Annotated in this window: 57 protein-coding genes (1 of these 57 running past the window's edge); 35 read left to right on the top strand and 22 right to left on the bottom strand. The window is 65.8% G+C overall.

The genetic code is table 11. The features are described from left to right. Positions 1–30 precede the first annotated feature (30 nt). The gene (locus tag ACNQR1_RS26545; RefSeq protein WP_418048604.1) at positions 31–894 is read left to right on the top strand and encodes an SDR family oxidoreductase; all 864 of its coding nucleotides are present in this window, start codon (positions 31–33) and stop codon (positions 892–894) included. Positions 895–902: 8 nt separating this feature from the next. Continuing rightward, positions 903–1,718 (top strand): class I SAM-dependent methyltransferase, encoded by an 816-nt coding sequence (locus ACNQR1_RS26540; protein ID WP_418050518.1) that lies wholly within the window; start codon positions 903–905, stop codon positions 1,716–1,718. Positions 1,719–1,755: 37 nt separating this feature from the next. Here ACNQR1_RS26540 and ACNQR1_RS26535 read toward each other — a convergent pair whose 3' ends face one another. Further along, positions 1,756–2,664, bottom strand: coding sequence for a TIGR03619 family F420-dependent LLM class oxidoreductase (locus ACNQR1_RS26535; RefSeq protein WP_418048603.1), 909 nt, complete (start codon positions 2,662–2,664; stop codon positions 1,756–1,758). Between the two features lie 78 nt (positions 2,665–2,742). Between ACNQR1_RS26535 and ACNQR1_RS26530 the strand changes: the two genes are divergently transcribed. From ACNQR1_RS26530 to ACNQR1_RS26520, 3 genes are read left to right on the top strand one after another with little or no spacing between them, the layout of a single operon-like run. Continuing rightward, positions 2,743–3,762: an NAD-dependent epimerase/dehydratase family protein gene (locus tag ACNQR1_RS26530; RefSeq protein WP_418048602.1), complete on the top strand. Its 1,020-nt coding sequence runs from the start codon at positions 2,743–2,745 to the stop codon at positions 3,760–3,762. Next, positions 3,759–5,375, top strand: a complete 1,617-nt coding sequence (locus ACNQR1_RS26525; protein WP_418048601.1) for a flavin-containing monooxygenase — start codon at positions 3,759–3,761, stop codon at positions 5,373–5,375. Before ACNQR1_RS26530 ends, ACNQR1_RS26525 begins: the two co-directional genes overlap by 4 nt. Continuing rightward, positions 5,368–6,447 (top strand): alpha/beta hydrolase, encoded by a 1,080-nt coding sequence (locus ACNQR1_RS26520; RefSeq protein WP_418048600.1) that lies wholly within the window; start codon positions 5,368–5,370, stop codon positions 6,445–6,447. The genes ACNQR1_RS26525 and ACNQR1_RS26520 overlap by 8 nt, the downstream gene beginning before the upstream one ends. Here the strand turns inward: ACNQR1_RS26520 and ACNQR1_RS26515 are convergent. Continuing rightward, positions 6,430–7,038 (bottom strand): TetR/AcrR family transcriptional regulator, encoded by a 609-nt coding sequence (locus ACNQR1_RS26515; protein ID WP_418048599.1) that lies wholly within the window; start codon positions 7,036–7,038, stop codon positions 6,430–6,432. The genes ACNQR1_RS26520 and ACNQR1_RS26515 overlap by 18 nt on opposite strands. 68 nt (positions 7,039–7,106) lie before the next feature. Between ACNQR1_RS26515 and ACNQR1_RS26510 the strand changes: the two genes are divergently transcribed. From ACNQR1_RS26510 to ACNQR1_RS26495, 4 genes are read left to right on the top strand one after another with little or no spacing between them, the layout of a single operon-like run. Next, a complete protein-coding gene (locus ACNQR1_RS26510; RefSeq protein ID WP_418048598.1) occupies positions 7,107–8,156 on the top strand; it encodes a phosphotransferase in 1,050 nt (349 codons plus the stop codon). Beyond that, positions 8,147–8,524, top strand: coding sequence for a nuclear transport factor 2 family protein (locus ACNQR1_RS26505; RefSeq protein WP_418050517.1), 378 nt, complete (start codon positions 8,147–8,149; stop codon positions 8,522–8,524). Before ACNQR1_RS26510 ends, ACNQR1_RS26505 begins: the two co-directional genes overlap by 10 nt. Beyond that, the gene (locus ACNQR1_RS26500; protein WP_418048597.1) at positions 8,521–9,666 is read left to right on the top strand and encodes an LLM class flavin-dependent oxidoreductase; all 1,146 of its coding nucleotides are present in this window, start codon (positions 8,521–8,523) and stop codon (positions 9,664–9,666) included. Before ACNQR1_RS26505 ends, ACNQR1_RS26500 begins: the two co-directional genes overlap by 4 nt. Positions 9,667–9,681: 15 nt before the next feature. Next, complete coding sequence (locus ACNQR1_RS26495) at positions 9,682–10,746, top strand: TIGR03857 family LLM class F420-dependent oxidoreductase (RefSeq protein WP_418048596.1); 1,065 nt, start codon at positions 9,682–9,684, stop codon at positions 10,744–10,746. Between the two features lie 102 nt (positions 10,747–10,848). Here ACNQR1_RS26495 and ACNQR1_RS26490 read toward each other — a convergent pair whose 3' ends face one another. Beyond that, complete coding sequence (locus tag ACNQR1_RS26490; protein ID WP_418048595.1) at positions 10,849–12,345, bottom strand: acyl-CoA carboxylase subunit beta; 1,497 nt, start codon at positions 12,343–12,345, stop codon at positions 10,849–10,851. 139 nt (positions 12,346–12,484) lie between these two features. Between ACNQR1_RS26490 and ACNQR1_RS26485 the strand changes: the two genes are divergently transcribed. Both ACNQR1_RS26485 and ACNQR1_RS26480 read left to right on the top strand, forming a co-directional pair. After that, on the top strand, positions 12,485–13,540 hold the full coding sequence (locus tag ACNQR1_RS26485) for an LLM class F420-dependent oxidoreductase (protein ID WP_418048594.1): 1,056 nt from the start codon (positions 12,485–12,487) through the stop codon (positions 13,538–13,540). Continuing rightward, the gene (locus ACNQR1_RS26480) at positions 13,537–14,772 is read left to right on the top strand and encodes a cytochrome P450 (RefSeq protein ID WP_418048593.1); all 1,236 of its coding nucleotides are present in this window, start codon (positions 13,537–13,539) and stop codon (positions 14,770–14,772) included. The genes ACNQR1_RS26485 and ACNQR1_RS26480 overlap by 4 nt, the downstream gene beginning before the upstream one ends. A 76-nt stretch (positions 14,773–14,848) precedes the next feature. On the opposite strand, the gene ACNQR1_RS26475 is transcribed toward ACNQR1_RS26480, so the two are convergent. The 6 genes from ACNQR1_RS26475 to ACNQR1_RS26450 form a co-directional block, all read right to left on the bottom strand. Then, the gene (locus ACNQR1_RS26475; protein ID WP_418048592.1) at positions 14,849–16,135 is read right to left on the bottom strand and encodes an amidohydrolase family protein; all 1,287 of its coding nucleotides are present in this window, start codon (positions 16,133–16,135) and stop codon (positions 14,849–14,851) included. Positions 16,136–16,171: 36 nt separating this feature from the next. Further along, a complete protein-coding gene (locus ACNQR1_RS26470; protein WP_418048591.1) occupies positions 16,172–17,056 on the bottom strand; it encodes an SDR family oxidoreductase in 885 nt (294 codons plus the stop codon). A 39-nt stretch (positions 17,057–17,095) separates the two neighbouring features. Then, on the bottom strand, positions 17,096–17,233 hold the full coding sequence (locus tag ACNQR1_RS26465; protein WP_418048590.1) for a YbdD/YjiX family protein: 138 nt from the start codon (positions 17,231–17,233) through the stop codon (positions 17,096–17,098). After that, positions 17,233–19,539, bottom strand: coding sequence for a carbon starvation CstA family protein (locus tag ACNQR1_RS26460; protein WP_418048589.1), 2,307 nt, complete (start codon positions 19,537–19,539; stop codon positions 17,233–17,235). Before ACNQR1_RS26460 ends, ACNQR1_RS26465 begins: the two co-directional genes overlap by 1 nt. A 114-nt stretch (positions 19,540–19,653) precedes the next feature. Continuing rightward, positions 19,654–21,177, bottom strand: coding sequence for an ATP-dependent DNA ligase (locus ACNQR1_RS26455; protein WP_418048588.1), 1,524 nt, complete (start codon positions 21,175–21,177; stop codon positions 19,654–19,656). Between the two features lie 21 nt (positions 21,178–21,198). After that, positions 21,199–21,579, bottom strand: a complete 381-nt coding sequence (locus ACNQR1_RS26450) for a glutamyl-tRNA amidotransferase (protein ID WP_418048587.1) — start codon at positions 21,577–21,579, stop codon at positions 21,199–21,201. A 221-nt stretch (positions 21,580–21,800) separates the two neighbouring features. Between ACNQR1_RS26450 and ACNQR1_RS26445 the strand changes: the two genes are divergently transcribed. After that, positions 21,801–22,568 carry an SDR family NAD(P)-dependent oxidoreductase gene (locus tag ACNQR1_RS26445; protein ID WP_418048586.1) on the top strand — a complete coding sequence of 256 codons (768 nt, stop codon included), beginning with the start codon at positions 21,801–21,803 and terminating at the stop codon, positions 22,566–22,568. 71 nt (positions 22,569–22,639) lie between these two features. Beyond that, entirely contained in the window at positions 22,640–24,376 is a 1,737-nt protein-coding gene (gene poxB / locus ACNQR1_RS26440; RefSeq protein ID WP_418048585.1) for a ubiquinone-dependent pyruvate dehydrogenase, read from the top strand. A 4-nt stretch (positions 24,377–24,380) separates the two neighbouring features. Here poxB and ACNQR1_RS26435 read toward each other — a convergent pair whose 3' ends face one another. After that, the gene (locus ACNQR1_RS26435) at positions 24,381–25,055 is read right to left on the bottom strand and encodes a winged helix-turn-helix transcriptional regulator (RefSeq protein ID WP_418048584.1); all 675 of its coding nucleotides are present in this window, start codon (positions 25,053–25,055) and stop codon (positions 24,381–24,383) included. Positions 25,056–25,186: 131 nt separating this feature from the next. Here ACNQR1_RS26435 and ACNQR1_RS26430 point away from each other — a divergent pair, with 131 nt between their 5' ends. Together ACNQR1_RS26430 and ACNQR1_RS26425 are read left to right on the top strand one after the other, a co-directional pair. Next, complete coding sequence (locus tag ACNQR1_RS26430) at positions 25,187–26,002, top strand: class I SAM-dependent methyltransferase (protein ID WP_418048583.1); 816 nt, start codon at positions 25,187–25,189, stop codon at positions 26,000–26,002. A 29-nt stretch (positions 26,003–26,031) separates the two neighbouring features. Continuing rightward, complete coding sequence (locus ACNQR1_RS26425; RefSeq protein ID WP_418048582.1) at positions 26,032–27,096, top strand: phosphotransferase family protein; 1,065 nt, start codon at positions 26,032–26,034, stop codon at positions 27,094–27,096. A gap of 20 nt (positions 27,097–27,116) precedes the next feature. Here ACNQR1_RS26425 and ACNQR1_RS26420 read toward each other — a convergent pair whose 3' ends face one another. Beyond that, positions 27,117–27,878: a sulfite exporter TauE/SafE family protein gene (locus tag ACNQR1_RS26420; RefSeq protein WP_418048581.1), complete on the bottom strand. Its 762-nt coding sequence runs from the start codon at positions 27,876–27,878 to the stop codon at positions 27,117–27,119. A 254-nt stretch (positions 27,879–28,132) separates the two neighbouring features. Between ACNQR1_RS26420 and ACNQR1_RS26415 the strand changes: the two genes are divergently transcribed. Continuing rightward, positions 28,133–28,630 (top strand): homocitrate synthase, encoded by a 498-nt coding sequence (locus tag ACNQR1_RS26415; RefSeq protein WP_418048580.1) that lies wholly within the window; start codon positions 28,133–28,135, stop codon positions 28,628–28,630. A gap of 4 nt (positions 28,631–28,634) precedes the next feature. Here the strand turns inward: ACNQR1_RS26415 and ACNQR1_RS26410 are convergent, their stop codons facing one another. From ACNQR1_RS26410 to ACNQR1_RS26400, 3 genes are all read right to left on the bottom strand, one after another. Beyond that, positions 28,635–29,300: a nitroreductase gene (locus ACNQR1_RS26410; protein WP_418050516.1), complete on the bottom strand. Its 666-nt coding sequence runs from the start codon at positions 29,298–29,300 to the stop codon at positions 28,635–28,637. A gap of 69 nt (positions 29,301–29,369) precedes the next feature. Next, entirely contained in the window at positions 29,370–29,864 is a 495-nt protein-coding gene (locus tag ACNQR1_RS26405; protein ID WP_418048579.1) for a MarR family winged helix-turn-helix transcriptional regulator, read from the bottom strand. A gap of 97 nt (positions 29,865–29,961) precedes the next feature. Further along, positions 29,962–31,443, bottom strand: a complete 1,482-nt coding sequence (locus ACNQR1_RS26400; protein WP_418048578.1) for a cytochrome P450 — start codon at positions 31,441–31,443, stop codon at positions 29,962–29,964. A gap of 128 nt (positions 31,444–31,571) precedes the next feature. Between ACNQR1_RS26400 and ACNQR1_RS26395 the strand changes: the two genes are divergently transcribed. After that, entirely contained in the window at positions 31,572–32,225 is a 654-nt protein-coding gene (locus ACNQR1_RS26395; RefSeq protein WP_276127915.1) for a TetR/AcrR family transcriptional regulator, read from the top strand. 22 nt (positions 32,226–32,247) lie between these two features. Beyond that, positions 32,248–33,129, top strand: a complete 882-nt coding sequence (locus tag ACNQR1_RS26390; protein ID WP_418048577.1) for an SDR family oxidoreductase — start codon at positions 32,248–32,250, stop codon at positions 33,127–33,129. On the opposite strand, the gene ACNQR1_RS26385 is transcribed toward ACNQR1_RS26390, so the two are convergent. Genes ACNQR1_RS26385 through ACNQR1_RS26375 form a run of 3 tightly spaced genes read right to left on the bottom strand, consistent with a single transcriptional unit; the run spans position 33,126 to position 35,989 of the window. Continuing rightward, positions 33,126–34,304: an AAA family ATPase gene (locus tag ACNQR1_RS26385; RefSeq protein ID WP_418048576.1), complete on the bottom strand. Its 1,179-nt coding sequence runs from the start codon at positions 34,302–34,304 to the stop codon at positions 33,126–33,128. The genes ACNQR1_RS26390 and ACNQR1_RS26385 overlap by 4 nt on opposite strands. A 10-nt stretch (positions 34,305–34,314) precedes the next feature. Beyond that, positions 34,315–35,379: a DNA polymerase IV gene (locus tag ACNQR1_RS26380; protein WP_418048575.1), complete on the bottom strand. Its 1,065-nt coding sequence runs from the start codon at positions 35,377–35,379 to the stop codon at positions 34,315–34,317. A gap of 4 nt (positions 35,380–35,383) precedes the next feature. Continuing rightward, complete coding sequence (locus ACNQR1_RS26375; RefSeq protein ID WP_418048574.1) at positions 35,384–35,989, bottom strand: helix-turn-helix domain-containing protein; 606 nt, start codon at positions 35,987–35,989, stop codon at positions 35,384–35,386. A 90-nt stretch (positions 35,990–36,079) separates the two neighbouring features. Between ACNQR1_RS26375 and ACNQR1_RS26370 the strand changes: the two genes are divergently transcribed. The 4 genes from ACNQR1_RS26370 (at position 36,080) to nrdE (ending at position 39,989) form a co-directional block, all read left to right on the top strand. Then, positions 36,080–36,622, top strand: coding sequence for an NAD(P)H-dependent oxidoreductase (locus ACNQR1_RS26370; RefSeq protein WP_418048573.1), 543 nt, complete (start codon positions 36,080–36,082; stop codon positions 36,620–36,622). 502 nt (positions 36,623–37,124) lie between these two features. After that, a complete protein-coding gene (locus tag ACNQR1_RS26365; protein WP_163662789.1) occupies positions 37,125–37,364 on the top strand; it encodes a redoxin NrdH in 240 nt (79 codons plus the stop codon). 37 nt (positions 37,365–37,401) lie between these two features. Then, a complete protein-coding gene (gene nrdI / locus ACNQR1_RS26360) occupies positions 37,402–37,854 on the top strand; it encodes a class Ib ribonucleoside-diphosphate reductase assembly flavoprotein NrdI (protein WP_418048572.1) in 453 nt (150 codons plus the stop codon). A gap of 17 nt (positions 37,855–37,871) precedes the next feature. Then, positions 37,872–39,989 (top strand): class 1b ribonucleoside-diphosphate reductase subunit alpha, encoded by a 2,118-nt coding sequence (nrdE, locus tag ACNQR1_RS26355; protein WP_418050515.1) that lies wholly within the window; start codon positions 37,872–37,874, stop codon positions 39,987–39,989. Between the two features lie 272 nt (positions 39,990–40,261). Here nrdE and ACNQR1_RS26350 read toward each other — a convergent pair whose 3' ends face one another. Next, the gene (locus ACNQR1_RS26350) at positions 40,262–40,996 is read right to left on the bottom strand and encodes a DUF6882 domain-containing protein (protein ID WP_418048571.1); all 735 of its coding nucleotides are present in this window, start codon (positions 40,994–40,996) and stop codon (positions 40,262–40,264) included. 215 nt (positions 40,997–41,211) lie between these two features. Here ACNQR1_RS26350 and ACNQR1_RS26345 point away from each other — a divergent pair, with 215 nt between their 5' ends. Further along, a complete protein-coding gene (locus ACNQR1_RS26345; protein WP_418048570.1) occupies positions 41,212–41,868 on the top strand; it encodes a hypothetical protein in 657 nt (218 codons plus the stop codon). A 31-nt stretch (positions 41,869–41,899) separates the two neighbouring features. On the opposite strand, the gene ACNQR1_RS26340 is transcribed toward ACNQR1_RS26345, so the two are convergent. Continuing rightward, a complete protein-coding gene (locus ACNQR1_RS26340; protein ID WP_418048569.1) occupies positions 41,900–42,286 on the bottom strand; it encodes a DUF5997 family protein in 387 nt (128 codons plus the stop codon). Positions 42,287–42,314: 28 nt separating this feature from the next. On the opposite strand from ACNQR1_RS26340, the gene ACNQR1_RS26335 reads away from it, so the two are divergent. Both ACNQR1_RS26335 and ACNQR1_RS26330 read left to right on the top strand, forming a co-directional pair. Further along, the gene (locus ACNQR1_RS26335; protein WP_418048568.1) at positions 42,315–43,028 is read left to right on the top strand and encodes a LysR substrate-binding domain-containing protein; all 714 of its coding nucleotides are present in this window, start codon (positions 42,315–42,317) and stop codon (positions 43,026–43,028) included. Between the two features lie 59 nt (positions 43,029–43,087). Further along, positions 43,088–43,441 carry a cupin domain-containing protein gene (locus ACNQR1_RS26330; protein ID WP_418048567.1) on the top strand — a complete coding sequence of 118 codons (354 nt, stop codon included), beginning with the start codon at positions 43,088–43,090 and terminating at the stop codon, positions 43,439–43,441. 39 nt (positions 43,442–43,480) lie between these two features. Here ACNQR1_RS26330 and ACNQR1_RS26325 read toward each other — a convergent pair whose 3' ends face one another. Next, positions 43,481–43,885, bottom strand: a complete 405-nt coding sequence (locus ACNQR1_RS26325) for a hypothetical protein (protein ID WP_418048566.1) — start codon at positions 43,883–43,885, stop codon at positions 43,481–43,483. Positions 43,886–44,044: 159 nt separating this feature from the next. Here ACNQR1_RS26325 and ACNQR1_RS26320 point away from each other — a divergent pair, with 159 nt between their 5' ends. Next, on the top strand, positions 44,045–45,928 hold the full coding sequence (locus ACNQR1_RS26320) for a cellulase family glycosylhydrolase (protein ID WP_418048565.1): 1,884 nt from the start codon (positions 44,045–44,047) through the stop codon (positions 45,926–45,928). Positions 45,929–45,964: 36 nt separating this feature from the next. On the opposite strand, the gene ACNQR1_RS26315 is transcribed toward ACNQR1_RS26320, so the two are convergent. After that, positions 45,965–46,360, bottom strand: a complete 396-nt coding sequence (locus tag ACNQR1_RS26315) for a hypothetical protein (protein ID WP_418048564.1) — start codon at positions 46,358–46,360, stop codon at positions 45,965–45,967. 321 nt (positions 46,361–46,681) lie between these two features. Between ACNQR1_RS26315 and ACNQR1_RS26310 the strand changes: the two genes are divergently transcribed. The 7 genes from ACNQR1_RS26310 to ACNQR1_RS26280 all read left to right on the top strand — a co-directional run bounded on the left by ACNQR1_RS26310 (position 46,682) and on the right by ACNQR1_RS26280 (position 52,561). After that, complete coding sequence (locus ACNQR1_RS26310; protein WP_418048563.1) at positions 46,682–47,374, top strand: hypothetical protein; 693 nt, start codon at positions 46,682–46,684, stop codon at positions 47,372–47,374. Then, positions 47,374–47,877 carry a MarR family winged helix-turn-helix transcriptional regulator gene (locus tag ACNQR1_RS26305; RefSeq protein ID WP_418048562.1) on the top strand — a complete coding sequence of 168 codons (504 nt, stop codon included), beginning with the start codon at positions 47,374–47,376 and terminating at the stop codon, positions 47,875–47,877. Before ACNQR1_RS26310 ends, ACNQR1_RS26305 begins: the two co-directional genes overlap by 1 nt. Further along, positions 47,874–48,629 carry an NAD(P)-dependent oxidoreductase gene (locus ACNQR1_RS26300; protein WP_418048561.1) on the top strand — a complete coding sequence of 252 codons (756 nt, stop codon included), beginning with the start codon at positions 47,874–47,876 and terminating at the stop codon, positions 48,627–48,629. The genes ACNQR1_RS26305 and ACNQR1_RS26300 overlap by 4 nt, the downstream gene beginning before the upstream one ends. Next, positions 48,626–48,982: an antibiotic biosynthesis monooxygenase family protein gene (locus ACNQR1_RS26295; protein ID WP_418048560.1), complete on the top strand. Its 357-nt coding sequence runs from the start codon at positions 48,626–48,628 to the stop codon at positions 48,980–48,982. Before ACNQR1_RS26300 ends, ACNQR1_RS26295 begins: the two co-directional genes overlap by 4 nt. Positions 48,983–49,027: 45 nt before the next feature. Further along, positions 49,028–50,122 (top strand): zinc-dependent alcohol dehydrogenase, encoded by a 1,095-nt coding sequence (locus ACNQR1_RS26290; protein ID WP_418048559.1) that lies wholly within the window; start codon positions 49,028–49,030, stop codon positions 50,120–50,122. 54 nt (positions 50,123–50,176) lie between these two features. Further along, complete coding sequence (locus tag ACNQR1_RS26285) at positions 50,177–51,013, top strand: GNAT family N-acetyltransferase (RefSeq protein WP_418048558.1); 837 nt, start codon at positions 50,177–50,179, stop codon at positions 51,011–51,013. 141 nt (positions 51,014–51,154) lie between these two features. Then, positions 51,155–52,561 carry an aldehyde dehydrogenase family protein gene (locus ACNQR1_RS26280; RefSeq protein WP_418048557.1) on the top strand — a complete coding sequence of 469 codons (1,407 nt, stop codon included), beginning with the start codon at positions 51,155–51,157 and terminating at the stop codon, positions 52,559–52,561. Between the two features lie 70 nt (positions 52,562–52,631). On the opposite strand, the gene ACNQR1_RS26275 is transcribed toward ACNQR1_RS26280, so the two are convergent. Further along, positions 52,632–53,810: an NAD(P)/FAD-dependent oxidoreductase gene (locus tag ACNQR1_RS26275; RefSeq protein ID WP_418048556.1), complete on the bottom strand. Its 1,179-nt coding sequence runs from the start codon at positions 53,808–53,810 to the stop codon at positions 52,632–52,634. 151 nt (positions 53,811–53,961) lie between these two features. Here ACNQR1_RS26275 and ACNQR1_RS26270 point away from each other — a divergent pair, with 151 nt between their 5' ends. Both ACNQR1_RS26270 and ACNQR1_RS26265 read left to right on the top strand, forming a co-directional pair. Continuing rightward, positions 53,962–54,702, top strand: a complete 741-nt coding sequence (locus tag ACNQR1_RS26270; protein ID WP_039318236.1) for a TetR/AcrR family transcriptional regulator — start codon at positions 53,962–53,964, stop codon at positions 54,700–54,702. A gap of 79 nt (positions 54,703–54,781) precedes the next feature. Beyond that, positions 54,782–55,976 carry the 5' portion of a flavin-containing monooxygenase gene (locus tag ACNQR1_RS26265; RefSeq protein ID WP_418048555.1) on the top strand. The gene runs 347 nt beyond the window's last position, so 1,195 of the gene's 1,542 nt are visible here — the first part of the coding sequence; it begins with the start codon at positions 54,782–54,784; its stop codon lies beyond the right edge, outside the window.

The following is a 55,976-nucleotide window of genomic DNA, read 5'->3' as shown; positions in this document are numbered from 1 at the left end:
GGTGTTAATGGATAGGTCACGATTGTCGGCATGCCACGTAATCGTTCGACCGCCGTGCAGGGCAATCCCACGGTGCTGGTGACCGGCGCGGGCCGCGGCCTTGGCCGTGTCGCCGCGGTGAAACTTGCGGCGTCGGGCTGGCGCGTTTATGCCGGTGTTCGCAATGATGCGGATGCCCGACGGATGGCCGAAAATCCCAACATCACACCGGTTATCGTCGATGTCACCAACGACGAGCACCTGGCTGAGCTGTCGTCGCAGCTGCCGGAACGTCTCGATGCGCTGGTGAGCAACGCCGGCGTCGCGGTCGGAGGGCCGATCGAGACATTGACCCTCGATGACCTGCGCTGGCAGTTGGACGTCAACGTCGTCGGGTCGGTGGGAGTGGCCCAAGCGGTGCTCCCGATGATCCGCCGCGCACGCGGACGCATCGTGTTCATCTCCTCGACCAGCGGGCGGGTCGCCACTCCGTCGCTGGGTGCCTACGGAGCCTCAAAGTTCGCGCTCGAAGCCATCGGTGACTCGTTGCGGAATGAACTGCGCCCCTGGGGAATCAGGGTCAGTTTGATCGAGCCGGGGCAGATCGACACCGATATGAGCAAGGGTTCGCACGAACAACACGAAGAAAACATCGCCAAGGTGAGCCCTGCGCATAGGGAGCTATATGCCAAACACTTCGAGGGGATGCACAAGGCGATCGACCTGATGGACGGCGTGATCTCTTCTCCCGAGGAGATCACGGTGGCGATCGAACGTGCATTGACCGACAAACATCCTCGCGCAAGGTATCTCGTCGGCAAGGGATCGCGCGCCCATGCCTACACCCGCATCCTGCCCTCACCCATGGCCGATGCCATCTTCTCCAGGGCGACCGGCATCCCCAAGCGGGTTTGACGATGACCATGACAAGAATGGACGGCAGTTCACTGGAAGGCGTCTCGACCACGGCGCTATGGACGCTGCGCAGTCGTGCGCTGGAGTCCCGGCGTCCACGGGGCCTGATCAAAGACCCATGGGCAGAGCACATCTACGACTCGATCGCCTTCGACTACGGCGTCTTCGGCGCGCCGAAGCAATTCCACGTGCTTCGAGCGTTGTCGTTCGACCGGTACACACGCCAGTTTCTCCAGAAACATCCGAACGGCTCGGTGGTTGCCCTCGCTGAAGGCTTCCAAACCAGCTTCTGGCGGCTGACGGCCGACGGGCAATTCAAGGATGCGCGTTGGTACTCGATTGATCTGGAACCGGTGATGGCGCTACGCGAGAAATTGCTGCCCGGTGACTCTCGCCTGGTCAACCTGGCCGCGTCGGCACTCGACCGAAACTGGATGGACAGTGTCGACGATGGCCCGGTGCTGATCACAGCCGAGGGATTGTTGATGTACCTGCCGCCCGCTGAGGCGTTGGGCCTGATCGCAGACTGTGCCCAGCGATTTCCCGGTGCCCAGATGATCTTCGATTCGGTTCCCCACCGGTACAGCCGGCAGAGCCTGCGAGGGTTGAAACTGTCGGCTCGCTATCGGGTGCCGCCCATGCCGTTCAGCCTGTCGGCGGAGCAGGCCAACGATCTGTCCGCCGAAGTGAGGGGGGTGCGGTCGGTGAACACGATGTCTCTGCCTGCGGGACGGGGATTATGGAGGCTCTGCGGATATCGGATCCTCGATCGCTTCGAACCGTTCCGCAGCATGGGCCCGGCGATTCTGACGTTCGACGCGTGAATGTCTCACGCCCACTGGAATCCCACCGCAGGGCGTGTTAATCGATCATCGCCTCACCGAACGCCTTGATGTAATCGAGTGCGGCCTGTGGGCTGCTGCCGTCCGCGTGCACCACCGCCCAGGTGGCGCCGTGGCCGGCGAGTTCGGCGAGTACCTCACGCGCGCGGCGTAGTTCGGCACCGTCGTCGAGATCGGTATGTGGACAGACCACCTGGATGTCGACGGAGCGCGGGTCACGGCCGGCATCGGCGAGACGGGCGTGCAGGCGCTGCACAGCGTTGCCGAACTGGTCGGCGTTCTCGATGGCCGCGGTACGCATCGCCGACGCCATGCCGGTGGCGGCAATGATCGGCATCCATCCGTCACCATGGTCGACGACCCGCCGGATCGCCGCGGCGCCGTTCCCGCCGATCCAGATCGGTGGGTGGGGCCGCTGTGCGGGGCGCTGCAACCAGACGGGGCCGACCGCGCCGAAATCCTCTCCGACAACCGGTGTTTCGGGTTCCATCCAGATGGAACGAAGTGCGGTGAGCGACTCGTCGAGCAGCCCGGCACGTCGGTCGATGTCCACGCCTACTGCCGAGAACTCGGATCTCAGGTAGCCCGCCCCGACGCCGGCGATGAGCCGGCCGCCGGAGATCAGGTCCAGGCTGCCCAGCGCCTTGGCGGACAGGTAGGGGCTGCGGAACGGGAGCACGTAGAGGTTGGTCATCAACCGGATGTGCGAGGTTGCTGCCGCCATGAAGCTCAGCGCGGCGATCGGGTCCAACGTGTTGTGGCCTCCGTTGTTCCGCCACTTGACCGACGGGGCCGGATGCTCACTCAACGCGATCGCCGAGAACCCGGCGGCTTCAGCGTGAGTGGCAACCGCGCGGATGGCCTCGGCTTGCAGGAAGTCGTCAGGCGCGGCGGGCAGCTCGCTGGGGTACTCCAGGGTGTACTTCATGGATCTCCCCATTTCGGTCCGATACTGTAAGCATTACCGTAGCATCCATCGGTGATCGTCTGACGGGATGGAGCAACGATGGATCGCCGCCGAAAAGTACTGGTCATGGGCGCAAGTGGAAATGTGGGTGCCTGTGTCACCCGCCAACTCGTCGAGCGCGGCGACGACGTGCGGGTGCTGCTGCGTCGCAGTAGTTCGACCAAGGGCATCGACGGCCTCGACGTTGAGCGCTGTTTCGGGGACATCTTCGATACCGACGCGGTGGCGGCGGCGATGGCCGACCGGGACGTGGTGTTCTACTGCGTCGTCGACACCCGCGCCCACCTGGCCGACCCGACGCCACTGTTCTCCACCAACGTCGAGGGCCTGCGCAACGTCCTCGACGTCGCAGTGGATGCCGATCTTCAGCGCTTCGTCTTCCTCAGCACCATCGGAACGATCGCAGTCGGTGACGACGGCGCAACCGTCGATGAGGACACTCCGTTCAACTGGGCCGGCAAAGGCGGACCCTACATCGAATCGCGGCGCCAGGCAGAGGGTCTTGTGCTGACCTACGCCAGAGAACGCGGGCTGCCCGCCGTGGCGATGTGCGTGTCCAACCCGTACGGCCCGCCCGACTGGCAGCCGAAACAGGGTGCGCTCGTCGCGATGGCGGCGTTCGGCAGATTGCCCGTCTACGTACGGGGTGTCGGTTCCGAGGTGGTCGGGATCGACGATGCAGCCGATGCGCTCATCCGGGCTGCCGAGCATGGCCGGATCGGCGAACGTTACATCGTGTCCGAGCGCTACATGTCTCAGCGGGAGATGTTCACCACGGCTGCGGAGGCAGTGGGCGCCCGACCGCCCAAATTCGGAATTCCGATGGCCCCGCTGTATGCCGTCGGATGGGTGCTGGGCATGTCGAACCGGCTGTTCGGCACCGACTTTCCGATGAATCTCACGGCGGCGCGGCTGATGTGGCTGACCTCGCCGGCCGACCATGGCAAGGCCACCCGCGATCTGGGCTGGAAACCCGCTCCTACCGCCGAATCGATCGGCCGGGCTGCACAGTTCTACGTCGACCGCAAGAGCCGGAACGAGAAGGTCATCGACCTGTGAGCACCGCCGATTTCGATGTGATCGTCGTCGGCGCCGGATTCTCCGGCTTGTACGCACTGCACCTGCTCCGGGAGCAGGGCCTGCGGGTACGGGTGCTGGAGCAGGCCGGTGACGTCGGCGGCACCTGGCTGGTCAACCGGTATCCGGGTGCGCGCTGTGACATCGAGAGCATCGAATACTCCTACAGCTTCAGCGACGAGATCCAGCAGGAGTGGGTCTGGACCGAGACCATGCCGGCCCAGCCCGAGATCGAGGCATATCTGAACTTTGTCGCCGACCGACTCGAGCTGCGGCGCGACATCGCATTCGATACCGAGGTCGTGGCGATGGCCTTCGACGAGGGCGCCGCGCGGTGGGCGGTCACCACCGCAGACGGGCAGACACTGCGCACGCCGTTCGTGGTCGCGGCCACCGGAATACTTTCGGTGCCATTGGAACCCGACATCCCCGGGATGAGCCGGTTTGCGGGCACGTCGCTGTTCACCAGCCGCTGGCCGCGCGAGGGCGTCGACCTCACCGGTAAGCGGGTCGGGGTGATCGGCACCGGCTCCACGGGTGTTCAGCTGATCCCGGTGGTGGCCGGGCAGTGTGACCACCTCACGGTGTTCCAGCGGTCCCCGGCGTTCACCCTTCCGTGGCAGGTTCGGTCCTTCGAGCCGGGGGAACTCGACGCGCTCAAGGCTGACTACCCGGCCATCCGCGCCGCGCAGCGCGAACATCCGGTCGGGGCAGCCCGGCTCAGTGCGTTCTCGGTGCTCCTCGAGATGCTGGTCCGTCCGCCGGTGAAATCGGCTTCGCCGGAAGAGAAACGGCGTGCGGTAGAGGAACACGGCATCATGGGCGCACTGAACTGGGGTGACGTTTTCTTCGACATCGACGCCAATCGAATGGCCACCGAGCTGTACGGCCAAGCCGTGGCCCGCATCGTCACCGATCCGCAGACAGCGGCCTCATTGACACCCAGTCATCCGTTCGCCTGCAAGCGGCCGATCATCGACCAGGGCTACTACGAGACCTACAACCGGGACAACGTCACGCTGGTCGACCTGCGCAAAGGTGGCATCCGGGAGGTGACGACGGCCGGGATTTCCACCGAGCAAGGCGATTTCGACCTTGACGTGATCGTGTACGCCACCGGGTTCGACGCCATGACCGGCGCGTTGAGCCGGATCGACGTACGCGGGCGGGACGGACTGGTACTGGGGGAGTACTGGTCCAAGGAGGGTGCTCTGTCCTATCTGGGTCTGGCCGTGGCCGGGTTCCCGAACCTGTTCACCATCCAAGGGCCCGGAAGTCCTTCGGCAGCGACGAATTTCGTGGCCGCTCTGGAACAACACGTGGAGTGGATCGCGGACTGCATCGGTTACCTGAGCGCAGGCGGCCATCGGAGTATCGAGGCGACGCCGCAGGCGCAGGCCGATTGGGTGGAACACACCACGGCGCTGGTGGCTCCCACCGTCCTGGTGCACCCGAGCTGTAACTCCTGGTACAACGGCGGCAACGTTCCTGGCAAGAGGCGGATGTACCTCGGATACACCGCGGGCATCCCCGAGTACCGTCGCCGCTGTGACGAGATCGCCGCTGACGGTTACACGGGATTCACCATTGGCTAGGGCAACCCGCATCGCGTGGGAGCTCGGTGGCGTGGTGCCGCGCTCGGTGGGCGCCTTGGCCGGCCAATGGAATCCGTTGTCGGTCACGGGTCTGCGTCAGCTCGGCGAGGTCGCCCTCGACGAGCTCGTGGTAACCGGTATGACGCTGACCGGCCCACCGCCACAGCTGCCGCGACCGTTGGGTGAATACCAGTGGGCAGCCGACGAACTGGGCCTACTCGATATCGACGCGGCGCACACGCAGCCAGAAGCGCTGCAGGTCAAACACATCCGGCCCCGCAGGTTCGGCGCCCTGACCTTCGAGGAGCTGGTCTTCGATCACGAGCCTGTGCTGCCGACCTCGGTGCTGGCCGACGGCCACGGTGGCATCGCCACGGCGAGGGTGCGGCTGTATCGCTGCGGAGACGATGCGCGGCCGTGGCTGATCTGGGTGCACGGAGCCGGTCAAGGCGATCCGATGGATCTACTGGTCGCCCGGGTTCGACGCCTGCGCGAACTGGGATTCAACGTCGCCCTGCCCGTGCAGCCTGGGCACGGGCCGCGGCGGCGGTCATGGCCGGTGTATCCCGCCCGCGATCCGCTGGCCAATGTCGCCGGCACGATGCGGACCGTGTCGGAGGTGCGCGCGCTGATCGGTTGGCTGGAACCACAGGCGTCGTCGATCGCGGTAGCCGGTCTGTCGCTGGGCAGCGCGGTGGCGGCCCTGGTGTCGCATCTCGAGGCTCGGGTCGACGCGGTGGCGCTGTATACGCCAATCCTGGGCCTCAACACGATGATCGGGATGCACATGGGACGTTGGGGATCAGCGGGACAGCAGTCGGCGCGAGAGTTGCAGTCAGCCACGGTGGCGGCGATGACCTCGGTGATCGACCCGCTGCGCACCCGGCCGCGGGCGGGGCGACGTCTGATAGTGGGCGCCTGGCACGACCGGATGGCCATGCGAAGTTCAGCCCTGGCGATGCACGAGCAATGGGGCGGGGAACTCCACTGGCACGACGGCAGCCATGTCGGGCACCTGTTCTCCGGCGCGGTGCAGGATGTCACCGAGCGGTTCCTAACGACCGTAGCCTGAGGTGATCCGGGCCCGCACGCAGTTGATCTCGTGGTCGAGGTCGTGGTCTTCGGGTAGGACCACCCATTGGAACGCGATACCGAAGATGGATCCGGTGATGTCCCGCAGCGCCATGTCGACATCGATGTCGGGACGCAGTGAACCGTCGGCGATTCCGGCGCGTAGCCCGGCTTCGATCTTGACGGCTGCTCCGGCCAACTGGTTGCGCACACCGTCGCGCAGCGGCGAGGTGGTCTTCACCGCCTCGAATGCCGATACGAACATGGCTCTGGTCACCGCGGCATCCTCGGTGTAAATCTCCTGAACGCGGTCGAAATGCGCCAGTACTTGCTGCAGGCCGGTGGCGCCCGGTTCGGGGTCGGGGTTCAGCCGCGCCACATACACGTCCTGAAAGGCATCGAGGATGGCGTCCTTACTGCCGTAGCGGGCGTGCACCATGGCCCGGCTGTACCCGGCCCGCCGGCCGATCTCAGCAGCAGTCGTTGCTTCCCAGCCCTTTTCGACGATCAACTCAGCGGCAGCCTGCAGCAGCCGGCGCGAGGACTGCTCGACGCGCTCCGGCTGGGTGAGGCCCTGGGCTGGGGAAGGCACCCTTGAATATTAGACGGCCGACAACTAACTTAGTTGTTCTGCGTCAAATTTCTGTGCGGAGGTCGACGATGACGTCAGTTGCAGTGCCTGTTTCCGAACCGGTGCCCCGGGGTATCGACGAGGTCACCCCGCCCTGGTTGACGCAGGCACTGGGTGTTCAGGTGACGGCGGTGCGGGCCGAGCGGATCGCGCTGGACACGGGTTTCTCCGCCGCGTTGTATCGGATTCATCTGAACGGATCTGGCGATGTTCCAGAGACTTTGATCGTCAAACTGCCCGCTGACTCGCTGGCGCGGGGCGGGATGGAGATGCTCGGCGGCTACCAGCGCGAACTGTTCTTCTACCGGCGCGTCGCGCCGGGTGCGCCCATCGCAACTCCGCACTGCTACGTCGCGCGGATGTCAGGACCCGACTTCGTGCTGGTGCTCGAAGATCTGCGGGACTGGGAGAACGCCGACCACCTGGCCGGGCTGTCGTTACCGCGGGCCCAGCTCTGTATCGAACAGCTGGCCGGCCTGCACACCTGGTCGACAGGCATCGATGACGCTGTACTGCAGGAGTTCCCGAGTATCGACAGCACGTTGACCCGGGACCTGTTCCTGCCGGCCTTCGCTCCTGGTTGGCAGCTCTACCTGGACCACACGCGCCAGCCGGTGCCGCCGGCGGTCGCCGCGTTCGCGGAGCGGTTCGCCGATCTCGCACCCACCGCGCTTTCCGCGCTATCGGAACGGAACATGTTGTTGCACGGAGATATTCGAGCCGACAACATGTTCTTCCACGACAACGCGCTCAAAGTGGTGGACTTTCAGCTCACGGTCCGCGGCGCTGGTGCCGCCGATATCGCGTACCTGGTCAGCCAGGGTCTGCCCACCGAGGTGCGCCGCGGCCACGACGCGGACCTGCTGCACGAATACGTCAGCCAGGTCGACGGGTACTCGTTCTTCGAGGAGGCCTGGCGGCACTACCGTTTCGCGACTGCGCTGCTGCTCTACATGCCGGTGGTCGCCCTGCTCACCTGGGACGTCGCGCCCGAGCGGTCCCGGCAACTGTGTCTCACGCTCATCGACCGGGCTGTCGCGGCCATCGAGGACATCGACGCCCTGGAGGAATTCTCGTGAGGACTGCGCGTGAAGTGGTGGAGCAGTACAACTGGGTGGTCTGGAACGAGAAGGACTTCGCCCTCGCCGATGAACTGTTGGGCGACACCGTCACGCGCCACGATGTGGGCGAGGCGAAGGTGCTCACGCACGAGGAGGCGGTCAACCGGGTGATCGACCACTGGGCGATGTTCGAGACGATCCGGTTCGACCTGAACCTGGTCGTCGCCGGCGACGACGGCGAGCATGTCGCGATCGTGTACGAGTCCCCGATGACATTCCCCGACGGTAATGCCATGACGGTCAGCAGCATGGAGATCTTCCGGGTGGTCGACGGCCGCATCGTCGAAGTATGGAATTGTGGCTACAAGCAGGGTGTCTGGGCGTGAGACGGTTCCGGGTCGGGTTGATGGACCCGGTGATGGCGGCGCGGCCGACGGCCGACGCGTTCACCCGTGCGAACTACCTCGCTGCAGTCGCGAACCGGGTTGATTCCTACTGGGTGCCTGACCACATCAACGGCCAGACACCGAAGCCGTTGTGGGACAAGAAGTACACGGTGGCCTCCAGGCTGCTGCAGTCACCCGATGCGGCGATGGAGGCGTGGACCCTGCTCGGCAGCCTCGCTGCGCGCCGCCGGTTCAGCAATGTGCGACTCGGTATCGGTGTCACCGATACCGGCAAGCGTCACCCGGCTGTCACCGCTCAGGCCGCGGCCACCCTCAACCTGCTGACCAAGGGGCGTGCCATTCTCGGCATCGGACCCGGCGAACGCGTCGGCAACGAACCGTACGGCGTCGACTGGAGCAGGCCGGTGGCGCGGTTCGAAGAGGCCCTGGCCACCATCCGCGCGCTATGGGACTCCAAAGGTCAGTTGGTGAGCCGTGATTCGCCGTACTTCCCGCTACGTGACGCGATCTTCGACCTCCCGCCCTACCGTGGACGATGGCCCGAGATCTGGATCGCCGCGCATGGGCCGCGCATGCTGCGCGCCACCGGTCGTTACGGCGATGCCTGGTTCCCGGGGTTCGCGCACCGGCCCGAGGATTACGCCGCGCGGCTGGAGATCGTCCGCTCGGCAGCCTCGGACGCGGGCCGGGACCCGATGTCCATCACGCCGGCGGTCTGGATCCCGGTCATCACAGCGTCGAGCCGCACTGCCGTCGACGAGGCGCTCGACTCGATGTCGGTGCGGGCCTGGTCCCTCAACGCGCCGGCAGAGTTCTATGGCCATCACGGCGCCGAGCATCCGATGGGCGCAGGGTACGCAGGGATGCAGGACCATGTGGCGTTCACCATGGACGAGGCGACGATCACCGAAAAGGCGGCGCAGGTTCCGCGCGAGGTGGTCGAGAACATGATCTTGAACGGCACTCCGGCCGATGTGCTGGACCAGGCGGCGATGTGGCGGGACCACGGTGTGCGACACCTGGTCGTGGTGAACTTCGGCCCGATGGGCCCGTCGCTACGCACCGGCCTTGCTACGTTGTTGCCGTTCAACACCGTGGTGCGACGACTTAAGAGATTGTGAACAAAGGGGTTTCGAATGTCAGAACCGGTTCTGGACGAACTCGGCTACTACCTGCTGGCCGGCGCGGGCGGTGAAGGCCCGGCCACGCTGATGGACGAGGCGCGCCGCGGTGAGGAACTCGGCTTCGGCACCGCGTTCATCTCCGAGCGGTGGAATGTCAAGGAAGCGTCGTCGCTCGTCGGGGCTGCCTGCGCAGTGACAGACCGTATGCAGATCGCCACGGCGGCAACCAATCACAACACCCGCCATCCGCTGATCACCGGATCGTGGGCCACCACGATGCACCGGCTGTCACGGGGCCGGTTCACCCTCGGCATCGGCCGTGGCGTTGCTGCCATGTACAACGCCTTCGGGGTGCCTGCGGTGACCACCGCGCAGATGGAGGACTTCGCACAGGTCATGCGCAGGCTGTGGCACGGCGAAGTGGTCTTCAACCACGACGGTCCGATCGGCAAGTACCAGGTGCTGTTCCTCGACCCCGACTTCAACGAGGACATCCGCCTGGCGATCGTGGCTTTCGGGCCGCAGACGCTGGCCCTGGGCGGCCGAGAGTTCGATGACGTCATCCTGCACACCTACTTCACCCCGGAGACACTGCAGCGTGCGGTGAAAACGGTCAAGGAAGCCGCCGAGCAGGCCGGCCGGGATCCGGCGAGCGTGCGCGTTTGGTCGTGCTTCGCCACCGTGGGCGACCACCTGCCCGAGGAACTGCGCCTGAAGAAGACCGTGGCCCGGCTCGCCACCTACCTGCAGGGCTACGGCGATCTGCTGGTGAGCACCAACAACTGGGATCCGGCTGTCTTGCAACGCTTCCGCGAGGACTCTGTCGTCACCTCGATTCCGGGCGGCATCGATCACAAGGCCAGCGCCGAGCAGATCGAGCACATCGCGACGCTGATCCCCGACGAATGGCTGGAACCGTCGGCCACCGGATCGGCACGTCAGTGCGTCGACCGCATCCGCAAGGAGTTCGAGTACGGCGCCGATGCGCTGATCATGCACGGGGCCACCCCCGACGAGCTCGAGCCGATCGTCACCGAATACCGGGCCACCCAGACGTCCCCGGGAAGCGGAAAGTAGCAACGCAGGGTCGTCGCACGGTCGAGACGGCGCGAGCGTGCGCAAACTGTCGGCGATATGCGGCGTGTCGACCAGCAGACACGCACGCTCGCGGTGCTGGGGTTACGGCATGATCAGGGTGCGGGACACCGGCTCGGCGACCGCCTGACGGCTGAAGATGCCGTGCTGCAGGGTGACCAGCAGCGCGTTGCGGGTCTCCTCGGGGGAGATGAGTTCATCGAAGCCGAGGTGACCGGCAGACCGGAAGGACGCCTCCAGCTCCATCCGCTTGAGCACCTCGGTGTAGTCCTCGCCGGCGTGGGTGGCGGCGCTGAGCGCCGCCGCACCCATCGCGCCCATCGTCGCTCCGGGGTAGGCGAACGTCGCCACCTGATCGTCGAAACCGAGCAGCGACATCACCATCGAGCCGAACCCGAAGGCCTTGCGCAGCGTCACATGCAGCTTGAGTGTCGTCGCGGCGGTCTGAGCGGCGAACATCCGCGCCCCGCTGCGCAGTACACCGGTGCGTTCGGAATGGCTGCCCGGCAGCATTCCCGGATTGTCGGCGAGAAACACGATCGGCAGATGGAACGAGTCGGCCACGGTGATGAAATGTGCGGCCTTGTCGGCAGCGTCGGCGTCGATCGAACCGGCGAGCACCTGTGGCTGATTGGCCACCACGGCAACCGGATAGCCGCCCAGGTGAGCCAGCGCGCAGATGATCGCGCGGCCGAACTTGGGCTGCACCTCGAACCAGTCGGGGCGGTCGAAGATCTCGTCGAGGACTGCCCGCATGTCATAGATCTGACGGTTGTCGCGGGACACGATGTCGAGGATCTCGGGGGTGAGCCTCGGCTCTGCCGTGTCATCGGCAAGTCGGGTCGGGGGATAGGACCATGCGCTCGACGGGAAGTAGGAAAGGTAGCGCCGGATGTCGTCGATGACCGTTTCGTCGTCCTCGGCGTAGTTGTGAATCACCCCGCTCGGTAGGGCCACGCCGGGACCGCCGAGGTCTTCCTTCGAAATGTCCTCGCCGGTCGACTCTTTCACCACGGGCGGCCCCGCGGTGAAGATGGCGCCCTGGCGGCTCATGATCGTGAAGTCGCACACCGGGGCCACCAGGGCGCCGTGGCCGGCCGACGGCCCGAGTATCGCCGATACCGTCGGCACCTTTCCGGAGCACTTCGCCTGCGCGATCAGATCCGTCGGCGTCCGCCCATAGTGTTCCCCGCTCGGGCGAAAGCCCGCGCCCTCCAACAGCATCACGAGCGGAATCTTGTTGCGCAGCGCCAGCTCGGCGAGCCGGTACCGTTTGGCGTTGCCGCCCGGGCCGATGCTGCCGGCCAGGGTGGTGAAATCCTCGGCGCCCACCATCACCGGCGTCCCGTCGATGCGGCCCGAACCCGCGACGAGCCCGTCGGAGGCGATGTCACCGCCGACCAGAGTGCCGAATTCCTGGAAGGTGTCGGGATCCAGTAGGCGTGCGATCCGGGCGCGGGCATCGAGCTTGCCCTTGCCGTGGTGCTTGGCCAACCGTTCGGGTCCGCCCATGCCGTACGCACGTTCACGTCGGTCGGCGAGATCCTCAAGTGTTTCTTTCCACTCCGGGTCGTTCGTCATGCCGCCGTCCTTCTGTCGAGCGTTCGCGCTTGGGTGCACAAGCCTACCGCCGTTGACCATACTGAATTGCTTACTGTAGCGTCGATCGGGTGCCCGTTTTGCGCATGGTGGTAGACGCTGGCAAAGAAATGCGTCGCCGATGAGTGACCCCGTTCCCCGCGCTGTCAAAGTCGACCGCGGCATTCCCAGCCGACTGGCTGAAGTTCCGGGCATCGCCCGCGAGCTGGAAGCCCACGGATATGACGGATGCTGGACCGGCGAGATCAACCACGACCCGTTCCTGCCCCTGGCGATCGCCGCCGAGCACACCGAGCGGATCCAGATCGGTACCAGCATCGCGGTGGCGTTCGCGCGCAACCCGATGACCACGGCCCAGCTGGGATGGGATCTGCAGACCTACTCGGGGGGACGTTTCATCCTCGGACTGGGCACCCAGATCCAGCCGCACATCGAGAAGCGGTTCAGCATGCCGTGGAGTCATCCGGCCCGCCGCATGCGCGAGTACATCGAAGCGCTGCATGCGATTTGGGAATGCTGGCGCGATGGTTCCAAGCTGAGGTTCGAGGGCGAGTTCTACACCCACAAGATCATGACGCCGATGTTCACCCCGGAACCGTCGGCCCTGCCGTTCCCCAGGGTCTTCCTGGCAGCGGTCGGTGAACTGATGACCGAGGTGTGCGGCGAGGTGGCCGACGGGCTGCTGGCCCACGCGTTCACCACCCGGCGCTATCTGGACGAGGTGACCACGGTCGCGTTGCAGCGCGGCATGGACCGCAGCGGGCGTGACCGCGCCGACTTCGAGTTGTCCTGCCCCGTCTTCGTCGTCACCGGTGCCGACGAACAGGAGATGGCCGCGGCGTCGGTGGCGACCCGCAAGCAACTCGCGTTCTACGGCTCGACGCCGGCCTACCGCAAAGTTCTGGAGCTGCACGGCTGGGGAGATCTGCACACCGAACTTCACCGGCTGTCGCTGGCCGGTCAGTGGGACGAGATGGGCGAGCTCATCGACGACGAAGTGCTCGGTGCCTTCGCCGTGGTCGCGCCCATCCCCGAACTGGCCGCGGCGTTGCGGCGCCGCTGCGACGGCGTCATCGACCGCGTGCTGCCAGGCTTTCCCGCCGCTGTATCCCCGGAAACCGTCAACGCGGTGCTTCAGGAGTTTCGAGAATGCCCGCCAGTGAGGAGCAACGTATGACCGTCCGCACCATCGACGATGTCGCCAAGATGTTCGCCAATCCGTCGGCGTACACCGACGAGGCGACATTGCACGCGGACCTGGCCCACCTACGGGCCAACGCCCCGGTGTCCTGGGTCGAGGTACCCGACTATGCCCCGTTCTGGGCGATCACCAAGCACGCAGACATCATGGAGATCGAGCGGGCCAACGACATCTTCACCAACTCGCCACGTCCGGTGCTGGTCACCCGCGAGGGCGACGAGCAGCAGGCCGCGATCGGCATCCGGACGTTGATCCACACGGACGACCCGGTGCACCGCGACCTACGGGCGATCGGAGCCAACTGGTTTCGACCAAAGGCCATGCGCGCGTTGAAGGATCGCGCTGACGAACTCGCCAAGCGGTTCGTCGACCGGATGGTCGATGAAGGGCCCGAATGCGATTTCGTGCAGCAGGTCGCCGTGAATTACCCGCTGTACATGATCATGACGCTGCTCGGTGTGCCCGAATCCGATTTCGCGTTCATGCTCAAGCTCACGCAGGAACTGTTCGGCAGTGACGACGACGAGTTCAAGCGCGGCACCAGCATGGAAGAGCAGGGCATGGCGCTGCTCGAGATGTTCCAGTACTTCACCGAACTGACGGCCTCGCGTCGGGCGAATCCGACCGACGACTTGGCTTCGACGATCGCCAACGCCACGCTGGACGGGGAGCCGCTGTCCGATATCGACACGGTTTCCTATTACGCGATCATCGCAGCTGCCGGCCACGACACCAGCAGCGCCAGCATTTCGGGTGGCATGCACGCGCTGCTGCAGAATCCCGACCAGCTGGCCCGGCTGCAGAACGACATGAGTCTGATGCCGCTGGCGGTCGAGGAGATGGTCCGGTGGACGACACCGGTCAAGGAGTTCATGCGTACCGCGCAACAGGACTACGAAATTCGCGGTGTACGCATCGCGAAGGGCGAGTCGGTGCTGCTGTCGTATGTCTCGGGCAACCGCGACGAGGACGTCTTCGTCGATCCGTTCCGCTTCGACGTCGGGCGAGATCCCAACAAACACATCGCGTTCGGCTACGGTGTGCATTTCTGCCTCGGTGCCGCACTGGCCCGGCTGGAGATCAACAGCTTCTTCTCCGAGCTGCTACCGCGGTTGCGCTCCGCAGAACTCGCCGGCGAACCGCAGCACATGGCCACCACGTTCGTCGGCGGCCTCAAGCACCTGCCGGTGCGCTACTCACTGCGTTAGGGCTCGCCGAAACAGAAGTCAGGGCTGCTATCCCTTCTGGGTAGCAGCCCTGACGACTGTTTCGAGACGAAGTTCCCTACTCGGAACCCGAGTTGCCCCGCGCTGCGGCATGCAGCGCGTCGCCGCGGGTGCCCTGCTCGTGGTGGCTCAGGGCCTGGATCGAAACATCGTGCCCCTCTGCGGCTTTGCGCAGTGCGCCGACGGTGGCCTGTTCACGGGAGATGTGGGTGAACGGGTCGAACGAGTACCACCGCATGGCGTTCTCGTGCGTCATCTTGTTGATCTCGTCGTCGGGCACGTTGTTCTCGGTCAGCACGTCCCACAGTTCCTCTGGGGCACCCGGCCACATCGAGTCGCTGTGCGGGTAGTCGGCTTCCCAGCTGATGTTGTCGATGCCGATCTTGTCGCGCAGGGCGACGCCGACCGGGTCGGAGATGAAGCAGGTCAGGAAGTGCTCGCGGAACACCTCGCTGGGCAGCTTGCCGCCGAAGTTCTGGTGGGTCCAGGTCGAGTGCATCTCGTACGTCCGGTCGACGCGCTCCAGGAAGTAGGGGATCCATCCCGTGCCGCCCTCGGACAGTCCGATCTTGAGATCCGGGTAGTCCTTGATGGGCTTGGACCACAACAGGTCCGCGGCGGCCTGCACGATGTTCATCGGCTGCAGGGTGATCATCACGTCCAACGGCGCGTCCGGGGCGGTGATGGCCAGCTTGCCCGAGGAGCCGATGTGCACGTTGAGCACGGTGTTGGTGTCGCACAACGCCTTCCACAGCGGCGCCCAGTAGTCGTCGTGGAAGCTGGGGTAGCCCATCGCGGCGGGGTTCTCGGTGAACGTCAGGGCGTGCACGCCCTTCTTGGACACGCGGCGGACCTCGGCGGCGCACGCCTCGGCATCCCAGATCACCGGAAGTGCCATCGGGATGAAACGGGCCGGATAGGCGCCGCACCATTCGTCGATGTGCCAGTCGTTGTAGGCCTGCACCAGAGCCAGGGAGAACTCGGGGTCCTCGGTGGCGAACAGGCGGCCCGCGAAACCGGGGAAGGACGGGAAGCAGATCGAGCCGAGGATGCCGCCGGCGTTCATGTCCTTGACGCGCTCGTCGACGTTGTAGCAGCCCTTGCGGATCTCGTCGAGACCCTGCGGTTCCAGGCCGTACTCCTCCTTCGGACGGCCGGCCACCGCATTCAGCGCGACATTGGGGATGACGATGTCGCGGAACTGCCAGGTGTCGCTGCCGTCGGGGTTGTGCACCAGACGTGGTGCCTCGTCGGCGTACTTCTTCGGAAGGTGGTTCTTGAACATGTCAGGCGGCTCGACGATGTGGTCGTCGACGCTGATCAGGATCATGTCGTCTTTATTCACGGACGCGCTCCATTCACGACTGCCTTACGGTATGGCTCACAGTTTAACTTCGGCGGTGGTTCTTTGGTCCGGAGTTGGACCCACGTATCCAGGCGGATCGGCCGTATCGACCCACAGGTCGATACGGAGATCGGCGCCGGGTACGCAGTCATAGACCGAGAGGTCGGCGACGCCCGATTCGAGCAGCACGTCCTCGCACAACAGGCTGCGACCCGTGTAGTCACGTGAAGGCCGGTTGAGCACCGCATAGGCGGCATCGGAGTACACCTCGGGGCGTCGAGAGCGCTTCATCGACTCCTCGCCGCCGCGGAGGTTGAGGATCGCCGCGGTGGCCACCGAGGTGCGTGGCCACAACGTATTCGACGCGATCCCGTACGGCCGGAGTTCCTCGGCAAGTGCCAATGCGCACAAGGACATCCCGAACTTCGCCATCATGTACGCCGTCGGAGTCAGCCACTTCGGCTCGAGCCGGATCGGCGGCGAGAGGGTCAGGATGTGCGGATTCTCGCGGCCCTTCATGTGGGGGATGCATGCCTGTGACACTGCATAAGTGCCACGGACCTGAATCCCGTTCATCAGGTCGAAGCGTTTGAGTGGCACCTCTTCGACGGAGCCCGTGTTGATGGCCGAGGCATTGTTGACGCAGACATCGATGCCGCCGAACTGTGCGACCGCCTCGGCAACGGCCCCGGCCACGGCGTCCCCGTCGCGGATGTCGCCCACGATCGGCAGGGCCTGCCCGCCGGCCTCCTCGATCTCCTTGGCGGCGGTGTAGACGGTGCCGGGAAGTTTGGGATGCGGTTCTGCGGTTTTCGCGATCAGTGCGACGTTGGCGCCGTCGGCGGCGGCGCGCTTGGCGATGGCCAACCCGACGCCACGGCTGGCGCCGGAGATGAACAGCGTCTTCCCGGAGAGCGACATACTGAATAGGTTACAGTATGCGCATTCATGGACTTGGGTTCAGCAGCACCGCGCCCCGGGATTGGCCTCGGTGTTGCGGTGTCGCATCTTCCAGTAATCACGTTCGGACATCATCGGCTCGCCGGGATGGATGCGTTCGCGGTGAGCGACGTAGCGCCGATAGTGGTTGTCGCCCATCAATGTTGACCAGTACCACCCGACGTGGCGTGCGGCCTGGCGTGTGCTCCGGGCAAGGCGTCCCACTGTTTCTGCACCTCCTTCTCCACCGATGTGGCGATCAGTCCCGACGGCGCGAAGATGCGCGAGGGCACCTCCTCGTCGACCGCCAGCGGGCGGCCCGCGCCGCGCAGCGCCCGCAGCGCCATCACCACGCCCGCGATGAACACGATCAGCACCAGCACCGCGAACACGACCGACAGGGTGCCCTGGATGAAGGTGTTGCGGATGACCGCGTCGATCTGGTCGGGGTTCTTGGCGGCTCCGAACGATGACTTGCCCGCCTCCTGGGCCGCGACGTATTGCGAGTGCTGCTTCCAGTACCCGACTTTCGGGTCGGCGGAGAAGATCTTCTGCCACGACGCCGTCATCGTCACCGTCAGATCCCACAGCAACGGAACACCGGGAATCCAGGCCCACTTCACCAGCCCGCGCTTGATCACCACCACGGTCACCACTGTCAGCGCGATCGCCGCCAGTAGCTGGTTGGCGATGCCGAACAGCGGGAACAAGGTGTTGATGCCGCCCAGCGGGTCGGTGACACCCATCAGCAGGATCGAACCCCACGCGGCGACCACGATGATCGAGCAGGTCCATGCGCCCACCCGCCAGCTGGGATCGCGCAGCTTCTTCAGCGGCCCACCGAAATTGCCCAGACCGTCCGAGAGCATGAACCGCGCGACGCGGGTGCCGGCGTCGACTGTGGTCAGGATGAACAAGGCCTCGAACATGATCGCGAAGTGGTACCAGAACGCCTTGAGGCTTTCTCCGCCGAACACCTGATGCAGTACCTCCGACATGCCGAAAGCCAGCGTGGGTGCACCGCCGGTGCGCGACACGACCGAATGCTCACCGACGCCTTCGGCGGCCGCGGTGATCTCCTGCGCGGTGATCGGCTGACCTGACAGGCCAAGGCCGTTGACGTAGTCGGCCGCGGTCTGCGCGGTCGTCCCGGTGGCCGCCGTCGGCGCGTTGATCGCGAAGTACAGGTGCTGATTGAGGATGGCCGCGGTGATCAGGGCCATGATCGCGACGAACGATTCGGTGAGCATGCCGCCGTAGCCGATCAGCCGCATCTGGCTTTCCTTCTCCAGCAGCTTGGGCGTGGTGCCCGAGGAGATCAGCGCGTGAAAGCCCGACAGCGCACCGCAGGCAATGGTGATGAACAGGAACGGGAACAACGAGCCCGCGAACACCGGGCCGGTGCCGCTGGCGGCGAACTGCGAGATGGCAGGCGCCTGCATGACCGGCCGGGCGATCAGGATGCCGATGGCCAGCAGAGCGATGGTGCCGACTTTCATGAACGTCGACAGGTAGTCACGCGGGGCCAGCAGGAACCACACCGGCAACACCGAGGCGGCCAGTCCGTAGATGATGATGCACCACGACAGGGTGACCTTCGAGAGCGTGAACCAGTCGGCACCCCAGGAGGTTTCGGCCACCCAACCGCCGGAGACCACCGCGAGCAGCAGCAGCGCGACGCCGATGAGGGAGACCTCCGACACCCGGCCGGGCCGGAAGAAGCGCAGGTACAGGCCCATGAAGATGGCGATCGGGATGGTCATGGCGATCGAGAAGACGCCCCAGGGACTTTCGGCCAGCGCGTTGACCACCACCAGGGCCAGCACCGCCAGCAGGATCACCATGATGACCAGGACACCGACGATGGCCGCGACGCCACCGACGACGCCGAGCTCGTCACGCGCCATCTGGCCGAGCGAGCGTCCGCGGCGGCGCACCGAGATGGACAGCACGAGGTAGTCCTGGACACAGCCGGCCACCACCGCGCCGATGATGATCCAGATGGTGCCGGGCAGATATCCCATCTGCATGGCCAGCACCGGGCCGACCAGCGGGCCTGCGCCGGCGATCGCGGCGAAGTGATGGCCGAACAGCACCCGCCGGTCGGTCGGCATGTAGTCCGTGCCGTTCTCGAAAAGCTCTGCCGGAGTGGCATTGTCGTCGCGGGGCCGGACGATTTTCATCTCGATCAACCGGGCGTAGAACCGGAAGCCGATGACGTAGGTGCAGATCGCGGCGATCACGAACCAGACCGCATTGACCGTCTCGCCGCGGAAGAAGGCGATGACGGCCCAGGCGACGGCGCCCAGCACTGCGACGGTCGCGAAGATTGCCTTGTGCTTGGCGGTGATCGGAGAGCGGTCGATGACCGCCACCGCCGGAAGGTCTTTATCGGTGCGGATATAGGTGACGTCGCCGTCGTGCTCCTCGATGCGGTCCGCCGGTGGGGCGTCCGGTGTTGCCACGGTCTCTCCTCGCTGGCCCAGTGTCGTACGCGTCGTGTGTGATCTTTTCATCGAGCCAAACCGCGCGGCATCGAATCCCGGTTTCCGGACCCTAACCGGGAAAACGCGGGCGGGTCAGGTGAGGAATGCGCGCACGGTGTCGATCGTGTCCGTTTCCTCCGGATTCTTGTCGTCTCGATAACGCAGAACCCTGGCGAAGCGCAGCGCGACGCCGCCCGGATATCGGCTCGACCGTTGAACGCCGTCGAAGGCGATCTCGACGACCTGCTCGGGCCGGACAGTGACCACCCAGCCGTCGTCGTCCACCTGCAATTCGGTGAAGCGCTGTGTCTGCCACGCCAGCATGGCGTCGGTCATGCCCTTGAACGTCTTGCCCAGCATCACGAATCCGCCGGTCTCGGGATCTCGCGCACCCAGATGGATGTTGGACAGCTTTCCGGTGCGCCGCCCCGACCCCCGTTCGACGGCCAGCACCACCAGATCCAGGGTGTGCACGGGCTTGACCTTGAGCCAGCCCGCGCCGCGGCGGCCGGCCTCATACGGCGCCGTCGGTGCCTTCGCCATGACGCCCTCGTGGCCGGCGGCCAGCGTCCGGTCCAGGAACTCTTGTGCGACGGCGGTGTCGGCGGTGACGACGCGATCGACGCGCCGGTCCCGCGGCACCAGCGCGTCGAGGGAGGCCAGCCGCTGCTCGGTGGGCAGATCGAGCAGATCCTGGCCGTCGACGTGCAGCAGATCGAAGAAGAACACCGACAAGGGTTCGAGATCGTTCGGGGTCTTACGGCCGAACCGGGCCGCGGTGACCTGAAAGGGATGGGGGCGCTTGTCCGGCCGCAGCGCGATGGCCTCGGCGTCGGCGATCAGATCGGTGGCGGTCAATGCCAGTGTCGCCTCGACCACCTCGGGCAGCCGATGGGTGACATCGTCGAGGCTGCGCGTGAAGACCGATACCTGAGAACCCCTGCGGTGGATCTGAACGCGGGCACCGTCCAGCTTGGCCTCCAGAATCGCTGTACCACCGAGCCGTTCGAGTGCGTCGGCCACACCGGTCGCGGTCTGCGCGAGCATCGGCCCCACCGGGCGGCCGACCTGCAAACTGAACTGGGCGAGGGCAGCCCGGCCACCGGTCAGCGCCGCGGCGGCCACGGCGGGCAGATCACCGGCGAGCATCGCCGCGCGCCGGACCTCGGCCGCCGGTATGCCGGCCGCCCGGGCCACCGCGTCGGCCATCACCCCGGTCAGGGCGCCCTGACGCAGCTCGCCGCCAAGGAGTCGCCGCAGGAAGGTCTGTTCCGCGTCCGTGGCGGTGGCGAACAGGTCACGCACCAATTCCGCACGCAGCGCCTGAGAGCCCTTGCCCGAGACCGTCCCGATCCGGGTGAACCGCTCGTCGACGCCGTCAACCGTCAGCTCCGGGTTCTCGGCGGGCGCCGGCAGTGAACGCAGCGCCGCCCAGCCGACCCCGATCTGCCGTTGCGGGAGTTCCCCGGACAGCCACGACACGGTGACCGCCACGGTGCGGGCGTCGCCTTCGGCGGCGGCCACCGACAGCAGGGCGGCGATGCGGTCGATCTTGGCCAGGCGCGCCGACGTCCCCGCGATGTCGGCAGATGCGGCGGCGACGTCGGCGAGCAACACGCCCTCAGCGTGCCACGGGGCTCAGACAACCTCCGGCGTTTGACCGAGCACCCGCGTCAGGACGGCGGCCTGCGATCGCAGGTCGGCTGCCCGTTCGTGATGCCCGTTCGCGATGTATTCGTCCGCTGCCGTGAGGCGTTCATCGACCTCGGCCTGGATGAGGCCGCGAATCTCCGCGTCACCGAGCGTCCGGCGGGCGACCTCGGTCGAACCCACGCCGGACACCGCGCCCGCGATCGGTCCGCCGATGCGGGTGTCGGTCTGGTCGGCCCGCGGTGTCTCCGCGGTGTCGATGGCACTCAGTGCCGATCGGAGGGCGCTGACGCCGGCGGTGTCGCGGGACTTGCGCGCCGACATCAGCGACTCGCGCAGGTGGTCGCGCCAGTGCTGGGCAGGTGTCATGGCAGGCGAACCTATGCGGTCTCGGAGGTGGCGTCCAGGGATTTACGCACGCTCAGCAGCGACGAGCGTGCGGCGGGTGTCGAAGAAATGCGGCGTGTCGGGGGACAAACACGCACGCTCGCGGTGCAGGGAGAGGAAAAGGACGAACCCGAAAGGCTTACGGGAAGGGTTGATGGGATAGGTTGCTTTACGATTTCGGTCATTTTTGGAAAGGAAGCTAGATGGAGATCGAAGGCAAGAAGGCGATCGTCGTCGGCGGCGCGTCGGGCTTCGGCCGGGCCACCGTCGAGGCATTGGCCAAGCGTGGCGCCAGCGTGGCCGTGCTCGACCGGCCGCAGTCCAAGGGACAGGAAGTGGCCGACGCGATCGGCGGCTCGTTCTTCCCCGTCGACGTCACCGACTTCGACGGCACGGAAAAGGTGCTGGAAGAGGCCGTGGCCGCCCTGGGTGGCCTGCACATCATCGTCACCACGGCCGGCGGCGGTATCGGCGAGCGCACCATCAAGAAGGACGGTCCGCACAGCCTGGACTCGTTCCGCTCCACCATCGACCTCAACCTGATCGGCACGTTCAACATCAGCCGGCTGGCGGCCTGGCACATGAGCAAGAACGAGCCGGTCGACGCCGAGGCCGAGGAGCGCGGTGTCATCATCAACACCGCCTCGATCGCGGCGTTCGAGGGTCAGATCGGGCAGGTCGCCTACACCGCGTCCAAGGCAGCCATCGCCGGCATGTGCCTGACCATGGCGCGCGACCTCGGCAGCCTGGGGATCCGCGTGCTGGCCATCGCGCCGAGCCTGTTCGCCACCGGCCTGACCGAGGGCATCCCCGACGAGTTCGCCGCGGTCCTGACCAAGGACGCCGCGTTCCCCAAGCGTCTGGGCAAGCCCGAGGAGTACGCCAAGCTCGCCGTGGCGATCGCCGAGAACCCCATGCTCAACGGCCAGTGCCTGCGTTTGGACGCCGGACAGCGCTTCGCCCCCAAGTAGAGTGAATTCCGGCGTGATCGAGGGCGCCCAGCGTCACCGATCACGCCGGAATCGCATACCGGGGAGGCGTCATGGCGACGATTGCAGACCACGTCATCTCCGCACTGAAGCTGAGCGGGGTACGACGGGTCTACGGGCTTCCCGGCGACAGCCTCAACGGATTCACCGACGCCATCCGGCGCAGCGGCGACGTCAGTTGGCAGCACGTCCGCCACGAGGAGACCGCCGCATTCGCCGCGGCCGCCGACGCCGGACTGACCGGCCGGCTGGCCGTGTGCGCCGGCAGCTGTGGGCCGGGCAATCTGCACTTGATCAACGGACTGTTCGACGCGCAGCGCAGCCGAGTCCCGGTGCTGGCGATCGCCGCCCACATTCCGCGCACCGAGATCGGTTCGGAGTACTTCCAGGAAACCCATCCCCAGGACCTGTTTCGCGAGTGCAGTGTCTACTGCGAACTGGTCAGCACTCCCGAGATGGCACCGCGCATCCTGGAGATGGCCATGCGCAGCGCTGTCGAGGAGAGCGGCGTCGCCGTCGTCGTCATCCCCGGCGAGATCTTCCTGCAACGCGCGGGGGAGACTGGCTGGACCGCACGCCCGGTGCGTCCCACCCGATCGATCGTGCGTCCTGACGAGGAGTCGGTACACCGGGCCGCCGACATCCTCAACAACGCCGAGCGGGTCACCATCCTGGGCGGTGCGGGCGTGGCGGGTGCGCACGACGCACTGATCGACCTGGCATCCACCCTGCAGGCCCCGGTCGTCCATGCGTTGCGGGGCAAGGAATTCATCGAGTACGACAACCCGTTCGACGTCGGGATGACGGGACTGCTCGGTTTCGCCTCGGGCTACAAGGCCATCAAGGAAGCCGACACCCTGCTGATGCTGGGCACCGACTTCCCCTATCAGCAGTTCTATCCCGAGGGCGCCACCGTCATCCAGGTCGACATCCGCGGCCGCAACCTCGGCCGCCGCACCCCGATCGACCTCGGTCTGCGCGGCAGCGTCGCCGACACCCTGGCCGCACTGCAACCGCTGCTGCGGCCCAAGAGCAACCGGGACCACCTCGACCGGTCGCTGCGCCATTACCGCAAGACCCGCGCCACCCTCGATTCACTGGCGGTCAACGATCGTGACAAGACCCCGATCCGTCCGGAATATGTTGCAGCGCTTGTCAACCGGCTCGCCTCAGATGATGCGGTGTTCACCTGTGACGTCGGGTCCCCGGTGGTGTGGGCGGCCCGCTACCTGACCATGAACGGCCGGCGCAGGCTGATCGGGTCGTTCAACCACGGCACGATGGCCAATGCGCTACCGCACGCGATCGGCGCGCAGACCGCGTTCCCCGACCGGCAGGTGATCGCGCTGGCCGGCGATGGGGGACTGACCATGCTCTTCGGTGAGCTGGTGACGCTGATCCAGAACAACTTGCCCGTCAAGCTCGTCGTCTTCAACAACTCGTCGCTGAACTTCGTCGAACTCGAGATGAAGGCCGCAGGCATCGTCACGTTCGGTACCGAGCTGGTCAACCCGGACTTCGCCGCGGTGGCCCAGGCCATGGGCATATTCGGCCGGCGGGTCACCGAACCGGCCGACCTCGAACGTGCCATCGCCGATGCGCTCGCCCACGATGGCCCCGCCGTGATCGACGTACACACCGCCCGTCAGGAACTGTCGATACCGCCGGCGATCACCGTCGAGCAGGCAAAAGGCTTCTCGCTCTACGCGATCCGGACCATCCTGGCCGGACGTGCCGACGAACTCCTGGACCTGGTCACCACCAACGTCGCCCGCCGCATCCTGGACTGACCGCTCAGGCCGGCCGGGGAATCGCGGCCGAGCTGCTCTGGCCCAGCCATTTCGGGATGGCCCGGCGGACCTCGGCGGATCCCGACAGCGCGACCCGGCCGTCGAGCACCGCCCGGGCCCAGCCGACATCGCCGCGCCAGATCTCGATCAGGGTGCGCAGGTTGGTCCGCACCGTCCCGGCCACCTCGTGACCGGGATCGAAATCGCAGACATCGGCCTGCCCGTCGCTCACCGTCAGCCACCACTTCGAGGCCTTGGGCGCAACGCCGTCGAGGGCGAACGCGACCGTCGTGCGCGAGCGCGGCCACTCGGCGATGGGGATGGTGCGGCGCATGTCCCACATCAGCAGGTGCGGGTCGAGGTCCTCCTCGCCCAGATCGCCGATCCAGCGCACCCCCCACGATCCGAGCGCGTCGACCACGTCGGCGAGTTCCTGACCGCACGGGGTGAGCGAATAGCTTGTCCGCCCGTCGATCTCGGACCGCTCGATGACCCCGGCGCGGGCCAGCGACTTCAGCCGCTTGGACAGCAGCGCCGGTGACATCTTGGGGACCCCGCGGCGAAGTTCGTTGAAGTGGGCGCTGCCCCGCAGCAGCTCCCGGACCACGAGCAAGGTCCAGCGTTCGTCGAGCAACTCCATGGCCTTGGCCACGGGACAGAACTGGCCATATGTCGACATCGGCGGTCCACCTCCCCGGAGAGTGCGCAGTGTCATAAGTACACCGCTGTCGGGCTTCGGAAGCCAGTACAGATTCAGAACCGGGCCCACTACAGATCTGGTACTGGATTTGCCCCCCGAGCGGGATGACGATGAACACCATGACCACTGACAGTGAGCTTGAGGCCAAACACCGGGCGCTGTGGGCGCTGGGAGACTACGCGGCCATCGCCGCGAACATCGTGCGCCCACTGGGGCCCGTTCTGGTCGATGCCAGTGGCATCGGGCCCGGTGACCGCGTGCTGGACGTGGCGGCCGGGACCGGCAACGCCGCCATCCCCGCCGCTGCCACGGGTGCCCGGGTGACTGCCAGCGATCTGTGCCCGGAACTGGTCGAAGAGGGACGCCGGCTCAGCGCGGACGCCGGAGTCACGATCGACTGGGCCGAGGCCAACGCCGAAGCGTTGCCATTCGACGACGCTTCCTTCGACGCCGTGCTGTCCTGCATCGGAGTGATGTTCGCCCCGCACCATCAGCAGGCGGCCGACGAGCTCCTGCGAGTGACCCGCCCGGGTGGGCGCATCGGCCTGATCTCCTGGACACCAGAGGGTTTCATCGGGCAACTGTTCGCCACGATGAAGCCGTACGTGCCCGCGCCGCCGCCCGGGGTGTCCCCGCCGCCGAGGTGGGGAGACGAGGACTACGTGCGGGGCCTACTGGGCGACCGGGTCGGCGAGTTGACCTGTGAGCGGCGCGAACTCGACGTCGCGTTGTTCCCCGACGGCGCGGCGTTCCGCGACCACTTCAAGGCCAATTACGGCCCGACGATCTCGGCCTACCGGGCCATCGCCGCCGATCCCGACCGGGTTGCCGCACTGGACGCCGACATCGCCGCGCTCGGCGACCGGTTCCTCGACGGTTCCTCGATGTCCTGGGAGTACCTGCTGACAGTGGCGAACACGCACTGAGCGGAGCGGGCAGCTGGCACCATGGCTGCATGCCCGACGATGTTCAGGAATTGCCGACACTCAGTGCCACCGACCAGGACGCCATCGGGCGATGGCTGCGCGACCAGCGCATCGGCACAACCTTGACCGACGTGGCGCCGCTGACCGGCGGGACCCAGAACATCGTGGTGGGCATGAGCGTCGACGGTCGTCGAATGGTGTTGCGGCGGCCGCCTTTACACCCCCGGCCCACCAGTGACAAGACCATGTTGCGGGAAATCGCGGTGCTGCGCACCCTGGCGGGCTCGGCCGTACCGCATCCCGGTTTCATCGCCGCCTGCACCGACCTCGACGTGATCGGCGTGGTGTTCTACCTGATGGAGGAGGTCGACGGGTTCAATCCAGGGACCGAGGTGAGCCCGGCCTACCAGGACGACGCAGATCTGCGCTACCGCGTCGGGTTGTCGTACGCGGGGAGCCTGGCCGAACTGGGCAACGTCGCCTGGGAGAACAGTGAGCTCGCCGCCATCCGCCGGCCGGGATCCTTTCTGGCCCGGCAGGTTCCGCAGTTCCTGGGGCTGCTCGAGAGCTATCGGCACGAGCAGTATGCGCCCGAGTCGTTGACGGGGGTGGGGGAGCTGGCGCAATGGCTGGAGGACAACCGGCCCGCCGACGGTGAGCCGGGCATCATGCACGGCGACGCGCACCTCAACAACGTCCTGTTGCGCCGGGACACCCCCGAACTGGCCGCGTTCATCGACTGGGAGATGTGCACGATCGGCGATCCGCTGCTCGATCTCGGGTGGATGCTGGTGTGCTGGCCCGACGACCCCAATCCGATCAACGCGGGGTCGGCGCTGGCCGCCCTCGGCGGTCTGGCCCACCGCAGTGAACTCATCGAGGCCTACCGGGCTGCGGGCGGCCGCCGGACCGACCAGCTGGACTGGTATGTGGCGCTGGCCTGTTTCAAACTCGGCATCGTCATCGAGGGCACCTGGTCGCGGTACCTGGCGGGACGGGCCAGCCGCGATGCCGGCGAGCAACTGCACGCCTCGGCCGAGAACCTCCTCACGCTGGGGACCCGGGTCGCCAAGGGGGACAACCCCTTCACGTGACTTTCCCTCGCGCGCGGGAATCAGTAGGTGTCGAGGGCGAGCTTGACCGCGAGGGCCACGCCCGCCGCGCCGATCAGGAATCGCAGCGGAGCCGCTGGCGCGTGGCGCACGATCACCGGGCCCAGCCGTGAGCCGATCAGGCAGCCGGCGCCCAACGGGACGACGGCCGGCCAGTACACCGGCGCGACCACGATGAAGGCGACGGCGGCCACCGCGTTGGCCACGCCGAGGATCACGTTCTTGGCGGCGTTGGCATGGGCGAGGGTCGCGCCGCCGGTCCGCAGCAGCAGCGCCAGCAGCAGCACCCCCGCGGCGGCGCCGAAGTAACCGCCGTAGATGGTGATCAGGAAGATCGCTCCGGCTTCCATGGCCACCTTGATTCGATGCTCGCGGTGATCGGCCACCCGGGTCTCCCGCTGGCGGCCTCGCGGCAGCAGAATCGCCACCGACGCGAACGCCAGCAGCAGCGGGACGACCTTCTCGAAGCCGTCGGCCGGCGTGCACAGCAGCAGGGCCGCACCGCATGCCCCACCGGCCACCGCGACCGGGATGATCCGTTTGATCCAGGCCCTCTGCCTGGCGAGTTCGGGCCGCGACCCCCACACCGAACCGACGCCGTTGAACACCAACGCCACGGTGTTGGTCACGTTCGCGGTGACCGGAGGCAAGCCGATGAGCAGCAGCGCGGGATAGGTGGCCACCGAGGCCAGTCCGGCGATACTGCCGGTGAGTCCGCCGCCGATGCCGGCGGCGACCAGCAGGACGACCTCGCCGACGCTCACGCGGTTCCCTCGCAGGCTCGGTTACCGCATTCTGGGGCCATGATTCGCTCGCAAGCTTCGCTCATGCCGTTCCCACCCGGCCGAGAGTACGGACCGAAAGTGTTTGCGTGACCGGCCGGGCTGCGTCTAGCATCGCCAACGTGCCAAGGCCACTCGTAGTAGCAACCCGCAGCGGGGTCTGATCGGACCGACCCCTCGCTGTGGGTCGTTCGCTACTTCGTCGGTCACTTCCTCTGAGCAGAGAAGACCGGCACATGTATCTCACCTCATCGGCATCTCAATCCGGCACCGCATCGACTTTCGCCGCCCATTTCTCCAACCCGCTGCCGCGCGGCCTGCGCGAAGCCGGCGAGAGTGCGTCCTGGGACCAGTTCCTGGCCGAATACGCGGCCGGCCCGGGCGCGTTGAAGCTGGGCCAGTGGTCCTGCACCGACACGGAGCGTTCAGCCGGCAAGTTGGGGCCGCAGGCTCGCCATTACCAGGCCACGTTGGCCTTGGGCGACACCATCAGCACCTTGACCGCGGCCGCTTGCGGACCCGTGGCCGCACTGACCGAGATGCTCTACGCGCGTGGGATCACGGTCGAGACCAAGTCGTTTCATCAGTTGCCCACCGGCGGTCGTACCGCGACGTTCATCGAAGGCTGCGACGGCCTGCACAGCGAGTGGGCCATGGGGCTGGCCGACGATCCGGAGCAGTCGGCGCTCTACGCCGTGATCGCCTGCGCGAACCGGCTGATGACTGCGGCGTGAGCTGCTATCCGTCCACGAAGGTGACGGTTTCACTCAACGGCGCGCGGCCGGTGCGCACGAACCTGACCGCTGGGTCTTCGTAGCCGATCGACATGCCGCAGAACAAGGTGAGTTCGGGCGGGGGCGACAGGACGTCGGCGACCGTGCCGTGCACCTGAGACCACGCCATCTGGGGGCAGCTGTGCAGTCCTTCGGCCCGCAGCAGCAGCATCACGGTCTGCAGGTACATCCCGGCGTCGGCCCACTGGGCCGGGCCCAGGTTTCGGTCGATGTAGCAGAAGAGCGCTGCCGGTGCGCCGAAGCAGTCCCAGTTGGCGATCGCGGCGCGTTGGCGCGCGTCCCAGTCGTCGCGGGCGATGCCCAGCGCGCTGTAGCGCTCCTTGCCGAACGCGGCGCGGCGGTCCCGGTATGGCGACTGCATGTCGGACGGGTACATCTCGTACTCGCGCTCGTCCCACGGGAGGCCGTTCGCCACCCGTTCGGTGGCCCGTTTCTTGAGTTCGGCCAGCGGCGCCCCGGTGACCACATAGATGGTCCACGGCTGGATGTTCGAGCCGGACGGCGACCAGGCGGCGGCCGTCAGCACGCGTTGCAGCACTTCTACCGGAACGGGTTGATCAGTGAATCCGCGTACCGCCCGCCGGCTGGTGACCGCGTCGTAGACGTCCATCATCGGATGCCTCCCGGAATAAGATCGTCGCGTTTGCGACTATCTTATTCAAGATAATCTCAAGCAAGATTATTCCTCGGGGTCGAGCGGCTCCGGGTGGGGGCTGAACCGGATGAGAATCTCCCTCAGCTGATCGGCCTCGCCGGGACGCAATGTCGACACCAGTTGGTCGGCCAGCGGCCGCGCCGCAGCGTGCGCCGCATCGAAGAGTGCGATTCCTTCGCGGGTGATCTCCACCGCCCGAACCCGCCGGTCGCCCGGAACGGGCTTACGCACCGCGAGGCCCTTGCGCTCCAGGTCATCGATGACGCGCATGATGGCGGACTTGTCGGAGCCCGTTGCCTCCACGAGATCGCGTTGTTCGGTAGGGCCGTGATTGACCAGCTCGAGGAGGACCGCGAAATGGCGCATCTCGATTCCGAGCGGTTGAAGTGCCTCCGACATCACTTCAACCGCATGCCAGTGGGCCCGTCGCAGCAGCAGTCCCAGCGCGAACGGCGAAGCATCACCCGGGCGGTCGGTGGCCCGGGGGGTGGACGCCTCCTTGGGGGCATCGGCGGTCATGCCGCGACGGTAGACGCCCGAGACCGCGAATGGCCGGTTATCGCACGGTGATTCGTTCGCCCGTGCGACAACCGGCCATTCGGTGGACCGGACCGTGTCAGCGCAGCGGGCGCAGCACGATCGGCATGCCGTCGATCGGCACCGGCATGCCGCCGTAGTCGTAGCTCGGCTTGTAATCCGGGCTGGCGAGTTCCAGCTTGTAGCGGCGCAGCAGCCGGTGCATCACGGTCTTGATCTCCAGCTGGCCGAACACCATGCCGATGCACTTGTGGGCACCACCGCCGAACGGGGCGAACGCGTAGCGGTGCTTCTTGTGCTCGCTGCGCGGCTCGGCGAAGCGATCCGGGTCGAACTTGTCCGGATCGGTCCACAATTCCGGCAACCTGTGGTTGATCGACGGCCAGGTCACCACGCTCGTGCCGGCCGGGATGAAGTAGCCCAGCAGGTCGGTGTCGCGCACCGCCTGACGGAAGTTGAACGGCAGCGGCGTCATCATCCGCAGTGACTCGTTGATCACCAGGTCATAGGTTTCCAACTTGTCCAACGCCTCGAAGTCCAGCGGCCCGTCGCCGATCCGCGCGGAGTCGTCGCGCAGGCGTTCCTGCCACTCGGGGTTGGCCGCCAGGTGGTAACACATCGTCGTCATCGTCGAGGTGGACGTGTCGTGGGCGGCCATCATCAGGAAGATCATGTGGCTGATGATCTGGTCGTCGGTGAAGGACTGCCCGTCCTCGTCGGCGGTATGACACAGCACGCTGAACATGTCGGTGCTCTCCGACTGGCGCTTCTCGCCGATGCGACTGGCGAAGTAGTCCTCCAGGGTCTTGCGGGCCTGGATGCCCCTCCACCACTTCAGCGGCGGCACCGAGGTCCGCACGATCGCGTTGCCCGCCCGCGTGGTGGTGGTGAACGCGTTGTTGACCGTGGTGACCAGCGCGCGGTCGGTGCCGGCCGGCACGCCCATGAAGACCTCGGACGCGATGTCGAGCGTGAGTTCCTTCATCGCCGGGTGCAGGAGGAAGCGCGGGTCGTTGGCCACCCAGTCGTTGGCCAGCACGCTCGTGGCCACCGAATCGATGTGCGAGATGTAACCGGTCAGCCTGGTGCGGGTGAACGCCTCCTGCATGATCCGGCGGTGGAACATGTGCTCGTCGAAGTCCAGCAACATCAGGCCGCCCTCGAAGAACGGGCCGATGACCGGATCCCAGGCGCGCTGCGAGAAGTCCTTGTTGCGGTTGGAGAACACTGCCTGGGTCGCGTCCGGCCCGAGTGCCATCACCGAAGAGAGCGCGGGTGACTGCGCGTAGTAAATGGGGCCGTGCTTGCGGTACAGCTCCAGGATGAAGTCGGGACCGCCGCGGAAGATCTCGATCATGTGGCCGATGATCGGCAAACCGGAGTCGCCGCTGATCGGCTTGAGTCCACTGCCGGCCGGCGGCTCGGCGAATACGAACTGGTCCCATTGCTTGGCCTTGAGCCGCTTCTCCAGCGCACCCATGCCCGGCAGTGTGTTGGGCGTCGGGGTGAACCGGCGCTTGGCCTGATCGAGCAGGTAATGCGGGGTGCTGATGGTTGCCATGGGCCGCTCCTGACCATAAAAGGCTGACGAAGTGTGGTCGATCTCACCACTTGACGCCATCCTGACTGTCAGACTTGACGCATGTCAAGTTTTGAACTGGCGCGTCGTGGATGCAAAGGTCTAATGCCATGACCGCCGAATCGATACCGGGGAGCAGCAATGGCTCCACCGGGCGTCCGCAGGCCCGTCGCAGCCGGGGTGACCGGCAACGCGAGGCGATCGTGGCGGCCGTGCGGGACCTGCTCGAGGAGCAGTCGTTCGCCGATCTGTCGGTGAGCACCATCAGCGAACGCGCCGGGGTGGCCCGGTCGGGCTTCTACTTCTACTTCGATTCGAAGTACGCGGTGCTGGCCGTGATCGTCTCCGACGCGATGGAACAACTCGCCGCGTTGACGCACAACTACGCGCCGCGGGACGCGGGTGAGACACCCGCCGCCTTCGCCAAGCGGATGGTCGGCAGCGCGGCGACCGTCTTCGCCACCAACGACCCGATCATGTCGGCCTGCACCGTCGCCCAGAACACCGACGCCCAGATCCGCGAGTTGATGAACGACTACGAGGACGCCGTGATCGACCAGATCGTGGGCCTCGTCGAACAAGACGCCGGTGCCCGGCCGATCTCGGACGACCTGCCCGCGCTGGTCCGGACCCTGGTGGCGACCACGGCGATGACGCTCTCGCACGACTCCGCCTTCGTCGGGCGGGGCACCGACCCGGCGCGCGCGCTCGACGTGGTCGAGCGACTGTGGCTCAACGCACTGTGGGGTGGCCAGGAGGGCTAGCGTCACAGGTAAGGTCACCGCTATGGGGAGTGATACCGCGGGTAACGCCCGGGCTGACTTTCGGGGCAAGAAGTGTTTGATCACCGGCGCGGCCAGCGGCATCGGCCGCGCCACGGCGCTGGCACTGGCAGCCCGTGGCGCTGAGTTGTACCTGACCGACCGGGACGAGGTCGGGCTGGCCCAGACCGTGGCCGATGCCCGGGCACTGGGCGCCCAGGTGCCTGCCCACCGGGCCTTGGACATCTCCGACTACGACCAGGTGGCGGCCTTCGGTGCCGACATCCACGCGGCGCATTCCGCGATGGACGTGGTGATGAACATCGCCGGGGTGTCGGCATGGGGGACCGTCGACCAACTCACCCATCAACATTGGCGGTCGATGATCGACGTCAACCTGATGGGACCGATCCACGTGATCGAGACGTTCCTGCCGCCGATGGTGGAGGCCCGCCGCGGTGGGCATCTGGTGAACGTGTCCTCGGCCGCGGGCATCGTCGCGCTGCCATGGCACAGCGCCTACAGCGCCAGCAAGTACGGGTTGCGCGGGCTGAGCGAGGTGCTGCGCTTCGACCTGGCCCGCCACCGCATCGGAGTGTCGGTCGTGGTGCCCGGTGCGGTGAAAACCGGTCTGGTGCAGACGGTTCAGATCGCCGGCGTGGACCGGGAGGACCCGAACGTGCAGAAGTGGGTGGACCGGTTCGCCGGCCACGCCATCTCGCCGGAGAAGGCCGCCGACAAGATCCTGGCCGGGGTGGGCCGCAACCGCTTCATGATCTACACCTCTGCCGACATCCGCGCCCTGTACGCGTTCAAGCGGGTCGCGTGGTGGCCCTACAGCGTGGCGATGCGGCAGGTCAACGTGTTGTTCAGCCGGGCGCTGCGGCCGAAATCCGTGCAGCCCTAGCGTTTTCCCCAATGCCAGGACGGCGTGTTGAGCATGCCGAACCCTTCCACCTTCGTCTCGCCCCACTGCTTGTAGAGCTCCACCTCGATAGCGTTGCCGCGCTGCTCCTCGGCGGCCGGTGTGGCCTCCAGGAAGTCCAGCAGGGCGCGCGAATGGGTCACCACGACCACCTGCGATTGTTTGGCCGCAGTGCGGATCAGTGAGGCCAACGGCCGGACCAGGTCGGGGTGCAAGGAGGTCTCGGGCTCGTTGAGCACCATCAACGAGGGGGGCCGGGGACTGGCCAGGGCCGTCGCCCACAGCAGGAAACGCAGCGTGCCGTCCGACAATTCGGCCGCGCGAAGAGGTCGCAGCATCCCACGCTGACGCAGTTGAAGGTCGAACAGCCCGTCGTTGACCGCAACCGAGACCGTCGCTCCGTCGAAGGCGTCGGCAACTGCGCGGGCCAAGTCGTCGAAGGTCGTCTCGACGATCGTCTGCACCGCCGCAGCCAGATCGGAGCCGTCATCGGAGAGCACCGGGGTGCGGGTGCCGACGTGTGGTTGACGCGCAGGAGCCCCGGCGTCGACGCGGAACCCGTCGTAGAACCGCCAGTCGCGGAGACGGTCGGACACCGCCGACAGTTCGGGAAGCGCGTGGGGGTGGGCGTATTCGGCCAGCACGCTGCGGTAGGACGGCAGCGAGCGGGTCAGCTCGTCGAAACCCCGGCCCGACTGCGCGGCGACTTCGGCGTACTCGCGAGTGCGGCTCACCAGTGTCGAGGCCGGGCGCAACACCGGCCCTGCGAACACCACCTCCCGTTTGATCTCCGGATCGAGTGAGAATGCCGACGGTGTTCCACCGGATCCGGCCATCTGCGGCAGCCCCAGATCGACCAGGTAGCCGAAATCATCTGCGGAGAAACCGAGTTCAAGCGACACCGGGCGGGTACGGACGGTGCCCTGGGCCTGCTCGCTCGGTTTTTCCGGGCCTGCCCATAAGACCGACTGCAGGCCGCCCTCGCGGGCCAGCGAGCCGATCACCTGGCCCCGCCCGCAGTCCGCCAGCAGCCGCAGTGCGCGGTAGATGGACGACTTGCCGGTGCCGTTGGCGCCGGTCACCACCGTGAGTTCGGCCAGCGGCAGGATCACCTCTCGTAATGAGCGGTAGCCCCGGATCGCGATGGTCTGCAGCATGGGGACGAGGTTATTGGTCGGCGGTGACAATCGCGGCAGCCGGAACATCGTCCATCGACAGTTCGAGCCGAACCCCCAGCAGCCGGACGGGTCGGTCCAGCTCGAACTGATCGAAGACCGTCAGCGCGGTGTCGGTGATCAGGCCGGCGTCGGTGCTCGGCGAACTCAGCTTGCGGATCTTGGTGCGCGTATAGAAGGTGCTGGTACGCACCGTGACCGCCACGCGGGTGACGATGCGCCCCTGCTCGACCACCTCGTCCAGGGTTCGTCGAGTCAGCTCGCGGATCGCGTCCTCCATCTCGCTGCGCTCGGTGAGATCGGCGGGAAAGGTGATGACGTGACTGCGTGAGCGTGGAATCCACGGCTCGGAGCTCACCTCGGTATCACCGCCGCCCTTGGCCAGCAACAGGATCCACAGCCCGGTACTGGGCCCAAAGGCCGACGTGAGCACGGTCGCATCGGTGGCGGCCAGATCGGCGACTGTGGTGATGCCCAGCGTGGCAAGCTTTTTCGTGGTCTTGGGTCCGACGCCCCACAGCGCATCGGTCGGGCGGTCGCCCATCACCGACATCCAGTTGGCCTCGGTGAGCACGTAGACACCTGCGGGTTTGGCCAGTCCCGTCGCCACCTTGGCACGCTGCTTGTTGTCGCTGATACCCACCGAGCAGGACAGCCCGGTCTCGGCGGCGATCACCGTGCGGATGCGCTCGGCCAGCTCGACCGGATCGCTCACGTCGGCTCCCAGGTAGGCCTCGTCCCAGCCCCAGACCTCCAGCGGGTGGCCGAGATCGCGCAGCAGGCTCATCACCTGTTCGGAAGCCGCGTCGTAGGCGTCCGGGTCCGACGGCAGAAAGGTGGCGTCGGGGCATTTGCGTGCCGCCGTGCGCAGCGGCATGCCGGCGTGCACCCCGAACTCACGCGCCTGATACGACGCACAGGTGACCACCTTGCGGGGCTCGGTGGGGTCACCGCTGCCGCCGACGATGACGGGCAGGCCCTCGAGTTCGGGGTGGCGGCGCAGCTCCACCGACGCCAGGAACTGGTCCAGGTCGACATGTAGCACCCAGGCGGTCATGGCGCTAGTGGCCACACAACTTGCGGGCCGTGTCCTGCCACGCTGCCGTCAGCTCGTCGAGGCTGCGGCCGGCGGAGAGCTGGTGGGCCAGGTAGTCAGGGTCCAGTAGCGCGATCAGCGCGTCGGCCTGGGCGTCGAGATCGCCTGTGGTGCAGGCAGTTTCGAGAAGCATCCGAACGTGGGTGCGGTGCAGGGTGAACGGGCCGGTGTAGCGCAGGGCGGGATCCCGGATGGCATCGGACAGCAGGGCCTGGTGGCAGTGCACGAACCGGAGGCGATCCGCGCCGTAGGCCAGCAGTCGTTCCAGCGGGGGTGCGCCGGGCCCCAGCGGGGGCGGACCGAACATGAAGGCGTCCTGTTCGGCGGTCTCGTCCTCGTCGAGGAGCACCATCATCAACCCCGCACGGCTGCCGAACCTGCGGAACACCGTGCCCTTCCCGACGCCGGCCTCGATCGCGATATCGTCGGTGCTGACCGCGTCCGGTCCCCGTTCGGCGATGAGCCGGCGCGCGGCGTCGAGAATGAGCACGCGGTTTCGGGCGGCATCGCCGCGTTCTTGTGGCGCCGGGTCGATGCCCGCGAGCTGGGTCGGGCGGTCGGAGGCTGCCACAACTGCACTTTAACTCAGATGGAATTAATCGGACCACAGTCCGGTTGATCGTTGCGAGAATCGGGCGAGACGAACAAGGGAGTGGTGAACATGGCCGATGTCAAGGTCTTGGTGTTGGTAGGAAGCCTGCGTGCAGCCTCGATCAACAGGCAGCTCGCCGAACTGGCGGTGGAGCAGGCGCCCGACGGGGTGGAACTGAAGATCTTCGATCGGCTGGGGGAGTTGCCCTTCTACAACGAGGACGTCGACACCGCGGAGGTGGCCGAGCCCGTGGTCGCGCTGCGTGCGGCGGCCGCCGAGGCCGACGCCGCACTGGTGGTCACGCCCGAATACAACGGCAGCATCCCCGGCGTGTTGAAGAACGCCATCGACTGGCTGTCGCGGCCGTGGGGCAACGGCGCGCTCAAGGACAAGCCGCTGGCGGTCGTCGGGGCGGCACTCGGGCAGTACGGCGGGGTGTGGGCGCACGACGAGACTCGTAAATCCTTCGGCATCGCCGGGCCGCGCGTGGTCGAAGATCTGAAGCTGTCGGTGCCGTCCAAGTCGCTCGACGGCAAGCACCCCAGGGAGAACGTCGAGGTGGCAGAGACGCTGCGCGACATTGTGAGCAAGCTCACAACCGAGGTCGGCTGAGGGGTCGTCTTCGCGTTTTGCCGTTTGCGCCGCTTTCCGGCAAAATCTTGCCGCCGGCTGGGTCGTTCCGACCCGGCCGGCGGCTTTGCTATTGGGGGGTCTTGCGCTTTGCGGCGGACGGACTTGTCGGTGCCTGGTGCTACATCTGGTGGTGCGGCGCGACACGGTCTGTCAAGTCGAGCGCGACACGCCGTGAACGTGGTTGCTGGCAAGCTTACGACCTGGGAATTTCAGAAATGTTATTCAGAACATGTTGTATGGCTTCGAACTGTCGGCCACTAGGTGTAGTGTCTGTGAGACCGACAGGCCACCACAGTTCGGGTGCCGGCCGGAGCGCAGCGAATCCGGCCGAGTCGGTTTCAAGACCAGCCGGAGAGCGGCTTCGACCGGCAGGAATTTTGGCGGCCCGAAGGTCGCTGAACTTAAGCGAAACGTAAGACCCGATCAGTTGCCAGTCACCTGTCTAGTTTGTTCACTTTCCGCAAGAGGAGCCGTACCGAAGATGACCGTCACCGTGTACACCAAGCCCGCATGCGTGCAGTGCAACGCCACCTACAAGGCGTTGGAAAAGCAGGGCATCGAGTTCGAGAAGGTCGACATCACCCTCGACAGCGAGGCCCGTGACTACGTCATGGCGCTCGGTTACCTGCAGGCCCCGGTGGTCGTCGCCGGCAACGAGCACTGGTCGGGCTTCCGGCCGGATCGGATCAAGGCCCTCAGCACGGTCGCGGCGACCGCGTAACAGAAGGTCATCACTACGGGGGAGGACGGAGAACACGATGAGTCACCTCGTCTACTTCTCCAGTGTCTCGGAGAACACCCACCGCTTCGTCCAGAAGCTGCATTGGCCCGAAGACCGAGTCACCAGGATTCCCCTGCACGGCCGCATCGAGGTGAACGAGCCTTACGTTCTGATCCTTCCGACTTACGGCGGCGGCCGGGCCACCCCCGACATCAACAACGGGGGCTACGTGCCCAAGCAGGTCATCGCATTTCTGAACAATGAACACAACCGGTCGTTGATCCGCGGCGTCATTGCCGCGGGCAACAACAACTTCGGTGCGGAATTCGCGTACGCGGGCGATGTGGTCTCGCGCAAATGCGGTGTGCCGTACCTGTATCGCTTCGAACTCATGGGGACCCCGGACGACGTCGAAGCTGTCCGTTCGGGGTTGAAAGACTTTTGGAAGGACCAGACGTGCCACCAACCGTCACAGCTGCAGAGCCTGTAACCACCCCCGGGCATACGCTGCCCGGAGAGACTGATTACCACGCGCTCAACGCGATGCTGAATCTGTACGACGCCGACGGCAAGATTCAGTTCGACAAGGATGTGCGGGCCGCGCGGGAGTACTTCCTGCAGCACGTCAACCAGAACACGGTGTTCTTCCACAGTCAGGACGAGAAGCTCGACTACCTGATCGAGAAGGAGTACTACGAGCGCGAGGTGCTCGATCAGTACAGCCGCAACTTCGTCAAGAGCCTGCTGGATCGCGCGTATGCCAAGAAGTTCCGGTTCCCGACGTTCCTCGGCGCGTTCAAGTACTACACCTCCTACACGCTCAAGACCTTCGACGGGAAGCGCTACCTGGAGCGCTTCGAAGACCGCGTCGTGATGGTGGCACTGGCCCTGGCCGCTGGTGACACCGTGCTGGCCGAGAAGCTCGTCGACGAGATCATCGACGGCCGCTTCCAGCCGGCCACCCCGACATTCCTCAACTCGGGCAAGAAGCAGCGCGGCGAGCCGGTGTCCTGCTTCCTGCTGCGCATCGAGGACAACATGGAGTCCATCGGGCGCTCGATCAACTCGGCCCTGCAGCTGTCCAAGCGCGGTGGTGGAGTTGCCCTGTTGCTGACCAACATTCGTGAGCACGGCGCCCCGATCAAGAACATCGAGAACCAGAGCTCGGGCGTCATCCCGATCATGAAGCTGCTGGAGGACTCGTTCTCCTACGCCAACCAGCTCGGCGCCCGCCAGGGTGCCGGTGCGGTGTACCTGCATGCGCACCACCCCGACATCTACCGGTTCCTCGACACCAAGCGCGAGAACGCCGACGAGAAGATCCGGATCAAGACGCTGAGCCTCGGCGTGGTGATCCCGGACATCACCTTCGAGCTGGCCAAGAAGAACGAGGACATGTACCTGTTCTCGCCGTACGACGTCGAGAAGGTCTACGGCGTTCCGTTCGCCGACATCTCGGTGACCGAGAAGTACTACGAGATGGTCGACGACGCGCGGATCCGCAAGACCAAGATCAAGGCGCGCGAATTCTTCCAGACGCTGGCCGAGCTGCAGTTCGAGTCGGGCTACCCGTACATCATGTACGAGGACACGGTGAACCGGGCCAACCCGATCGCCGGCAAGATCACCCACTCCAACCTGTGCTCGGAGATCCTGCAGGTCTCCACCGCCTCGGAGTTCAACGACGATCTGTCCTACTCCAAGGTGGGCAAGGACATCTCGTGCAACCTGGGGTCGATGAACATCGCCAAGACGATGGACTCACCGGACTTCGCCCAGTCCATCGAGGTGGCCATCCGGGCGCTGACCGCGGTGAGCGACCAGACCCACATCTGGTCGGTGCCGTCGATCGAGCAGGGCAACAACAGCTCGCACGCGATCGGCCTGGGGCAGATGAACCTGCACGGGTACCTGGCCCGCGAACGGATCCACTACGGATCCGAAGAGGGCATCGACTTCACCAACATCTACTTCTACACCGTGCTGTTCCACGCGCTGCGGGCCTCGAATCTCATTGCGATTGAACGAGGCACCAGCTTCGGCGGGTTCGAGGACTCGAAGTACGCCTCCGGTGAGTTCTTCGACAAGTACACCGAGCAGGCGTGGGAGCCGGCCACCGACAAGGTGCGGCAGATCTTCGCCGACGCCGAGATCCACATTCCGACACAGGATGACTGGAAGCAGTTGAAGGAGTCGGTGCAGGAGCACGGCATCTACAACCAGAACCTGCAGGCCGTCCCGCCGACCGGGTCGATCTCCTACATCAACCACTCGACGTCGTCGATCCACCCGGTGGCGAGCAAGATCGAGATCCGCAAGGAAGGCAAGATCGGCCGGGTCTACTACCCGGCGCCGTATCTGACCAACGACAACCTGGAGTACTACCAGGACGCGTACGAGATCGGATACGAGAAGATCATCGACACCTATGCCGCGGCGACTCAGCATGTGGATCAAGGTCTTTCGCTGACGCTCTTCTTCAAGGACACCGCCAGCACCCGCGACGTCAACAAGGCGCAGATCTACGCCTGGCGCAAGGGAATCAAGACGCTGTACTACATCCGGCTCCGCCAGATGGCGCTGCAAGGCACCGAGGTAGAAAATTGCGTCAGCTGCATGTTGTGACGCACTACTAGACAGGTCGCAGGCCAGGGGAGATTCCCCTGGCCTGCTTCTATCGCAGCAGTGACGTCGAGTGACCGTCGTCGGCTGTGCGAGACAGCGTCAGTCCGTGCTCGGTCATGTAGTCGCCGATGAGCTACTCAGGGGCGAATGGCCAGTTGTTGCACGCAAATCGCGAAAAAGTGTCTGACAACTGGCCATTCGGCGTCGGCCGAGGACAACATCGCGGAGATGCGCCGTTCAAATCGAGTGGGCTCAGGCGTGCAACAGCGAACCTATTCCGTGGACGTAATCCGTTGCCGCAAGCCGGTGAGTCGGGCGTACTCGTCGAATTCTGCAATCGCAGCGTTGCCGGTCACGGGGTCGGTGAGTTCCGCACGGGTCCAATCGTCGGTCCAGTCGATGACCCAGCCTGACATCACTGCCAGACCATGCATGGCGGATCGGTGATCCTCGATCGTGCCGGCCGTCAATGCCATCGGCACCCTCGCCGGGAACCGATGGTCGATCCGAGGCCGGGCGAACTCGAGGTCACCCAGCAGGAGCACGGCCAGGGAGCCCCCGCCAAGGGACACAACGTAGGTGATGCCGCCGCCCGTCACCGCCGCCACTACCGCACCGATTTCGAGCGCCGCGTACTCCGCTGCAGTATCGGGGTCGCTGCCGACCGGGAAGGGCACCTCGTCGTTCAGGAGGCTGGGCAGACCGTCAGCACGGCCGCGCTCCAGAATCATCTGTGCGCCCGCGCGACCGCCGGACGGCAGCGCACGACCCCAGAGGATCGACTGCGGACCGGGCGCGACGCTGGCCATCAACTCGACCGTGGTGGCCAGTGTCTGCCCAGATTCGTGACCAGTGAAGACAAGGGAATCCTCAGCCAAGTCCGCCGCGTAGTCGAACTCGCCGCCCAGCCGTTCCTCCACTCCCTCCTGAAGAAGGAGTTGACTCAAGGCGGCATACAGCGCCCCACTGTCGTGCAATACCCGCAAGTCCTCGAATGCGATGGCCACATCCAGACACTAGTGCTGCACGGCCGCCGTTTCGTATCGGTGCGGCACTGACCTCGCGCCGGTCCGTTGCCGTTCTTGGCTTTTGGTGCTTCGACCCGGTCTCCAATCGAAATACGATGGCTTCACGAACGGGTAGCCGCGTGCCGGAGTTGGGCAGGACAGGTGGGTGCCAACGTCCTTGAGCGGTCCGCTGACGAACATAGGAGTCCCAGAACGTGAGCTACGACTTCACGGTGCTGATCCCCGAACTCATCGGCACCCACGAACAAGCTTTGGCGCTACACAACGCGATGTGTGAACAACCGCAAGGCCCCGTGCCTGACAACGTGCAGCGATTCATGGATGAACTGCATCAGAAGTACGGCTACGAGAACGACGAGGAGTCAGGGTTCCTCAGCGTCGCGCCGATCGACGGGGACGCGCGAGGAGCGGTGGTGCCGACATGGATCGGTTCGATACCCGAGAACCGTGCCGCGATGTTGGAGCTCGCCCGCGACCACGGTTTGGGACTCTACGATCCGCAGCGCGATCGGCTGTACGATCCGCGCGGCCACATCCAGGGACTCACCGTGACATTGGGCGACGGATGGGACGTGCCTTACCTCAGCCCCGCTCTGCTGAGTGATCTCTTCGATCACCCCCACCCTGAATATCCGTGGGTGATCATCGAGCGAGCCGACCAGTTCTACATCCAGTCGAAATTTCCACTGGATGAGCAGGTGGAGGTCGAGTATCGGCGCGGTGGCCCGGACCGTCACTATCAGGCGGTCACGCCGGATCGCCAACTGGCCCAAAAGGTTTTGTGGGGGTGGGCCACCGAGAGCGCTGGCTGGGAATCAATGCTGCAGTGGGAGCCGATGGACTTCACCTAGACCACGCAGGCCGGTATTGCGAGCTTCCGGATCAGCTTTCCCGGCCCTGCTCCGCACGCAGCGCCTTCAGTCGCCGCTGCTCGGACAGCACGTTCTGGTAGCTCTTGCGTTCGGCGACCAGCCACTCCGGCTTCTCCTCGAGCAGCTGATCGATCTGCTCGGTGGTGAGCGCATCCCCGACATCGCCGCGCGCCAGGCCGGCGATCGAGATGCCGAGCTTGGCTGCCACGAGGTTCTTCGGGTGCGGCCCGTTCTTGCGGAGATCCTTGAGCCACTGCGGTGGGTCGGCCTGCAACTCGGCGAGCTCGGCGCGGGTGATCGCGTTCTCCTGAAACTCCGCGGGTGTGGCGGGCAAGTACACGTCCAGCTTCTTCGCCGCGGTAGCGGGTTTCATGGACTGCGCGTTTGGCCTGCTCATGGCTTCAGCGTATCGGTAACCTGAGGCGGTGACCCCGCAGTCCCTCACCCTCGCGTACGTCCCTGGCGGGACGCCCGCGAAGTGGGCTCGGATCTGGACGGAGCGCCACCCCGAGGTGCGGCTGCAATTGCACGCCGTTGCTGCGACGGATGCAGCTGCCGCGGTGCGGGACGGCGCGGCCGACGTGGCGTTGCTCCGCCCGTCCGCCGACATGTCCGGGCTGGCGGTGATCCCGCTCTACGAGGAGACAACGGTGGCGGTGATCCCGACTGATCACCTTCTCAGCGCCGTCGACGAGGTCACCGCCGCAGACCTCGAGGGCGAGCCGACGCTGGTTCCGCTCGACGATGTTGTCGGTTGGGCGGGGGCTCCCGGCGCGCCGGTGGACCACCGGCCGGAGACCACGCAGGACGCGATAGAACTCGTCGCCGCAGGGATGGGAGCGCTGATCGTGCCCCAGTCGCTGGCACGGCTGCATCACCGTAAGGACCTCACATACCGGCCGATCACCGAGGCGCCCACCTGCCCGGTCGCGCTCGCTTTCCCGGAAGGCCCGCAGCCGGAACTCGTCGAGGAGTTCATCGGGATCGTGCGGGGCCGCAAAGCCGGCTCGTCGCGGGGACAAGCCCAGCCGGCACCGAAACGCACCGCACGGGAGAAGACTCTCGCCAAGCAGGCCGCCCGTGCGGCCGCGGGCAAGGTGGCGCGCAAGCCGGGTTCGGCCAAGCGTGGGCGGCGCTGACATACCCGAGGCAGGGGCGGTTCGGGAATCCCGAGCGGGCGCAGTGGGTTCGTGCACATATGACAACTAGCGGTGATGCAGCGTCTTTCGGCCCCAGCGCGCCCGGATACGTCTGGAAATCGACTACAGACGTCGAACCGGTCGAAGTCTTTCCCGGAATCACCGTCCAACTGCTCTGGAAGGGCGCCAACGGGGCAAAAGCGGCGGTCACAACGATCGCGCCGGGCGCGGCATGGGTCGGTGAAGACCTACACGACCCGGGCCCTGAAGAGGTCTATGTCGTCTCCGGTGTATTCAACGACGGCGTGAACGACTACGCCGCAGGCACTTTCCTGCACGCGCCCGCCGGGTCGTGGCATGTACCGCAGTCGACGGAGGGGTGCGTGCTGTTCCTTTTCTATCCGGAAGGCTAGGGACACGGGGCGCGGCCCGATCTACCTTTCGTTTGACCGTTAACCCTCGATAGCAGAATGCCATTCGGTATAGAGCGCATCGATCAGCACCGCGACTTCGTCGTAGGTATCCCACGTGTCCGGGGTCTCGTACGTCGAGTCATGACGGGCGACGACGGGTACGTGCCCATACTGGCGAAGGTAGGGCCGGTAGGCGGACGAGGCGAACGCATTGCCCGTGTCGGTCAGCATGAACGGATCGATCTGGTCGACACAATGCCGGCGTAGGTATTCCCCCGGGGTGATCGTCCGCTCGTACAGCTCGGGCCGGGCGTAGTCGGGCTGCGTCATGCCGTGCAGGGCGAGCCATGCCATGAACATCCCGATGTGCGTGCCGGCAGCTGCCAACTCCAGGCCGGTGTCGATCGCCGTATCGTGATGCCAGCCGGCGTCGTCATACGTCATGGATCGAGGCTATGCCCTGCCAGCAGTGCCCTGCTGCACCAATTTTCGTTCTGCGAAACGCAATCCGCTGTCGGTGTGTTCACGCTGCAATCGTCGAAACTTCATTTGCTGATTTGGTAGCCTCCCCGTCAATATCACTCTCGGGTTGGGGGACCCACGTTGACGATCACACCTACCTCTCTTCTGCGTGCCAAGATCGCGGCGGGCGCTCTGACGGCCGCGGTTCTGGCCGGAACCGCCGTCGTGCAGCCACCCGACGTGACCGTCGCGGCCCAGTCGCATCACGTGGTTCAGATCGAAGTGCAGCTGCTCACCGGAATCGAGGATTCCTCAACAGCTTTCGGAGTGGCGGATTCGACTCTCTACAATCTCGACCAAGCCCAGCTGGTCGAGCGGCTCAACGCCATGAAGAGCCTGGGGGTCACCGATCTGCGTATCGGCGTGCCCTGGGTGTACATCCAGCCCACCAGTTCCACGTCGTATGACTGGACCAAGATGGACAACGTCGTCAACACCGCGACATCGATGGGTTTCTCGATCACCGCCGACATCACGGGCAATCCCGCATGGGACGGCTTGGTCCTGGCGGGCGCACCCGACCCCACCGCCTACGCCAACTTCGCGTCCGCGGTAGCCACCCGCTACGGCAGTCAGATCTCCACCTATGAAATCTGGAACGAGCCGAACGGCATCGTCTTCTACGCCCCGGTCAGCGCGGCTTCATACACGGCCGTACTCAAGGCCGCCTACACCGCGATCAAGCTGGCCAACCCAGACGCCACTGTTCTCGCGGGGGCGCTCGGTGCGACCAAGACCATCAACGGAATCAGTGTCAGCCCACAGCAATTCCTTGCCCAGATGTACGCGGCGGGTGCCGGAGGGTATTTCGACGCCCTGTCCTACCATCCCTACCACTACACGCTGCCCTTCTCGGCGGGGGAGGGCGTGACGGACTCTCCTCTGGAACAGGTTCGAGCGTTGTACGCGATCATGGCCGCCAACGGCGACGGCGACCTGAAGATATGGGCCACCGAGTACGGCACCGCCACCACTCCGGGCATCGGTAACACGCAGACCGAGCAGGCCCAGCTCATGCAGGACTTCCTCGCCGCCTGGTCCAGGCTCTCTTTCGCCGGGCCGGCGTTCATCTACACCGCGCAGGACCTGAAGACCGGAGTCTTGAACGCCGAGGCCAACTTTGGTCTGTTCACCTCAGACGGCAAACCCAAACAGTCCGCGCTGATTCTGGCTGCACTCATCGCCGAGCTCGACGACACCGGCAGCGTGACCGACTACACCGCTCCGAAAATGTCGCTGTCGCGGGAGGTGTACCTGCAGCTTGCCTCCGTGGGCTTCGGCCTGGTCAATCAGGCATTGATCATCCCCAACGCCCTGGTTGCAGCCGTGCTCGAGGCGATGCCGGTTCCCGTTCGGCGGGCGTTCGCCACCGTTGCCGAAGCCGTCTCGCTCGGCGTGGCACACGTGGTGACTGCGATCGCGCCTCTCGCACAGGCCGGTATCGGCCTGCTGGTCAACGCCGGGCCGAACCTGCACAACGCGCAGAACTCGATCACACACGCCGCACAGGAGATCGGCGATGCGATCACCGAGAACCTCCACAACACCCAACTGACGCTGCAGAACAACATTCGCAACACCCGTCTGACCCTGGCCGGGGCGGTTCGCGATACCCAGATCACGCTCGGCCGCCTGCACCAACGTGATGTGCCCAAACCCGCAGGTTTGACAGTCGATCTCGACATGTCGTCACCTGGGGTGCCGGCAGAACCGGGTGCGCCCGACAGCGTCGACCCGAACTCATCGGCCGGTGCGGTGTCCGCGACGTCCGCCGAACCCCAGTCACCCGCGAAGCGGATTCGTCCCGATGGGGTCTCGGCGGGGGAGAAGCGGCCGGTATCGGGCGGGAAGCATCGAAAGGGTATGGCGATCGCTGCCAAGGACAACGCGAGGCACGCCCGCACGTCCACAGCCAGGCAGACGCGAACCGAACAGGCCGCGAAGAAGTCCGAGTCCCAGTCGTGACACGTGTGCGGTCGCGGTGCCGGTCCTGACGATGAATCAGGTCGGGAGCGCCTTGAGGATCTCCGATGCCGCCTGTTTCCACGCGGCGACGTCCGGTGGCCGGGGGATGTTGCCGATCACGAGCACCACGTTCGTCAGATATTTGTCGGTGGCTACCCGCATAACGGGAAAACCGCTCGGGGGCGTGAGAGGTTCGATGACCATGCGTCGGCCGATGCCGGGAACCTCTGTGGCCCCGGGCTCGCCGATGCCGGCGAGGAGCTCTTTGGTGATCACCCCGGTGGATGGTGATTGAACCTTGATATTCGCGGTGAACGACAGCACGCCACCTGCGGTGGCGTAGTACTTGCAGCTGCGTCCGGTTGTCCCGTCGGTGTTCTTGATGTCGGTGTCGTAGCCGTCGTCGATCTCGACGCCAGCGAGGGCTGACATCTGCTCACCGGTGAGCAGACAGTCCGAAGGCAGGACACGATCGCGCCACGTAACGGTGGAGTTGTCCGGCGCCGGAGTGGCGTGAACATCACCCGCGGGGAGCGGCTGCCCGCTGACCGCCTGCGAACAGGCGGTGGCACATGCGAGTACCCCGAGGGTCACCGCTGATGCCCAGTTTTTGCCGAAACGGCCTCGCCGATGCACATTGCCACGCTAGCTGCGAATCCCCGTCCGGATGTTGCGAGTGGCACGGACGGTGCATATAGTACGAATTACAGATAATACGAATCTCGTAATAAATACCTCGCGAGGAGTCAGCCCATGGCTGAGAGATATCCGCCCCCACCGTTCGGCCCCGTCATTCCCGATCTGTTCGTGTACGTGGGATGGAGCATCGACCCAGTGCGAATCGGGCCGTTCCTGCGACCCAGCACCGAGCGTCGGCACGAACTCGCCCGGTTGCGGACCGTTGCCCGTGACTTGTCCCAACAGGCAGACGTGTTGGCGGTGCGTCTATTTCAGACGACGGTCATCGTGCCCGTCCCCGGGGCGCCCTTGCATGACGTGGTCATGTTGGTACGCGTCCGCGACACGCCGACCGCAAGAGCGGTACTGAACGACGCGGCCCTCGCGCGCACCGGCCCGCTGACGACGTTCACGGCCGACAACCGGGCGCGCTTCGGTGTCACCGAGGACGACTCACCGGCGCCGAACATTCTGCTCAACCACTTCACCGGCCCGGCTGACGAAGAATCCGCCGTCACCACCTGGCGGGCGTTGTCCGCGTGGTTCGCCGCGAAGACCGGGATCGACAATTCCACCCTGCTGGTTCCCGACCGGTCCGCGCCGTACGTGTTGGTCAACTATGCCCGCCTTCCGGGTGGGGTGCCGGCCTTCATGGCGCGACAGCTTTTGCGTCCGAGCTTCTACCGGTATGTGCGGCGGTTACTCGTTCGACAGCACCTCACCTCACTGCCGATCTTCGTCCGACCCGTCGATCTGGAAGGACAGTGATGGCGAACCGACCGCCCGGCACCGAAACCGGCAATGACGCCACCCTGCGTACGGCATTGCAGGACCTACGTATCGCACTGGCATTGAGCACGCGGAAGGTGGCGTCCATCGCGGGTCTGAAGGATTCGGATCTTGAGGTGCTCGACGTCCTGACTCGTGGGGGACCGCAGTCGCCGACGGCGTTGGCCCGCAGGCTGTCGATGCAACCGGCCACCATGACCGGCGTGCTGCGGCGCTTGGAGGACGCCCAGTGGGTCGTCCGCCGCCACCAGGACCACGACCGTCGCAGCGTCGAGATCGAATCCGTGGGATTCGCCCGCCTGGCCGACCTCTACCGCGACGGCAGCGGCAGGCTCGATGCCCTTCAAGCGAGCATGACCCCGACACAGGTGGCCACCGTTCTGGCCTATCTCAACGAGGCGTGCGCCCTGGTGACGGAAGCGACCAGGGCCCTGGATGATTCGTCGCACAAGCAGACAACGACGAAGGCGACGAGATCATGAGAGTCACCGTTTTCGGGGCCAGCGGCCCGACCGGTCAGTTGTTGACCGCGCGAATTTTGGACGACGGTCACGACGTGGTCGCGATGACCCGGCGCCCGGCCACGTTTCCGCTCGCCGCCCACCGGTTGCGGGTGTTGGGCGGTGACGCGACGGCGCCGGAAGATGTTTCGGCGGCGATCGCCGGAACTGACGCCGTCGTGTCCGTACTCGGCGCAAAATTCAGCCGTCACCCCATCCACCTGTATTCCGCATCGGCGGAGGCGATTTGTGCTGCGATGGCCCGGGCCGGCGGCGGGCGGCTGATCGTCACCAGCTCTGCGGCACTGAGCGACTGGATCGATCCGGAGTGGGGGTGGGCCGAGCGGACGGTGGCCCGGCGAATCCTGGGGCGCCTGGGCCGCACGCTGTATGCGGACATGGCCCGGATGGAATCCATCGTGGCCGCCGCCGGCCTGGACTGGACGATCATGCGCCCGCTGGGGCTGGCCAACCTCGGCCCACCCACCACTTACCGCATCGCCGAAGACCACATCGCCGGCCGTCAGACTGCACGCCGTGACCTGGCGGCGGCAATCGCCGACCAGCTGACCCGAACCGACTATCACCGCAAGACGGTCGCCGTTGCGACCACCAACCGGCACCAGAGCGTCGCGCAGACGATCTGGCGCGAAGGGATCAAACCCAACCTGCCCACCGCACTGCTCCGCGGCCGGGCCGGATCGCACAGCGGAAGAGAGAAGCTAACCCAATGACCTATCCGGACAACAACTCTGACGTCGAAAGTCAGACTCTGACCTTGATCAACACCGTCGATGTCCCGGCCGACCGTGTCGACGAGTTCCTGGCTGACTGGCAACAGCGTGCCGCGCTGATGAGCACCCTGCCCGGGTTCATCGATTACACACTGCACCGCGCGGTGGACCAGGACGCTCGATTCCAGCTCGTCAACGTCGCGCACTGGGAAAGCCGGGAAGCGTTCGAGGCAGCGCTGGGCAATCCCGAGTTCAACGCTCTGCGCGACGCCGCCCGCCGGGCGTTCGATTTCACCGTTACCGCCACACCTGCGCTGTACCGGGTGGTTGCCAGCGCTCATCGCCATGAGTAGGTGCATCCCACCCGCTGAACCACGGGCACGAGGGTGGTGCTGACCATGCTCGCGGCGAGAGCACACCCAGGTTCCCTGGAAGTGCATCTCGACGAGATCGATGTCCCTGATCTCGGACCCGACGAGGTCTTGGTCAAGGTGGTCGCGGCGGGGATCTCGCCGGGAATGCTGCGGGTCCTGGAACTGGGCCGCTTCTCGCACCTTCCGTCCACGCTGGGCCCGGACGGCGCCGGCACCGTCGTCGCCGCCGGCACCGGCGTGGACACCGTGAAGGTGGGTGAACGGGTGCGCATCCACCCGAATCTCAACTGCCGCAACTGTGTCTACTGTCGAAGCGACCGGGACATGATGTGTCCGCGGCTGGCGATCATGGGGCACGGGGCGTTCGGCGACGGTCCGTTGCCGCTGTATGCCCGCTATCACGACGGGGCCCTGGCTGAGTACGTCCGCGTCCCGTACTGGCTCGTCGACCTGTTGCCCGACCGGGTCAGCTTCGAGGTCGGCGCGAAAGTGAACCATCTGGCCACCGCCGCCCGCGCTCTGACCTGTGCCCGCATCGAACCTGGAGCCACGGTGATTCTCACCGCCGCCACCGGCAGCATCGGTGCGGCGACGGTGCTGTTGGCTCACGTTTTCGGAATCGCCCGGCTGGTCCTGGTCGGCCGAAGTCGCCAGCGCCTCGCCGCGGTCAGTGCCCTTGCCTGCGGCGTCGCCACCGACCTCATCGCAACCGATGACCTGCCATCGGGGTGGGCCGCCGGCAAAGCCCTGTCCGATGTCTTGAAGGCCTTGTTGCCCGATGGTGCCGACGCGGTCGTCGACTACACGCCCACGGGGCCGACCGTGGCCCAGTGTGCCGCCGCCCTGTCCACCGGCGGATACCTGGTCCATCTGGGGTCGAACACCGCGGCTCCGTGGCCGTTGAGCACCGTCATGATGAACTGCTGGACCATCGTCGGAATCCGCGGCGCCACCCGCAACGACTCCGACTACATACTCGCTTTACTCGGCAGCGGAGCCATGAGTGCCGACGCGCTGATCACCCATCGATACCCGTTGTACGAGACGCCCGAAGCGATCCGTGCCATGCACCAGCGCGGGGGTGATAGGCCGATGTGGATGGTGGTGGCACAGCCGTGAGTCCCGCTCGAAAAAACAGTGGCGATCACCGGGCGGAGCCTCGACGCTGAATGCGTGGAGGCACACCTGCATCAGTCACTGGTCGACTTCGAACCTTCCGGGCGGTCCGTCTACCACCCGGACCCGGTGTTGTTCACCCTCGAGCTGACAACGCTGCGCACCACGCCCTGGCCCGGCGACCAGGTCCTGTTGTCGGTCGGCTACGGAAACGGAGTGGTGGGTGCGGCGGTGCAGACGCGCGACTCGGTGCTGTTGGTGAACGGCCTGCCACCCGAGACTGCGATGACCGCGGCCCGGACGCTGGCTGCCGCGGCGGCGAACCTGTCGGGTGCGCGCGGAACACCGGCCACGGCAACGGCTTTCACGCAGGCGTGGCATGCGGTCACGGGTGTGCGGGCGAGCGAGTTGTCCCGCGACGTGCTCTACCGGTTGGGTGAACTCGCAGCTCCGAGCGGTGTCGCCGGCCAATGGCGAAGCGCTGGAGCCGGGGACGCGGACACGGTGGCGCATTGGCTGAACGAGTTCTTCATCGAAGCGTTCGGCGAGCCGTCGAACGTCGATGCGAGTCAGAAGATGTTCACCTCGATCGCCGAAACCGGTGACCACGTCTTGCTGTGGGAGGTGGCCGGGGAACCGGTCAGCATGGCGCGGGTGCGCGCAGCCGTCGTCGGCGCCTCCCGCATCGGCCCGGTGTACACCCCGCCCGAACATCGAGGGCACGGGTATGCGGCCGCGGTCACCGCCGCCGCCGCGCAATTCGCGCGTCGCGGAGGGGCGAGCGAGGTGGTGCTGTTCGCCGACACCGACAACCCGGTGTCCAACCGGGTGTATCAGCGCATCGGCTTCGAGGCCGTCGCCGATGACGTGCGTTACACATTTGCCGGAAACTGACAGCCGCCGACCTCTGTGCCCGCGCGTGCGGGCCGACGGGTCGCGGTTCCCCGTAGTCGCGGAAGGTGCCTCTGGACGCTGACAACTTACGCGCATAAGCTCGCGGTGATTTGGTGCAGCGCGACGAAAGGATGAAGGACATTGAGTAGCACCATTGCGGTCTTCAACCCGTCGAACGAGGAGCAGATCGCGGAAGTCCCGGATTCGGATCAGGCTGCCGTCGACGCGGCGGTGGCCCGCGCGCGTGAGACGTTCGAGTCGGGGGTGTGGCGTAAGTTGCCCGCAGCGCACCGGGCGGAGGTGCTCTTCCGCGCGGCCGAGATCATCAAGGCGCGCACCGAGGAACTCGCCGAGATCGAGGCGCGCGACAACGGCATGAATGCGATGGCTGCGCAGCAGATCATCAAGGTGGCCAACGAGATGCTGATCTACTACGCCGGCTGGGTCGGCAAGATCCACGGCGAATCGGCCAATCTCATCTCCGACGGGCTACTCGGCCACTTCGAGGAGTACCACACCTTCACCCAGTTGGAGCCGGTCGGTGTGGTCGGGCTGATCATTCCGTGGAACGGGCCGTTTTTCGTCGCGATGCTCAAGGTCGCCCCGGCGTTGGCGGCCGGATGCAGTGCGGTGCTCAAGCCGGCCGAGGAGACCCCGCTGTCCGCGCTGAAACTCGAAGAGATCTTCCGTGAGGCAGGGCTACCCGATGGTGTGCTCAACGTCATCACCGGGTACGGCGAGACCACGGGTGCGGCACTGACGGCACACCCCGATGTCGACAAGATCGCGTTCACCGGGTCGACCGAGGTCGGGCGTCTGATCGTGCAGGCCGCCGCGGGCAATCTGAAGCGCCTGACGCTGGAACTCGGTGGGAAGTCGCCGCTGATCATGTTCGACGACGCCAATCTGGACAAGGCGATCATGGGCGCGGGGATGGGCCTGCTCGCCGGTTCCGGGCAGAACTGTTCATGCACGTCGCGGATCTATGTGCAGCGCAAGATCTATGACCAGGTCGTGGAGGGCCTGGCGGGCTTCGCCCAGATGCTGCCGATGGGCGGATATGAGGATCCCACCTCGGTACTGGGGCCGCTGATCAGCGAGAAGCAGCGCAAGCGGGTCGAGGGCATCGTCAGCGACGGGGTGGCCGGCGGAGCAGAGGTGATCACCGGCGGCAAGCCGATGGACCGCAAGGGCTACTTCTACGAGGCCACGATCGTCACCAACACCACCCCGGACATGCGACTGATCACCGAGGAGATCTTCGGGCCGGTCGGGTCGGTGATCCCGTTCGACGAGGAAGAGGAAGCGGTCGCGGCGGCCAACGAAACCGAGTACGGGCTGGCCGGCGCCATCTGGACCGAGAACCTCAGCCGCGCCCACCGCGTCGCGAATGCACTTCGCGGTGGCCAGATCTGGGTCAACTCGGCACTGGCGGCCGACCCGTCGATGCCGATCTGCGGTCACAAGCAGTCGGGCTGGGGTGGTGAACGCGGCAAGAAGGGGCTCGAGGCCTACTTCAACACCAAATCGGTCTACATCGGTCTGTAGCGCTTCGCCGAGAAAATGTGAAGCCTCTGCGAAAACATCGCAGAGGCTTCACATTTGGTGCTCCGAACGACTACGTGTGCTGCGGGCTCTGCGCCTTCTTGTACAGCGACTTGAGCAGCAGATCACGGAAGGTGTGGTTGTCCAACGCCTTCAGGCCCGCACCCGCGACGCCGGGAATGCCTGCCAGCTTGTGGAAGAACCGGCCGCGGCGGTATTCACGCCCCCACGTGGCCTGCATCCGCTGCTCGTAGTTGGTGAAATCGTCGGGCCCGCCGTTGTTCAGTGCCGCGATTGCGCACTCGCCTGCGGTCAAACCGGATTCGAGCGCTTTGGAGATGCCCGCACCCGACACCGGCTTGCCCGCCCCCAGGGAGTCGCCGACGAACAGCACCCCCGGACGCCACGGCGGCCACGCCGTGAAGCCCATCGGCAATCGCCAGGCCCGCACGCTCTTGTTCTTCTTGAGTTCCTCGATCGGCGGCAGTTCCCATTCGGCCGGCAGCGTCCGCAGGAAGTCGCCGAGGAACTGGGTGGCGTTGATCGACTGCCAGTTCTTGTAGCTGTTGACGTAGCCGAGGCCGATGTTGAACCGGCCGCCGCCCATCGGGAAGACCCAGCCGTAGCCGGGCAGCTGATCACCCTGGAACAGCAGCTTGAGGTAGATCTCGAACGTGTCGGAGTCCGGCCGGTTGGCGTGCATCTCCGAGCGAATCGCGATGGCCGAGTAGCCGTTGTAGTCCGAGTCGATCTTCAGCGCGCGCTTGATGGGGGAGTAGGCACCGTCGGCCGCAATCACCGCGTCGCCGAACGCCTTTTCACCGCTCTTGAGCACCACGCCGACCACGCGCCCGTTGGCGTCGAACTCGGGCCCGGCCACCTCGGCGCCCTGACGGACCTCGGCACCGGCCGACTCGGCGTGCTTGAGCAGCAACGTGTCCAGCTCCGTGCGGCTGACCGTGTGGCCGTGATCCGGCATCCCGGGGCGCCGCGGGAAGAACAGGTCCCACTCGCTGGGGCTGTACACGGTCACCTTGTTGATCCGGTGGAATTTGGAGACCTCTTCGGCCAGTCCCATCTTCTGCAGGTAGCTCACCGCTCGGGCGGTCAGCCCGTCACCACAGGGCTTGTCGCGGGGGAACTCTGCCTTGTCCAGTACCAGCACCTTGGCGCCGGTCTGGGCGGCCTGCCACGCCGCGGCTGACCCTGACGGGCCGCCACCGGCTATGACCAGGTCGTATCGCTGCGTCATGAGCCTCGTCTCATCAGTTGACTGTGGCTGCGATAGTACCCAAGCCGGCTGTCGGCGGCTTGACGGGCGAACGCCCGGGTCAAACGGCAAAACCGCGTGTTATGGGGCGGTCTGGGCAGGTCAGCGCTATCAGGGCGGGTACAGTAATCGCGTGCGGCGAACGTCGAGATCACATTCCAGCGATGGCCCGGGTGTCAAGGTTGACGCCCGTAGCGAGCGCTGGCGTGAGCACCGAAAGAAGGTGCGCTCGGAAATCGTCGACGCCTCGTTCCGGGCGATCGACCGATTGGGCCCCGAGGTCAGCCTGCGGGAGATCGCCGAAGAGGCCGGTACGGCCAAGCCCAAGATCTACCGCCACTTCGCCGACAAGTCCGACCTGTTCCAGGCCATTGGTGAGCGGCTGCGCGACATGCTGTGGTCGGCGATCTTCCCGGCGATCAACCTCGGTGCCGACCCGGCCCGGGAGGTCATCCGCCGCAGCGTCGAGCAGTACGTGCTCCTCGTCGACGAACACCCCAATGTGCTGCGGTTCCTGATCCAGGGCCGGTTCGCCGAACAGAGCGAATCGACGATGCGCGCGCTCAACGAGGGTCGCGGCATCACCCTGGCGATGGCCGACATGTTCTCCAACGAACTGCGCGAGATGGAACTGGACGGGGCCGCGATCGAGCTGGCGGCATTCGCCACCTTCGGTGCGTGTGCGTCGGCCACGGACTGGTGGCTGGGCACCGATGAGGACAGCCCGCGCCGGATGCCGGCCGAGGAGTTCGTCAACCACCTGACCACGATCATGGTCGGTTCCATCAACGGCACCTGTGAACTGCTCGGCATCTGGATCGACCCGGATCTGCCGCTTCACGAGGGTGTCCAGCGTCGCCAGCACGCCAGCTGATCACTCGTTGACAGTAGGGTCCCAGGTCCGGAGACTGGGAAGTATCCGGTACCGCCGTTCCCAGAAAAGGACCTGAGCTATGACGGCTGCCCAACCCTCGCCGCAGGGTCAGCAACCAATCCAGACCCGCGCCTTGATCATCGGCAGCGGGTTCTCGGGGATGGGGATGGCAATCGAGCTGCAACGCCGTGGCGTCGATTTCCTCATCCTGGAGAAGGCCGACGAGTTCGGCGGGACGTGGCGCGACAACACCTACCCGGGGTGTGCCTGCGACATCCCGTCGCACATGTACTCGTTCTCCTTCGAGCCGAAGGCCGACTGGAGCCACATGTGGTCGTTCCAGCCCGAGATCCAGGACTACCTGCTCGGCGTGGCCGCCAAGTACGGGCTGCGCCGCTACGCCCGGTTCAACACCCATGTGGACCGCGCCCACTGGGACGAGAAGGAGCTGCGCTGGCACGTGTTCAGCGACACCGGCCAGGAGTTCATCGCCCAGTTCCTGGTCTCGGGCGCCGGCGGTCTGCACATCCCGCTGATTCCCGAGATCGAGGGACGCGAGGAGTTCACCGGCACGGCTTTCCATTCGGCCGAGTGGGACCACAGCGTCGACCTCACCGGTAAGCGGGTCGCGGTGATCGGCACCGGCGCCAGCGCGATCCAGATCGTGCCATCGATCGTCAGGGACGTCGCCGAACTGCACCTCTACCAGCGCACCCCGGCGTGGGTCATGCCGCGGGTGAACAACAAGTTCCCGCAGTGGATTCGGCGCGTGTTCAGCTACGTGCCCGGCACCCGGGCGGCGATGCGCGCCGCGATCTACTGGATCCACGAAGGTGTCGGCTTCGCCATGACCCAGCAGCCCCGGCTGCTCAAGATCGGCGAGGCGATGGGGCGCTACAACATCAACCGCAGCATCAAGGACCCCGAGCTGCGCCGCAAACTCACCCCGCGCTACCGCGCCGGCTGCAAGAGAATCCTCAACTCCGACACCTACTACCGCGGCATCGCCAACCCCAAGACCCAGGTGATCACCGAGTCCATCGCCCGGATGACCGCCACCGGCATCGTCACCGCCGACGGCGTGGAGCACCCGGTCGACGTCGTGGTGTACGCCACCGGATTCCACGTCACCGATTCCTACACCTACGTCGACATCAAGGGTGCCGGCGGCGAGGACCTGGTGGACCGGTGGAACCGCGAAGGGATGTCGGCCCACCGCGGCATCGCGGTGTCGGGGATGCCGAACCTGTTCTTCCTGCTGGGGCCCAACACCG

This window comes from Mycobacterium sp. 48b, from assembly GCF_048282725.1.
Classification (GTDB): Bacteria; Actinomycetota; Actinomycetes; order Mycobacteriales; family Mycobacteriaceae; genus Mycobacterium.
The sequence above is the reverse complement of the archived record's forward strand: the minus strand, read 5'-3'. Positions and strand labels throughout refer to the sequence as shown.

Excerpts from the sequence above, each read along its gene's own strand:
- ACNQR1_RS26540 (WP_418050518.1), top strand. The coding sequence starts at position 903 with ATGACAAGAATGGACGGCAGTTCACTGGAAGGCGTCTCGACCACGGCG.
- ACNQR1_RS26310 (WP_418048563.1), top strand. The coding sequence starts at position 46,682 with ATGGCTGAGAGATATCCGCCCCCACCGTTCGGCCCCGTCATTCCCGAT.
- ACNQR1_RS26450 (WP_418048587.1), bottom strand. The coding sequence starts at position 21,579 with ATGACACCTGCCCAGCACTGGCGCGACCACCTGCGCGAGTCGCTGATG.
- ACNQR1_RS26425 (WP_418048582.1), top strand. The coding sequence starts at position 26,032 with ATGCCCGACGATGTTCAGGAATTGCCGACACTCAGTGCCACCGACCAG.
- ACNQR1_RS26370 (WP_418048573.1), top strand. The coding sequence starts at position 36,080 with ATGGCCGATGTCAAGGTCTTGGTGTTGGTAGGAAGCCTGCGTGCAGCC.
- ACNQR1_RS26290 (WP_418048559.1), top strand. The coding sequence starts at position 49,028 with ATGCTCGCGGCGAGAGCACACCCAGGTTCCCTGGAAGTGCATCTCGAC.
- ACNQR1_RS26445 (WP_418048586.1), top strand. The coding sequence starts at position 21,801 with ATGGAGATCGAAGGCAAGAAGGCGATCGTCGTCGGCGGCGCGTCGGGC.
- ACNQR1_RS26480 (WP_418048593.1), top strand. The coding sequence starts at position 13,537 with ATGACCGTCCGCACCATCGACGATGTCGCCAAGATGTTCGCCAATCCG.
- poxB (WP_418048585.1), top strand. The coding sequence starts at position 22,640 with ATGGCGACGATTGCAGACCACGTCATCTCCGCACTGAAGCTGAGCGGG.
- ACNQR1_RS26510 (WP_418048598.1), top strand. The coding sequence starts at position 7,107 with ATGACGTCAGTTGCAGTGCCTGTTTCCGAACCGGTGCCCCGGGGTATC.
- ACNQR1_RS26305 (WP_418048562.1), top strand. The coding sequence starts at position 47,374 with ATGGCGAACCGACCGCCCGGCACCGAAACCGGCAATGACGCCACCCTG.
- ACNQR1_RS26530 (WP_418048602.1), top strand. The coding sequence starts at position 2,743 with ATGGATCGCCGCCGAAAAGTACTGGTCATGGGCGCAAGTGGAAATGTG.
- ACNQR1_RS26325 (WP_418048566.1), bottom strand. The coding sequence starts at position 43,885 with ATGACGTATGACGACGCCGGCTGGCATCACGATACGGCGATCGACACC.
- ACNQR1_RS26405 (WP_418048579.1), bottom strand. The coding sequence starts at position 29,864 with ATGACCGCCGATGCCCCCAAGGAGGCGTCCACCCCCCGGGCCACCGAC.
- ACNQR1_RS26300 (WP_418048561.1), top strand. The coding sequence starts at position 47,874 with ATGAGAGTCACCGTTTTCGGGGCCAGCGGCCCGACCGGTCAGTTGTTG.
- ACNQR1_RS26470 (WP_418048591.1), bottom strand. The coding sequence starts at position 17,056 with ATGTCGCTCTCCGGGAAGACGCTGTTCATCTCCGGCGCCAGCCGTGGC.
- ACNQR1_RS26365 (WP_163662789.1), top strand. The coding sequence starts at position 37,125 with ATGACCGTCACCGTGTACACCAAGCCCGCATGCGTGCAGTGCAACGCC.
- ACNQR1_RS26435 (WP_418048584.1), bottom strand. The coding sequence starts at position 25,055 with ATGTCGACATATGGCCAGTTCTGTCCCGTGGCCAAGGCCATGGAGTTG.
- ACNQR1_RS26490 (WP_418048595.1), bottom strand. The coding sequence starts at position 12,345 with ATGACGAACGACCCGGAGTGGAAAGAAACACTTGAGGATCTCGCCGAC.
- ACNQR1_RS26385 (WP_418048576.1), bottom strand. The coding sequence starts at position 34,304 with ATGCTGCAGACCATCGCGATCCGGGGCTACCGCTCATTACGAGAGGTG.
- ACNQR1_RS26275 (WP_418048556.1), bottom strand. The coding sequence starts at position 53,810 with ATGACGCAGCGATACGACCTGGTCATAGCCGGTGGCGGCCCGTCAGGG.
- ACNQR1_RS26430 (WP_418048583.1), top strand. The coding sequence starts at position 25,187 with ATGAACACCATGACCACTGACAGTGAGCTTGAGGCCAAACACCGGGCG.
- ACNQR1_RS26485 (WP_418048594.1), top strand. The coding sequence starts at position 12,485 with ATGAGTGACCCCGTTCCCCGCGCTGTCAAAGTCGACCGCGGCATTCCC.
- ACNQR1_RS26340 (WP_418048569.1), bottom strand. The coding sequence starts at position 42,286 with ATGAGCAGGCCAAACGCGCAGTCCATGAAACCCGCTACCGCGGCGAAG.
- ACNQR1_RS26545 (WP_418048604.1), top strand. The coding sequence starts at position 31 with ATGCCACGTAATCGTTCGACCGCCGTGCAGGGCAATCCCACGGTGCTG.
- ACNQR1_RS26410 (WP_418050516.1), bottom strand. The coding sequence starts at position 29,300 with ATGGACGTCTACGACGCGGTCACCAGCCGGCGGGCGGTACGCGGATTC.
- ACNQR1_RS26315 (WP_418048564.1), bottom strand. The coding sequence starts at position 46,360 with ATGTCAGCCCTCGCTGGCGTCGAGATCGACGACGGCTACGACACCGAC.
- ACNQR1_RS26535 (WP_418048603.1), bottom strand. The coding sequence starts at position 2,664 with ATGAAGTACACCCTGGAGTACCCCAGCGAGCTGCCCGCCGCGCCTGAC.
- ACNQR1_RS26400 (WP_418048578.1), bottom strand. The coding sequence starts at position 31,443 with ATGGCAACCATCAGCACCCCGCATTACCTGCTCGATCAGGCCAAGCGC.
- ACNQR1_RS26295 (WP_418048560.1), top strand. The coding sequence starts at position 48,626 with ATGACCTATCCGGACAACAACTCTGACGTCGAAAGTCAGACTCTGACC.
- ACNQR1_RS26495 (WP_418048596.1), top strand. The coding sequence starts at position 9,682 with ATGTCAGAACCGGTTCTGGACGAACTCGGCTACTACCTGCTGGCCGGC.
- ACNQR1_RS26395 (WP_276127915.1), top strand. The coding sequence starts at position 31,572 with ATGACCGCCGAATCGATACCGGGGAGCAGCAATGGCTCCACCGGGCGT.
- ACNQR1_RS26380 (WP_418048575.1), bottom strand. The coding sequence starts at position 35,379 with ATGACCGCCTGGGTGCTACATGTCGACCTGGACCAGTTCCTGGCGTCG.
- ACNQR1_RS26465 (WP_418048590.1), bottom strand. The coding sequence starts at position 17,233 with ATGGGCGACAACCACTATCGGCGCTACGTCGCTCACCGCGAACGCATC.
- ACNQR1_RS26390 (WP_418048577.1), top strand. The coding sequence starts at position 32,248 with ATGGGGAGTGATACCGCGGGTAACGCCCGGGCTGACTTTCGGGGCAAG.
- ACNQR1_RS26415 (WP_418048580.1), top strand. The coding sequence starts at position 28,133 with ATGTATCTCACCTCATCGGCATCTCAATCCGGCACCGCATCGACTTTC.
- ACNQR1_RS26330 (WP_418048567.1), top strand. The coding sequence starts at position 43,088 with ATGACAACTAGCGGTGATGCAGCGTCTTTCGGCCCCAGCGCGCCCGGA.
- nrdI (WP_418048572.1), top strand. The coding sequence starts at position 37,402 with ATGAGTCACCTCGTCTACTTCTCCAGTGTCTCGGAGAACACCCACCGC.